The organism is Streptomyces sp. NPDC006529, assembly GCF_040611795.1.
In the GTDB taxonomy this organism is placed as follows: Bacteria; Actinomycetota; Actinomycetes; order Streptomycetales; family Streptomycetaceae; genus Streptomyces.
In genome coordinates, this window is record NZ_JBEXPB010000022.1 from 1 (window position 1) to 55,762 (window position 55,762).

52 protein-coding genes and 1 riboswitch (1 of these 53 cut by a window edge) are annotated in these 55,762 nt (G+C 73.4%); of the genes, 34 read left to right on the forward strand and 18 right to left on the reverse strand.

Annotated features, from left to right (window positions below; all coding sequences use genetic code 11):
* Nucleotides 1–455 precede the first annotated feature (455 nt).
* From ABZY31_RS17140 to ABZY31_RS17165, 6 genes are all read left to right on the forward strand, one after another.
* Nucleotides 456–779, forward strand: a complete 324-nt coding sequence (locus ABZY31_RS17140; protein WP_330329439.1) for an integration host factor — start codon at nucleotides 456–458, stop codon at nucleotides 777–779.
* 61 nt (nucleotides 780–840) lie between these two features.
* A complete protein-coding gene (gmk, locus tag ABZY31_RS17145; RefSeq protein ID WP_356410767.1) occupies nucleotides 841–1,404 on the forward strand; it encodes a guanylate kinase in 564 nt (187 codons plus the stop codon).
* 38 nt (nucleotides 1,405–1,442) lie between these two features.
* Complete coding sequence (gene rpoZ / locus ABZY31_RS17150; RefSeq protein WP_283451425.1) at nucleotides 1,443–1,715, forward strand: DNA-directed RNA polymerase subunit omega; 273 nt, start codon at nucleotides 1,443–1,445, stop codon at nucleotides 1,713–1,715.
* A gap of 96 nt (nucleotides 1,716–1,811) precedes the next feature.
* Nucleotides 1,812–3,050: a bifunctional phosphopantothenoylcysteine decarboxylase/phosphopantothenate--cysteine ligase CoaBC gene (coaBC, locus tag ABZY31_RS17155; RefSeq protein WP_356410769.1), complete on the forward strand. Its 1,239-nt coding sequence runs from the start codon at nucleotides 1,812–1,814 to the stop codon at nucleotides 3,048–3,050.
* A gap of 195 nt (nucleotides 3,051–3,245) precedes the next feature.
* Entirely contained in the window at nucleotides 3,246–4,454 is a 1,209-nt protein-coding gene (metK, locus tag ABZY31_RS17160) for a methionine adenosyltransferase (protein WP_356410772.1), read from the forward strand.
* A 104-nt stretch (nucleotides 4,455–4,558) separates the two neighbouring features.
* A complete protein-coding gene (locus tag ABZY31_RS17165) occupies nucleotides 4,559–6,688 on the forward strand; it encodes a primosomal protein N' (RefSeq protein WP_356410775.1) in 2,130 nt (709 codons plus the stop codon).
* 212 nt (nucleotides 6,689–6,900) lie between these two features.
* Here the strand turns inward: ABZY31_RS17165 and ABZY31_RS17170 are convergent, their stop codons facing one another.
* A complete protein-coding gene (locus ABZY31_RS17170) occupies nucleotides 6,901–7,437 on the reverse strand; it encodes a hypothetical protein (RefSeq protein WP_356410778.1) in 537 nt (178 codons plus the stop codon).
* A gap of 296 nt (nucleotides 7,438–7,733) precedes the next feature.
* On the opposite strand from ABZY31_RS17170, the gene fmt reads away from it, so the two are divergent.
* Together fmt and ABZY31_RS17180 are read left to right on the forward strand one after the other, a co-directional pair.
* On the forward strand, nucleotides 7,734–8,678 hold the full coding sequence (gene fmt / locus ABZY31_RS17175; protein ID WP_356410781.1) for a methionyl-tRNA formyltransferase: 945 nt from the start codon (nucleotides 7,734–7,736) through the stop codon (nucleotides 8,676–8,678).
* Between the two features lie 75 nt (nucleotides 8,679–8,753).
* On the forward strand, nucleotides 8,754–10,211 hold the full coding sequence (locus ABZY31_RS17180) for a transcription antitermination factor NusB (protein ID WP_356410784.1): 1,458 nt from the start codon (nucleotides 8,754–8,756) through the stop codon (nucleotides 10,209–10,211).
* Nucleotides 10,212–10,288: 77 nt separating this feature from the next.
* On the opposite strand, the gene ABZY31_RS17185 is transcribed toward ABZY31_RS17180, so the two are convergent.
* Nucleotides 10,289–10,900 (reverse strand): PadR family transcriptional regulator, encoded by a 612-nt coding sequence (locus ABZY31_RS17185; protein WP_356410787.1) that lies wholly within the window; start codon nucleotides 10,898–10,900, stop codon nucleotides 10,289–10,291.
* A 128-nt stretch (nucleotides 10,901–11,028) separates the two neighbouring features.
* Between ABZY31_RS17185 and ABZY31_RS17190 the strand changes: the two genes are divergently transcribed.
* From ABZY31_RS17190 to ABZY31_RS17215, 6 genes are all read left to right on the forward strand, one after another.
* Complete coding sequence (locus tag ABZY31_RS17190; RefSeq protein WP_356410790.1) at nucleotides 11,029–12,255, forward strand: NAD(P)/FAD-dependent oxidoreductase; 1,227 nt, start codon at nucleotides 11,029–11,031, stop codon at nucleotides 12,253–12,255.
* Nucleotides 12,256–12,609: 354 nt separating this feature from the next.
* Nucleotides 12,610–13,401, forward strand: a complete 792-nt coding sequence (locus ABZY31_RS17195; protein ID WP_356410793.1) for an alpha/beta hydrolase — start codon at nucleotides 12,610–12,612, stop codon at nucleotides 13,399–13,401.
* A gap of 401 nt (nucleotides 13,402–13,802) precedes the next feature.
* A complete protein-coding gene (gene rpe / locus ABZY31_RS17200) occupies nucleotides 13,803–14,489 on the forward strand; it encodes a ribulose-phosphate 3-epimerase (RefSeq protein WP_356410796.1) in 687 nt (228 codons plus the stop codon).
* 91 nt (nucleotides 14,490–14,580) lie between these two features.
* Complete coding sequence (locus tag ABZY31_RS17205) at nucleotides 14,581–15,636, forward strand: sugar-binding domain-containing protein (protein ID WP_356410799.1); 1,056 nt, start codon at nucleotides 14,581–14,583, stop codon at nucleotides 15,634–15,636.
* Nucleotides 15,637–15,745: 109 nt separating this feature from the next.
* On the forward strand, nucleotides 15,746–16,222 hold the full coding sequence (locus ABZY31_RS17210) for a ribonuclease domain-containing protein (protein WP_356410802.1): 477 nt from the start codon (nucleotides 15,746–15,748) through the stop codon (nucleotides 16,220–16,222).
* The gene (locus tag ABZY31_RS17215) at nucleotides 16,219–16,626 is read left to right on the forward strand and encodes a barstar family protein (protein ID WP_356410805.1); all 408 of its coding nucleotides are present in this window, start codon (nucleotides 16,219–16,221) and stop codon (nucleotides 16,624–16,626) included. Before ABZY31_RS17210 ends, ABZY31_RS17215 begins: the two co-directional genes overlap by 4 nt.
* Before the next feature lie 44 nt (nucleotides 16,627–16,670).
* Here the strand turns inward: ABZY31_RS17215 and ABZY31_RS17220 are convergent, their stop codons facing one another.
* A complete protein-coding gene (locus ABZY31_RS17220; protein ID WP_356410807.1) occupies nucleotides 16,671–17,204 on the reverse strand; it encodes a hypothetical protein in 534 nt (177 codons plus the stop codon).
* A 242-nt stretch (nucleotides 17,205–17,446) separates the two neighbouring features.
* On the opposite strand from ABZY31_RS17220, the gene ABZY31_RS17225 reads away from it, so the two are divergent.
* A complete protein-coding gene (locus ABZY31_RS17225; protein WP_356410996.1) occupies nucleotides 17,447–18,910 on the forward strand; it encodes a GuaB1 family IMP dehydrogenase-related protein in 1,464 nt (487 codons plus the stop codon).
* A gap of 168 nt (nucleotides 18,911–19,078) precedes the next feature.
* Here the strand turns inward: ABZY31_RS17225 and ABZY31_RS17230 are convergent, their stop codons facing one another.
* The 5 genes from ABZY31_RS17230 to ABZY31_RS17250 all read right to left on the reverse strand — a co-directional run bounded on the left by ABZY31_RS17230 (nucleotide 19,079) and on the right by ABZY31_RS17250 (nucleotide 24,768).
* The gene (locus tag ABZY31_RS17230) at nucleotides 19,079–20,302 is read right to left on the reverse strand and encodes a histidine kinase (protein ID WP_356410810.1); all 1,224 of its coding nucleotides are present in this window, start codon (nucleotides 20,300–20,302) and stop codon (nucleotides 19,079–19,081) included.
* Nucleotides 20,299–22,086, reverse strand: coding sequence for a cation acetate symporter (locus ABZY31_RS17235; protein ID WP_356410813.1), 1,788 nt, complete (start codon nucleotides 22,084–22,086; stop codon nucleotides 20,299–20,301). The genes ABZY31_RS17230 and ABZY31_RS17235 overlap by 4 nt, the downstream gene beginning before the upstream one ends.
* A gap of 174 nt (nucleotides 22,087–22,260) precedes the next feature.
* Nucleotides 22,261–22,560 (reverse strand): hypothetical protein, encoded by a 300-nt coding sequence (locus ABZY31_RS17240; protein ID WP_356410815.1) that lies wholly within the window; start codon nucleotides 22,558–22,560, stop codon nucleotides 22,261–22,263.
* A 233-nt stretch (nucleotides 22,561–22,793) separates the two neighbouring features.
* A complete protein-coding gene (locus ABZY31_RS17245; protein ID WP_356410818.1) occupies nucleotides 22,794–23,585 on the reverse strand; it encodes a LytTR family DNA-binding domain-containing protein in 792 nt (263 codons plus the stop codon).
* A 46-nt stretch (nucleotides 23,586–23,631) separates the two neighbouring features.
* Nucleotides 23,632–24,768: a GDSL-type esterase/lipase family protein gene (locus ABZY31_RS17250; RefSeq protein ID WP_356410821.1), complete on the reverse strand. Its 1,137-nt coding sequence runs from the start codon at nucleotides 24,766–24,768 to the stop codon at nucleotides 23,632–23,634.
* Between the two features lie 691 nt (nucleotides 24,769–25,459).
* Between ABZY31_RS17250 and ABZY31_RS17255 the strand changes: the two genes are divergently transcribed.
* The 5 genes from ABZY31_RS17255 (at nucleotide 25,460) to ABZY31_RS17275 (ending at nucleotide 30,585) form a co-directional block, all read left to right on the forward strand.
* Nucleotides 25,460–25,585 (forward strand): hypothetical protein, encoded by a 126-nt coding sequence (locus ABZY31_RS17255; protein ID WP_356410824.1) that lies wholly within the window; start codon nucleotides 25,460–25,462, stop codon nucleotides 25,583–25,585.
* Between the two features lie 325 nt (nucleotides 25,586–25,910).
* Entirely contained in the window at nucleotides 25,911–27,365 is a 1,455-nt protein-coding gene (locus tag ABZY31_RS17260) for an amino acid transporter (protein ID WP_356410827.1), read from the forward strand.
* A gap of 10 nt (nucleotides 27,366–27,375) precedes the next feature.
* A complete protein-coding gene (locus tag ABZY31_RS17265) occupies nucleotides 27,376–27,831 on the forward strand; it encodes an Lrp/AsnC family transcriptional regulator (RefSeq protein ID WP_030027017.1) in 456 nt (151 codons plus the stop codon).
* Between the two features lie 218 nt (nucleotides 27,832–28,049).
* Nucleotides 28,050–28,850 (forward strand): carbon-nitrogen hydrolase family protein, encoded by an 801-nt coding sequence (locus ABZY31_RS17270; protein ID WP_356410830.1) that lies wholly within the window; start codon nucleotides 28,050–28,052, stop codon nucleotides 28,848–28,850.
* Between the two features lie 37 nt (nucleotides 28,851–28,887).
* On the forward strand, nucleotides 28,888–30,585 hold the full coding sequence (locus tag ABZY31_RS17275; RefSeq protein ID WP_356410833.1) for an NAD(P)/FAD-dependent oxidoreductase: 1,698 nt from the start codon (nucleotides 28,888–28,890) through the stop codon (nucleotides 30,583–30,585).
* A gap of 139 nt (nucleotides 30,586–30,724) precedes the next feature.
* Here ABZY31_RS17275 and ABZY31_RS17280 read toward each other — a convergent pair whose 3' ends face one another.
* The 4 genes from ABZY31_RS17280 to ABZY31_RS17295 all read right to left on the reverse strand — a co-directional run bounded on the left by ABZY31_RS17280 (nucleotide 30,725) and on the right by ABZY31_RS17295 (nucleotide 35,127).
* A complete protein-coding gene (locus ABZY31_RS17280; protein WP_356410836.1) occupies nucleotides 30,725–31,300 on the reverse strand; it encodes a hypothetical protein in 576 nt (191 codons plus the stop codon).
* Between the two features lie 163 nt (nucleotides 31,301–31,463).
* Nucleotides 31,464–32,150 (reverse strand): DUF5995 family protein, encoded by a 687-nt coding sequence (locus ABZY31_RS17285; protein ID WP_356410839.1) that lies wholly within the window; start codon nucleotides 32,148–32,150, stop codon nucleotides 31,464–31,466.
* A gap of 88 nt (nucleotides 32,151–32,238) precedes the next feature.
* Nucleotides 32,239–33,690, reverse strand: coding sequence for a solute carrier family 23 protein (locus ABZY31_RS17290; RefSeq protein WP_356410842.1), 1,452 nt, complete (start codon nucleotides 33,688–33,690; stop codon nucleotides 32,239–32,241).
* A 192-nt stretch (nucleotides 33,691–33,882) separates the two neighbouring features.
* Nucleotides 33,883–35,127 carry an MFS transporter gene (locus ABZY31_RS17295; protein WP_356410845.1) on the reverse strand — a complete coding sequence of 415 codons (1,245 nt, stop codon included), beginning with the start codon at nucleotides 35,125–35,127 and terminating at the stop codon, nucleotides 33,883–33,885.
* A 123-nt stretch (nucleotides 35,128–35,250) separates the two neighbouring features.
* Between ABZY31_RS17295 and ABZY31_RS17300 the strand changes: the two genes are divergently transcribed.
* On the forward strand, nucleotides 35,251–36,339 hold the full coding sequence (locus tag ABZY31_RS17300) for an ROK family transcriptional regulator (protein WP_356410999.1): 1,089 nt from the start codon (nucleotides 35,251–35,253) through the stop codon (nucleotides 36,337–36,339).
* A gap of 6 nt (nucleotides 36,340–36,345) precedes the next feature.
* On the opposite strand, the gene ABZY31_RS17305 is transcribed toward ABZY31_RS17300, so the two are convergent.
* The 3 genes from ABZY31_RS17305 to ABZY31_RS17315 form a co-directional block, all read right to left on the reverse strand.
* The gene (locus tag ABZY31_RS17305) at nucleotides 36,346–37,086 is read right to left on the reverse strand and encodes an SDR family oxidoreductase (protein WP_356410848.1); all 741 of its coding nucleotides are present in this window, start codon (nucleotides 37,084–37,086) and stop codon (nucleotides 36,346–36,348) included.
* A 48-nt stretch (nucleotides 37,087–37,134) separates the two neighbouring features.
* Entirely contained in the window at nucleotides 37,135–38,040 is a 906-nt protein-coding gene (locus tag ABZY31_RS17310) for an RNA polymerase sigma-70 factor (RefSeq protein ID WP_356410851.1), read from the reverse strand.
* A gap of 92 nt (nucleotides 38,041–38,132) precedes the next feature.
* Nucleotides 38,133–40,505, reverse strand: a complete 2,373-nt coding sequence (locus ABZY31_RS17315) for a chitinase C-terminal domain-containing protein (protein WP_356410854.1) — start codon at nucleotides 40,503–40,505, stop codon at nucleotides 38,133–38,135.
* Between the two features lie 268 nt (nucleotides 40,506–40,773).
* A riboswitch (FMN riboswitch) is annotated at nucleotides 40,774–40,904 on the forward strand.
* Between the two features lie 152 nt (nucleotides 40,905–41,056).
* Between ABZY31_RS17315 and ribD the strand changes: the two genes are divergently transcribed.
* From ribD to ABZY31_RS17365, 10 genes are all read left to right on the forward strand, one after another.
* Nucleotides 41,057–42,199, forward strand: a complete 1,143-nt coding sequence (ribD, locus tag ABZY31_RS17320) for a bifunctional diaminohydroxyphosphoribosylaminopyrimidine deaminase/5-amino-6-(5-phosphoribosylamino)uracil reductase RibD (protein WP_356410856.1) — start codon at nucleotides 41,057–41,059, stop codon at nucleotides 42,197–42,199.
* Complete coding sequence (locus ABZY31_RS17325; RefSeq protein WP_356410859.1) at nucleotides 42,200–42,838, forward strand: riboflavin synthase; 639 nt, start codon at nucleotides 42,200–42,202, stop codon at nucleotides 42,836–42,838.
* Nucleotides 42,835–43,488, forward strand: coding sequence for a nicotinamide mononucleotide transporter family protein (locus ABZY31_RS17330; protein ID WP_356410862.1), 654 nt, complete (start codon nucleotides 42,835–42,837; stop codon nucleotides 43,486–43,488). The genes ABZY31_RS17325 and ABZY31_RS17330 overlap by 4 nt, the downstream gene beginning before the upstream one ends.
* Nucleotides 43,485–44,780 carry a bifunctional 3,4-dihydroxy-2-butanone-4-phosphate synthase/GTP cyclohydrolase II gene (locus ABZY31_RS17335; RefSeq protein WP_356410865.1) on the forward strand — a complete coding sequence of 432 codons (1,296 nt, stop codon included), beginning with the start codon at nucleotides 43,485–43,487 and terminating at the stop codon, nucleotides 44,778–44,780. Before ABZY31_RS17330 ends, ABZY31_RS17335 begins: the two co-directional genes overlap by 4 nt.
* A 91-nt stretch (nucleotides 44,781–44,871) precedes the next feature.
* Nucleotides 44,872–45,357: a 6,7-dimethyl-8-ribityllumazine synthase gene (ribH, locus tag ABZY31_RS17340; RefSeq protein ID WP_356410868.1), complete on the forward strand. Its 486-nt coding sequence runs from the start codon at nucleotides 44,872–44,874 to the stop codon at nucleotides 45,355–45,357.
* A gap of 35 nt (nucleotides 45,358–45,392) precedes the next feature.
* Nucleotides 45,393–45,674, forward strand: coding sequence for a phosphoribosyl-ATP diphosphatase (locus ABZY31_RS17345; RefSeq protein ID WP_356410871.1), 282 nt, complete (start codon nucleotides 45,393–45,395; stop codon nucleotides 45,672–45,674).
* A 75-nt stretch (nucleotides 45,675–45,749) separates the two neighbouring features.
* The gene (hisG, locus tag ABZY31_RS17350) at nucleotides 45,750–46,598 is read left to right on the forward strand and encodes an ATP phosphoribosyltransferase (protein ID WP_356410873.1); all 849 of its coding nucleotides are present in this window, start codon (nucleotides 45,750–45,752) and stop codon (nucleotides 46,596–46,598) included.
* Nucleotides 46,599–46,661: 63 nt separating this feature from the next.
* Entirely contained in the window at nucleotides 46,662–47,126 is a 465-nt protein-coding gene (locus tag ABZY31_RS17355) for a PH domain-containing protein (RefSeq protein ID WP_356410876.1), read from the forward strand.
* A gap of 178 nt (nucleotides 47,127–47,304) precedes the next feature.
* The gene (locus ABZY31_RS17360; RefSeq protein WP_356410878.1) at nucleotides 47,305–48,756 is read left to right on the forward strand and encodes a hemolysin family protein; all 1,452 of its coding nucleotides are present in this window, start codon (nucleotides 47,305–47,307) and stop codon (nucleotides 48,754–48,756) included.
* Nucleotides 48,753–49,823, forward strand: a complete 1,071-nt coding sequence (locus tag ABZY31_RS17365; protein WP_356410881.1) for a hemolysin family protein — start codon at nucleotides 48,753–48,755, stop codon at nucleotides 49,821–49,823. Before ABZY31_RS17360 ends, ABZY31_RS17365 begins: the two co-directional genes overlap by 4 nt.
* Nucleotides 49,824–49,853: 30 nt before the next feature.
* Here ABZY31_RS17365 and ABZY31_RS17370 read toward each other — a convergent pair whose 3' ends face one another.
* Both ABZY31_RS17370 and ABZY31_RS17375 read right to left on the reverse strand, forming a co-directional pair.
* Nucleotides 49,854–51,815 (reverse strand): AAA family ATPase, encoded by a 1,962-nt coding sequence (locus ABZY31_RS17370; RefSeq protein WP_356410884.1) that lies wholly within the window; start codon nucleotides 51,813–51,815, stop codon nucleotides 49,854–49,856.
* Nucleotides 51,816–52,204: 389 nt separating this feature from the next.
* Nucleotides 52,205–52,780, reverse strand: coding sequence for a hypothetical protein (locus tag ABZY31_RS17375; RefSeq protein ID WP_356411002.1), 576 nt, complete (start codon nucleotides 52,778–52,780; stop codon nucleotides 52,205–52,207).
* A 296-nt stretch (nucleotides 52,781–53,076) separates the two neighbouring features.
* Here ABZY31_RS17375 and ABZY31_RS17380 point away from each other — a divergent pair, with 296 nt between their 5' ends.
* The 3 genes from ABZY31_RS17380 to ABZY31_RS17390 all read left to right on the forward strand — a co-directional run bounded on the left by ABZY31_RS17380 (nucleotide 53,077) and on the right by ABZY31_RS17390 (nucleotide 55,273).
* Nucleotides 53,077–54,444 (forward strand): peptidase C39 family protein, encoded by a 1,368-nt coding sequence (locus ABZY31_RS17380; RefSeq protein WP_356410887.1) that lies wholly within the window; start codon nucleotides 53,077–53,079, stop codon nucleotides 54,442–54,444.
* 91 nt (nucleotides 54,445–54,535) lie between these two features.
* The gene (locus ABZY31_RS17385; protein WP_356410890.1) at nucleotides 54,536–54,997 is read left to right on the forward strand and encodes an SPW repeat protein; all 462 of its coding nucleotides are present in this window, start codon (nucleotides 54,536–54,538) and stop codon (nucleotides 54,995–54,997) included.
* A 123-nt stretch (nucleotides 54,998–55,120) separates the two neighbouring features.
* Complete coding sequence (locus ABZY31_RS17390) at nucleotides 55,121–55,273, forward strand: SCO1431 family membrane protein (RefSeq protein WP_356410893.1); 153 nt, start codon at nucleotides 55,121–55,123, stop codon at nucleotides 55,271–55,273.
* 39 nt (nucleotides 55,274–55,312) lie between these two features.
* Here ABZY31_RS17390 and ABZY31_RS17395 read toward each other — a convergent pair whose 3' ends face one another.
* Nucleotides 55,313–55,762: the end of a DUF6114 domain-containing protein gene (locus ABZY31_RS17395; RefSeq protein ID WP_356410896.1), read on the reverse strand. 513 nt of this gene lie beyond the right edge of the window; only the last 450 of its 963 coding nucleotides appear in the window; its start codon lies beyond the right edge, outside the window; its stop codon occupies nucleotides 55,313–55,315.

The following is a 55,762-nucleotide window of genomic DNA, read 5'->3' on the forward strand; positions in this document are numbered from 1 at the left end:
GCCGGGTGGAGGGCCCGTAGCGGTCGTCCAGCTTCTGCCCGGCCGGAGCGCGGAAGACCACCCTCAAACGCCGGCGGGGCTGGAATGGCCGCGGTCGGAACGTCGGCGAGGCTGAAGTGGTGGCCGCGCCTCGAACGCCGGCGGGGCGGGAATGGCCGCGCTTCGAACGCCGACCGGGCCTGGCGCGGAGGGCGGTCGCCGGCGGACGTGGCTAATTCGTACGGCCTTCGCCGGACAAAAGCGGGGTGTTTTGTCTGTGATGTACGGTTCGGTGGAGGCTGACCAGGACTTTTCGTCCGTTCTCGCTGACTGGAGCGGCCTTGGCCGCTAGTCTCCGACCAGAGTGAGCGAACGGCGGACCTGCGGGACCGTCGTTCGTGGGGCTCGCCTGGTGAGGTGCCTTGTGTTCCCCACCGGTCCGTATCCGACAGTTCGACATCCGAGGTGACGTAGGCGTGGCTCTTCCGCCCCTTACCCCTGAACAGCGCGCAGCCGCGCTCGAAAAGGCCGCCGCGGCTCGCCGGGAGCGGGCCGAGGTGAAGAATCGACTCAAGCACTCCGGTGCCTCCCTGCACGAGGTCATCAAGCAGGGACAGGAGAACGATGTCATCGGCAAGATGAAGGTGTCCGCTCTCCTGGAGTCCCTGCCGGGCGTGGGCAAGGTCCGCGCCAAGCAGCTCATGGAGCGCCTCGGCATTTCCGAGTCCCGGCGTGTCCGAGGTCTCGGTTCCAACCAGATCGCTTCCCTGGAGCGCGAGTTCGGCGGCAGCGGCGCCTGACGCGTCACCCGAAGTTCTCCCGGTGTTCTCAGGCAGTCCTGGGAGACTGGATAATCGCTCTATGGCAGCAGAGGTACGTCCGCGGCTGACCGTGCTCTCCGGCCCCTCAGGGGTCGGCAAGAGCACGGTCGTCGCGCATATGCGCAAGGTTCACCCCGAGGTATGGCTCTCGGTGTCGGCCACCACCCGCAAGCCGCGGCCCGGTGAGCGTCACGGAGTCCACTACTTCTTCGTCACCGACGACGAGTTCGACAAGCTGATCGCCAATGGCGAGCTGCTGGAGTGGGCCGAGTTCGCGGGCAACCGCTACGGCACACCGCGCGGCGCGGTGCTGGAACGCCTGGACAAGGGCGAGCCGGTCCTGCTGGAGATCGACCTGCAGGGCGCCCGGCTCGTCCGCGAGTCGATGGCCGAGGCCCGGCTCGTCTTCCTGGCCCCGCCCAGCTGGGAGGAGCTGGTCCGCCGGCTCACCGGCCGGGGGACCGAGTCGGCCGAGGTCATCGAGCGCCGGCTGGCCGCCGCGAAGATCGAACTCGCGGCCGAAGCGGAGTTCGACGTCACCCTTGTCAATACCTCCGTCGAGGACGTGGCCCGCGAGCTGCTAGCCTTGGTGGCAGTTGTTTGATCGTTGTTCGATCATTACCCATCTTCGGAAGGTAGAGCGTGTCCTCTTCCATGTCTGCGCCCGAGGGCATCATCAACCCGCCGATCGACGAGCTGCTCGAGGCCACCGACTCGAAGTACAGCCTCGTGATCTACGCGGCCAAGCGTGCCCGTCAGATCAACGCGTACTACTCGCAGCTCGGTGAGGGCCTGCTGGAGTACGTCGGCCCCCTCGTGGACACCCACGTCCACGAGAAGCCCCTTTCGATCGCGCTGCGCGAGATCAACGCGGGTCTGCTGACCTCCGAGGCCATCGAGGCCCCGGCCACTTAAGCAGTACGCGTCACCCGATTTTGTCACTCCAGGCCCGGTAGACCGACTGCCGGGCCTGTGGTGTGTCATGTGTCGTGTTCGGACAAGGGAGCAGTAGTGGACAAGCCGAAGGTCGTACTGGGGGTCAGCGGCGGGATCGCCGCCTACAAGGCCTGTGAGCTGCTGCGCAGGCTGACCGAGTCCGGGCACGACGTCCGCGTGGTGCCCACCGAGGCCTCGCTGAACTTCGTCGGCGAGGCCACGTGGGCCGCCCTCTCCGGGAACCCGGCGTCCACCCGGGTCTGGGAGAGCGTCCACGAGGTGCCGCACGTCCGCATCGGCCAGGGCGCCGACCTCGTCGTGGTCGCCCCCGCCACGGCCGACATGCTGGCCAAGGCGGCCCACGGGCTCGCCGACGACCTGCTCACGAACACGCTGCTCACCGCCCGGTGCCCGGTGGTCTTCGCGCCCGCCATGCACACCGAGATGTGGGAGCACCCCGCCACCCAGGAGAACGTGGCCACCCTGCGCCGCCGGGGCGCCGTCGTCATCGAGCCCGCCGTCGGCCGGCTCACCGGCAAGGACACCGGCAAGGGCCGGCTGCCCGACCCGGAGGAGATCTTCGAGGTGTGCCGCCACGTGCTGCGCCGCGGCCTCGGGGACGGCGGCGACGGGCCCGACCTCGCCGGTCGGCACGTGGTGATCAGCGCGGGCGGTACGCGCGAACCGCTGGACCCGGTCCGCTTCCTCGGCAACCGCTCCTCCGGCAAGCAGGGCTACGCGCTGGCCCGTACGGCCGTGGCGCGCGGCGCCCGGGTCACCCTCGTCGCGGCGAACGCCGCGCTCGCCGACCCCGCCGGGGTGGACGTCGTACGTGTGGGGACGGCCCTCCAGCTGCGCGAAGCCGTCCTCAAGGCGGCCGCCGACGCCGACGCGGTGGTGATGGCCGCCGCGGTGGCCGACTTCCGGCCCGCCGCCTACGCCGAGGGAAAGATCAAGAAGCAGGACGGGCGGGAGCCCGCGCCGGTGGCCCTGGTCCGCAATCCTGACGTACTCGCGGAGGTTTCGGCCGAACGTGCCGTGCCCGGCCAGATCGTGGTCGGCTTCGCCGCGGAGACCGACGACGTCCTCGCCAACGGGCGCGCGAAGCTGCGGCGCAAGGGATGCGACCTCCTCGTCGTGAACGAGGTGGGCGAGGCCAAGACCTTCGGATCCGAGGAGAACGAGGCGGTGATCCTCGCCTCCAACGGAGAGGAGACCCCCGTGCCCCACGGTCCCAAGGAAGCCCTCGCCGATGTCATCTGGGACCAGGTGGTGCCCCGGCTCGCCCCGCAGGCCGCCCTCCGACGCGCCTGAGGGACGGACCTTTTCTCCTGGTGCCCGATGGGCCAAGATGTAGTGCCGCAGGTCACACGGCTCCCACAAGGCGAGACGGGTGGTCCGGCCAACGGTGGCGACCGATAAACTGCACCCGGAACACGGCCAGGCGCAGCTCCCGGTAGTGTTCCGCCAATTGATCAGCCAGCAGCCGCTGCAACCCCAGGGAGCGATGTGTCCCGCCGCCTCTTCACCTCGGAGTCCGTCACCGAGGGCCACCCCGACAAGATCGCTGACCAGATCAGCGACACCATCCTCGACGCCCTGCTCAGGGAGGACCCCACCTCGCGCGTCGCGGTGGAGACCCTGATCACCACCGGTCTCGTGCACATCGCGGGTGAGGTGACGACGAAGGCCTACGCGCCGATCGCCCAGCTCGTCCGCGACAAGATCCTCGAGATCGGCTACGACTCCTCGAAGAAGGGCTTCGACGGCGCCTCCTGCGGCGTCTCGGTGTCCATCGGCGCGCAGTCCCCGGACATCGCGCAGGGTGTCGACACGGCGTACGAGAGCCGGGTCGAGGGCGACGAGGACGAGCTGGACAAGCAGGGCGCCGGCGACCAGGGCCTGATGTTCGGTTACGCCTGCGACGAGACGCCCGAGCTGATGCCGCTGCCGATCCACATCGCGCACAAGCTCTCGCGCCGCCTGTCCGAGGTCCGCAAGAACGGGACGATCCCGTACCTGCGCCCCGACGGCAAGACCCAGGTCACCATCGAGTACGACGGCGACAAGGCCGTCCGCCTCGACACCGTCGTCGTGTCCTCGCAGCACGCCTCGGACATCGACCTCGACTCGCTGCTCGCTCCCGACATCCGCGAGTTCGTCGTCGAGCACGTCCTCAAGCAGCTCGTCGAAGACGGCATCAAGCTGGACACCGAGGGCTACCGGCTGCTGGTCAACCCGACCGGGCGCTTCGAGATCGGCGGCCCGATGGGCGACGCCGGCCTCACCGGCCGCAAGATCATCATCGACACCTACGGCGGCATGGCCCGCCACGGTGGCGGCGCCTTCTCCGGCAAGGACCCGTCCAAGGTCGACCGCAGCGCCGCCTACGCGATGCGCTGGGTCGCCAAGAACGTCGTCGCCGCCGGTCTGGCCTCGCGCTGCGAGGTCCAGGTCGCGTACGCGATCGGCAAGGCCGAGCCCGTCGGCCTCTTCGTCGAGACCTTCGGCACCGCCAAGGTCGAGGTGCAGAAGATCGAGGACGCGATCGCCCAGGTCTTCGACCTGCGTCCGGCCGCGATCATCCGCGACCTCGACCTGCTGCGCCCGATCTACGCCCAGACCGCCGCCTACGGCCACTTCGGCCGTGAGCTGCCGGACTTCACCTGGGAGCGCACCGACCGCGTCGACGCGCTGCGCGCCGCCGCCGGTCTGTAGGCACGACCGCCCCGAACGGCCCCGGACCCCACGGTCCGGGGCCGTTCGGCGTTCCGCCGCCACGGCGGACCCGCCGCCGGCGCCGTTCCCCGGCTGTCGGTGCCATGGGTGAGAATTCCGGTGTGAGCAGCCAGAACGAACCCGAGACCGGCGGCGCGCCGGAACAGCTCGCGCTGATGCGGGAGATGGTCGCCGAGGCGAAGGCCAAGGCGCCCAAGGCCAAGCCCCGCACCTGGCGCGGCGCCTCGCTGGCCCGGGAGCTGCCCGTCGCGCGGATCCTCGTCAACAAGGGCGTGCTCCACCTCGACCAGCTCTGGGACTACGCCGTCCCCGAGGAACTGTCGGAGGCCGCGCAGCCCGGGGTCCGGGTCCGGGTCCGCTTCGGCGCGGGTGCGCACCAGGTGCACGGGGGCCGCCGCGAGGGCGGCGGCCTCATCGACGGGTTCGTCGTCGAGCGGCGCGCCGACACCGACTACAACGGCCCGCTGGCGGCCCTCGCCCAGGTCGTCTCGCCCGAAGCCGTCCTCGGCCCGCGCATGCTCGCCCTCGCGCGGGCCGTCGCCGACCGGTACGCGGGCAGCCTGGCCGACGTCCTCCAGCTCGCCCTCCCGCCCCGCAACGCCCGCGCCGAGTCGAAGCCCTCGCCGGACCCCCTGCCCGCGCCCCCCGCGCCCGAGCCCGGCGGCTGGGAGCGCTACCCGGCCGGGCCGGGCTTCCTGCGGGCCCTGGCCGGCGGCGGCGACCCGCGCGCGGTGTGGACCGCGCTGCCCGGGCCCGGCTGGGCCGATGAACTGGCCCGGGCCGTGGCCGCGACCCTCGCCTCCGGCCGCGGCGCCCTGGTCGTCCTGCCCGACGGGCGCACCGCCTCCCGGGTCGACGCGGCCCTGACCGCGCTGCTGGGCGAGGGGCGGCACGCCCTGCTGACCGCCGAATCCGGTCCCGAGAAGCGCTACCGGCAGTGGCTCGCAGTCCACCGCGGCTCGGTCAAGGCAGTGATCGGCACCCGGGCCGCGATGTTCGCGCCGGTGCGGGACCTCGGCCTGGTGGCCGTCTGGGACGACGGCGACTCCAGCCACAGCGACGACCACGCCCCCTTCCCGCACGTGCGGGAGGTGCTGGAGCTGCGCGCGGTCACCGACGGCTGCGCCTTCCTCGTCGGCAGCACCAGCTGCACCGTGGAGGCCGCCCAGCTGGTGGAGTCCGGCTGGGCCCGGCCGCTGGCGGCCGACCGGGAGCGGGTACGGGAGTGCGCGCCCCGGATCCGGACCGTGGGCGATGAACTGCTGGCCCGGGACGAGGCCGCGCGGGCCGCACGGCTGCCGACCCTGGCCTGGGAGACCGTGCGCGAGGGCCTCAAGAGCGGTCCGGTGCTCGTCCAGGTGCCCCGGCGCGGGTACGTCCCGCGGCTCGCGTGCGAGCGGTGCCGGACCCCGGCCCGCTGCCGCCACTGCGCGGGGCCGCTGGAGGCGCCCGACGAGCGGGAGCTGCGGTGCGGCTGGTGCGGGCGCGGGGAGCCCGCCTGGCAGTGCGAGGAGTGCGGGTCGGTGCGGCTGCGGGCGCAGGTGGTCGGCGCGCGGCGGACCGCGGAGGAGCTGGGGCGGGCGTTCCCGGCGGTCCCGGTGCGGACCTCCGGGCGGGACCACGTGCTGGACTCGGTGCCCGACCGGCCCGCGCTGGTCGTGTGCACGCCGGGCGCGGAGCCCGTGGCCGAGGGCGCGGGGTACGCGGCGGGGCTGCTGCTCGACGGCTGGGCGATGCTGTCGCGGCCCGACCTGCGGGCGGGGGAGGAGGCGCTGCGGCGCTGGATCGCCGCCGCCTCGCTGGTGCGGGGGGACGGCCAGGTGGTCGTGGTCGCCGAACCGACGCTGCGGCCGGTGCAGGCCCTGGTGCGCTGGGACCCCGTCGGGCACGCCGTACGGGAACTGGCCGAGCGGGCGCAGCTGGGCTTCCCCCCGGTCTCCCGGATGGCCGCGGTGGCGGGGCGGCGGGAGGCGCTGGACGCGTTCCTGGCCGGGGCGGGGCTGCCCGCCGACGCGGAGATCCTGGGCCCGGTGCCGCTGCCCGGCCGCCGGGGCGAGCCGTCCCCGGGGGAACGGGCCCTGGTCCGGGTGCCCCCGGGCAGCGGGGCCGCGCTGGCGGCGGCCCTCAAGACAGCCCAGGCCGCCCGGATGGCCCGCGGGGTCGCGGTGGCGGACACGATCCGGGTGCGGATCGACCCGCCGGACATCGGCTGAGGCCGGTGTGAACGGGGGCCCGGCCGGTGGACGCGGACCGGGCCGGGGGCGGCCCCGGGTGCGGGCCGCCCGGAGGCCCGGGAGGGGGCGTCGCCGACGGGGGCGACCGTAACGGGGCGAGCGTGGCCCCGGGCAGCGGCCGCCGGGCGTCGAGCGGAGCCCGGTACGCGGCTGCCGTCGTGCGGCTTCCGCCGTGTTGCTGCCGTTGTGCGTCAGCCGTTGCGCGGGCCGGGGAAGGCCGGCGGGCGCAGGGACGCGGCTCCGGCGGTGGACTCCTCGCGCTGCGGCTGCGGCGGCACCGACCGCGCGGCCGGGATCGTCGGCATCGGCGACATCGGGGGAGCCCCGAGGGTCCGCGTGGTCGATCCCTCGGCCAGCGGCTCCGCCGCCTCGGCGGCCTGCGCGCGCCGGGCCCCGTACCGCCGGTGCACGGCCTGCTTGGTGACCCCGAGGGCGGAGCCGACCGCGTCCCACGAGAAGCCCAGGGAGCGGTCGAAGTCCACCGCGGCGGTGACCAGCGTCTCGACGCTGTCCCGCAGTTCCTGCGCCAGGCGGACGGTGGGGGCGGGCGCGCGCCCGTAGACGACGAACCCCGTGGAAGGGCCGGAGCGGCGCGGGCGGTACACGTTGCCCAGCTGGGCGGTGAGCGTACGCAGTGCGTCCACCTGCCGGCGGACCCGCTCGATGTCCCGCACCAGGAGGTGCAGGCTGGCCCTCGCTTGGGCGTCGTGGGTGGCGTGGTCGGCCATGAAGAAGCCTCTCGTACCGGTGCTGAGGAGCGGATCGGGCCGCACACACCGTTCACACGCGGCCCGCTTCGGGTCAATCTCTCTTGACCAACGCGTCACGTGGCGCGTTGGTCACGCTGTGGGGGCGTGTCGGCATATGCGAGAGGCGCACCGCCTGCGCGTACGCCCCCCCGTGTGGGTGGTGGGGGAGGCGCCCCGGCGGCGGGCGGCCGCGGGGGCGGCCACCGGTGGGGCGCCTGCTCCTCGCCCCATAGACTGGTGCGCTGCTGACAGCCGAGATAGCGAGGTAGACACCGGTGAAGCTCGTCTTCGCAGGCACCCCCGAGGTCGCCGTACCCGCCCTGGACGCCCTGCTCGCCTCCGGGCGCCATGAGGTCGCCGCCGTCGTCACCCGCCCCGACGCGCCCGCGGGCCGCGGCCGGCGGCTGGTCGCGAGCCCCGTGGCCGAGCGCGCCGAGGAAGCCGGGATCGAGGTCCTCAAGCCGGTCCGGCCGCGCGACGAGGAGTTCCAGGCCCGGCTGCGGGAGATCGGCCCGGACTGCTGTCCGGTCGTCGCCTACGGCGCGCTGCTCCCCAAGAGCGCCCTGGAGATTCCGCGCCTCGGCTGGGTCAACCTGCACTTCTCGCTGCTGCCCGCCTGGCGCGGAGCCGCGCCGGTGCAGCACTCGATCATGGCCGGGGACGAGGTCACCGGCGCGTCCACCTTCCTCATCGAGGAGGGGCTGGACTCCGGCCCGGTCTACGGCATCCTCACCGAGGAGATCCGCCCCACCGACACCAGCGGCGACCTGCTGACCCGCCTGGCCTTCGCGGGGGCGGGCCTGCTGTCCGCCACCATGGACGGCATCGAGGACGGCACCCTGCGCGCCGTCGAGCAGCGGCCCGAGGGCATCTCGCTGGCGCCCAAGATCTCGGTCGAGGACGCCCGGGTGGACTGGACGGCCCCGGCGCTGCGCGCCGACCGCGTCGTGCGCGGTTGCACGCCCGCGCCGGGCGCGTGGACCGTCTTCCGCGGCGAGCGGCTCAAGATCATCTCGATGGCCCTGGTGACCGACCGCACGGACCTGACGCCCGGCGAGCTGGCCCCCGCCAAGAACAACGTGTACGTCGGGACCGGCTCGCACGCCGTGGAGCTGCTCTGGGTGCAGCCGCAGGGCAAGAAGCCCATGAAGGCCGCGGACTGGGCGCGCGGGGTGCGGATCGCTCCCGGCGAGCGGCTGGGCGGGGCCGACGTAGGCTGAACCGGACACCGCTCGACCGCACCGCCCTCTCGACCTCACCTCCTTCTCGTCTCGTACTTCCGGAGCACCTTTCACGTGAGCGAACAGCCCCGCCGTCCCGCCGCCGCGGGCGGCAAGCAGGCCAACCCGTACCGCCGGCCCAAGAAGGACCCCGTCCGGATCCTCGCCTTCGAGGCGCTGCGGGCGGTCGACGAGCGGGCCGCGTACGCGAACCTGGTGCTGCCCCCGCTGCTGCGCAAGGCCCGCAAGGACGAGAGCTTCGACGCGCGGGACGCGGCGCTCGCGACCGAGCTGGTCTACGGGACCCTGCGCCGCCAGGGCACGTACGACGCCATCATCGGCGCGTGCATCGACCGGCCGCTGCGCGAGGTCGACCCGCCGGTGCTGGACGTCCTCGCGCTCGGCGCCCACCAGCTGCTCGGCACCCGGATCCCCTCCCACGCCGCCGTCTCGGCGAGCGTGGAGCTGGCCCGGGTGGTGCTGGGCGACGGCCGCGCCAAGTTCGTGAACGCCGTGCTGCGCAAGATCGCCGCGAAGGACCTGGACGCCTGGCTCGAACAGGTCGCCCCGCCCTACGACGTGGACGCCGAGGACCACCTCGCCGTCGTCCACTCGCACCCGCGCTGGGTCGTCTCCGCGCTGTGGGACTCGCTCGGCGGCGGCCGGGCGGGCATCGAGGACCTCCTCGAAGCCGACAACGAGCGGCCCGAGGTCACCCTCGTCGCCCGGCCCGGCCGGTCCACGCCGCAGGAGCTGCTGGAGGCGGTCGGCGAGGACTCGGCACTGCCGGGCCGCTGGTCGCCGTACGCCGTCCGGATGGCCGAGGGCGGCGAGCCGGGTGCGCTGGAAGCGGTCCGGGAGGGCCGTGCGGGCGTCCAGGACGAGGGCAGCCAGCTGGTGGCCATGGCGCTGGCGAACGTACCGGTCGAGGGCCGCGACGGCCGCTGGCTGGACGGCTGCGCCGGTCCGGGCGGCAAGGCGGCGCTGCTCGCCGCGCTCGCCGCGGAGCGCGGTGCCTTCCTGCTGGCCTCGGAGAAGCAGCCGCACCGTGCGCGCCTGGTGGAGAAGGCGCTGGCGGGCAACCCCGGCCCCTACCAGGTGATCACCGCGGACGGCACCCGGCCGCCGTGGCTGCCGGGGTCCTTCGACCGGGTCCTGATGGACGTGCCGTGCACCGGCCTCGGCGCCCTGCGCCGCCGCCCGGAGGCGCGCTGGCGGCGCCGCCCCGAAGACCTGGAGGGGTTCGCCCCGCTCCAGCGCGGGCTGCTGCGCGAGGCGCTGTCCGCGGTGCGGGTGGGCGGCGTGGTCGGGTACGCGACGTGCTCGCCGCACCTGGCGGAGACGCGGGTCGTGGTCGAGGACGTCCTCAAGGGCCGCGGCGCCGGGCACGAGCCGATCGCCGCCGAACTGATCGACGCCAGGCCCTACATGGAGGGCGTCCCGGCCCTCGGAGACGGCCCGGACGTCCAGCTGTGGCCGCACCTGCACGGTACGGACGCGATGTACCTGGCGCTGCTGAGGCGCACGGCGTGAGGTGACGCGTGGTCGGCCCATGGGTGACCACGTGAGGAGATGTGCAGCCCGCTCCCGGGATTCCGGGGGCGGGCTTCTCACTGCCCCGGCCCCGCCGCGAGGGCGTCGAGCTGTTCCGCCGACCAGGACAGGTCGCCGGTGCGCAGGTCTTCGACCACCGCGCGGACCCACTCCAGCTCGGCGGCCGTGACGGCGCGCAGGTATTCGGTCTCCAGACGGGTGATGCGCGGCAGCCCGCCGTCCGCTTCCGAGACCAGGGCCGACTCCAGCCCGCCGAGCGTCTCCGCGAGCGCGGCCGCGCGCCGGTCGAGGACGTCCGCCATCTCGTCCGGGGCGAGCAGGAGCAGGTTCGACAGGGCGGCCGGGAACTCCGGGAACTCCTGCTTGGGCACCGCGAGCATCTCCTCCAGCCAGGCTCGGGCGGTCTCGCGCCCCGCGTCGGTGACCTCGTAGACGGTCCGCTCGGGGTACTGCTGATCGCGCCCGGTCTCGCGCACCGCGATCAGTCCGTCGCCGTTGAGCCGCTCGATCGTGCGGTAGAGGCTCGCGCGCTGCTTGACGTTGACGACCTGCTCCTTGCCCCAGTCCTTGACCAGCCGCTGGATGCCGTACGGGTGCAGCGGCTTGTAGTGCAGCAGGGCCAGGACGGTCAGGGCGAGGGGGGAGCTGCGGGGAGCGGATGACGTCATGGGAGCGATTCTAGCCTCGGGCGAACTAGTTGACGTGAGACTAGTTGCGGTGAAACTATCGAGGGGTCGACGCGGGGTCCGCCGGATCAGCCGGATCCGCCGTCGGCCCGAGGAGAGGAACCACTGCCATGTCCCTCAACGAAGGCGACCCATCCGCCCGCACCGCCCCGGTCCGTACCGCGCTCGTCATCGGTGGCGGCCTCGCGGGGCCCGTCGCCGCGATGGCCCTGCGCCAGGCGGGCATCGAGGCCGCCGTGTACGAGGCCTACGACTCCACAGCCGACGGCGCCGGCGGCGGCATGACCATCGCCCCGAACGGCCAGAACGCCCTCGACGCGATCGGCGCGGGCGACCTCGTGCGCGCCATCGGCACACCGGTCACGGCCATGGGCCTGCGGAGCTGGACGGGCAAGCACCTCGCCCGGTTCGCCCCGCCGTCACGCTTCCCCTGCCAGCAGTTCGTCTGGCGCGCCGACCTCTACCGCGCGCTCTACGACGAGGCCGCGCGCCGTTCGGTCCCCGTCCACCACGGCAAGCGGCTCACCGGGGTGACGGACACCGCATCCGGCGTCACCGCGCACTTCGCGGACGGCACGCGGGCCGACGCCGACGTCCTGATCGGCGCCGACGGCATCCGCTCCACGGTCCGCTCCCTGATCGACCCGGCCGCGCCCCGGCCGAACCACGCCGGCCTGGTGTGCTTCGGTGCGCGGCTCGACGACTGCGCCCTGCCCTCCACCCAGGGCGTCATGTACCTGTGCTTCGGCAAGCGCGCCTTCTTCGGCTACCAGGTCTTCGACGACTCCTCGGCGGTGTGGTTCGCGAACCTGCCGCACCGCCTCCCGATGACGGTCGCCGAGGCCCGGGCGATCGGTGCGGGGGAGTGGACGCGCACGCTGCGGGCCGCCTTCGCCGACGACCGCATTCCGGCTCTGGAGATGATCGGTGCCACCGCCGCTGACCAGCTGCTGATCACCGGCCCGATGGAGAACATGCCGAGCGTCCCGACGTGGACCCGCGGCCGAATGACCCTGATCGGCGACGCGGCGCACGCCGCCTCCTCCAGCTCGGGACAGGGCGCGTCGATCGCCTTCGAGAGCGCCGTCGAACTGGCCCGCTGCCTGCGGGACCTGCCGTACGACGAGGCCTTCACGGCGTACGAGCGGCTCCGCCGCCCCCGCGTCGAGCGCATCATCCAACTCGGCGCCCGCACGAACAGCAACAAGAGCGCGGGCCCGGTGGGCCGCGTCCTGCGCGACCTGATGCTGCCGCTGGTGATGAAGATGGCGGATCCGTCGCAGAAGTCGGCCTGGCAGTACGAGTACGGGATCGAGTGGGGGGAGCGGGTGGGGTGAGGCCGCGGCTGCGCGGCGCGTGGGGGCGGGTTTCGAGCTTCGGGGTCGGGGTGGTTCCGGGGGCGGCATGGGGGAGGGTGCCCGTTGCCTGGGGCCCGGCGCCCGGCCGCAGGCCGAGTGAGCCTGATGCGGCGCCCTTTGGGCGGAAGACGCACGCCTTCAGATCGCTACGCAGTCGCGGTCGGCTCAGCGGCCTGCGGGCCGGCCGTGGCTGGTCACCGCAGGCGGCGAGGGGGGCAGATCCGGCCCATGGGGGAATGAATGGCGATCAGACCGTCGTGGGGCGATGAGTTTCACGACTTCCTCCGGTCTATAGAGGGAGACGTGACCGTGGGAATGGTGAAGGGTGCAGGAATGAGCTACGCAGAGGTCAACGGACAGTCGCTGTACTTCGAGGAGCACGGATCGGGCGCGGGGGAAGCGTTGGTCCTGTTGCACGGCGGGTTCGGGTCGGGGGACACCTTCGCCCCGCTGCTGCCCGCCCTGACGGACGGCCGCAAGGTCGTTCTCGTCGACCTTCAGGGGCACGGTCGTACGCCCGACGCGGACCGGGCGCTGCGGCCGGAACTGCTGGCGGACGACGTCGCCGCACTGATCAAGCATCTCGGTCTGGAGCGCGCGGACGTCCTGGGGTACTCGCTCGGAGCCAAGGTCGCCCTGCGGACCGCCATCCAGCACCCGGACGCCGTCCGGCGGCTGGTGCTGGTCTCGGTCCCGTTCAAGAGGGACGGCTGGTTCCCCGACGTGCTCGTGGGAATGGATCAGATGAGTGCGGCCGCCGCCGAGATGATGAAGGGCTCCCCGCCCTACAACCACTACGCCGAAGTCGCTCCGCGTCCCGAAGACTGGCCCGTCCTGGTCGGCAAGACGGCCGAAGCCCTGAAGACGGACTTCGACTGGCGCGATGAGGTGGCCGCCCTCACCATGCCGGTCCTCCTCGTGTACGGCGACGCCGACTCGATCCGTCCCGCACACGTCGCCGAGTTCTTCGCCCTCCTCGGCGGCGGCCTGAAGGACGCGGGCTGGGACAACTCCTACCGTCCCGCGTCCCGCCTGGCCATCCTGGCCGGCGCCTCCCACTACGACATCCTGAATTCCCCCACCCTCGTCCCGTCGATCCTCCCCTTCCTCACGTCCGAAGTGTGAGTGGTTGAGGTCTGGGAGCGTTCGACGGCAGTCTGACCCGACTGGACTCCCGTCTGGCCGAGCTGTGAGCTCCGCCGCGCCCCTCACCAGCCCCGAACAGGCCGCAGACGCCTCTCCCGGCGAAGCGCGTAGCGATTGAGTGCGCGCCTTTCGCCCGGAGGGCGGGGCATCGGCCTCACTCGGCCTGCGGCCGGGCGCCGGGCGCAGGCCGCATCGGCACCCTCCCCCATGCCGCCCCGGCACGGGAAGACAGTTGAACTGACGGGCAGCCCCCGGAGCATCCCCGACCCCGAAGCGCGAAACCTACCCGTGAGCGGCGAAGCCGCTCCCCGGCGCAGCCGGGATCCCCAGCACCCCAGGGCACGGTCAAGAACCCGCCCTGGGCATGGCACGCTTGGGGCATGGCCGCTCAGATCAATCCCAGCATCCTGTCCGCGGACTTTTCGCGTCTCGCCGAAGAGGCGCGCGCCGTCGAGGGCGCCGACTGGCTGCACGTCGACGTCATGGACAACCACTTCGTCCCGAACCTCACCCTCGGCGTCCCGGTCGTGGAGTCCCTCAGCCGTGCGACGGACATCCCGCTGGACCTCCACCTCATGATCGAGGACCCGGACCGCTGGGCCCCGCAGTACGTGGAGGCGGGTGCCGGATCGGTCACTTTCCACGCCGAGGCGGCGGCCGCGCCCGTACGTCTGGCCCGGGAGATCCGCGCCAAGGGCGCACGCGCGTCCATGGCGCTCAAGCCCGCGACGCCGATCGAGCAGTACGAGGACCTGCTGCCCGAACTCGACATGCTGCTGATCATGACGGTCGAGCCGGGCTTCGGCGGACAGCCGTTCCTGGACATCATGCTGCCCAAGATCCGCCGCACCCGGGAGATGATCGTCAAGCACGGCCTGGAGCTGTGGCTGCAGGTGGACGGCGGGGTGTCCGCGTCGACCATCGAACGCTGCGCGGAGGCGGGCGCCGACGTGTTCGTGGCGGGCAGCGCGGTCTACGGAGCGGTCGACCCGGCCGCCGCGGTCCGCACCCTGCGGGAGCAGGCCGACCTGGCGATCTCCGCCGCGCCCTGGGCGTGCGACCACTGAGCCAAGGCTTGGTGAACAGCTCGGTGAACGCTGGTCCTCCAGGCTGATCAACGGCCCTCGGATCTGACAGGATGAACGGCGAGTCGAGAATGTGAACAGCAGTGAGGAGAACGCGGTGTCTGCAATGTCGGCGGGACGGTCTGCCCTGCGGATGGGACCCGCGGAGCTGGTGCAGGCGGCGGCGATGGCCCGTCGTTTCTACTTGGAGGGCAAGTCCAAGATCCAGATCGCCGAGGAGTTCGGCGTGAGCCGCTTCAAGGTGGCCCGGGTCCTGGAAACCGCTCTGGAGCGCGACCTCGTGCGCATCGAGATCCGCGTGCCGGCCGAGCTGGACGCCGAGCGTTCCGACGCGCTGCGCGCCCGGTACGGCCTGCGGCACGCGGTGGTCGTGGAGTCCCCGGCGGACGCGACCGAGGACGCCCCCGACCCGGAGAACCTCGGCGCGGTCGCCGCCGACCTGCTCGGCGAGCTGGTCAACGAGGGCGACGTGCTGGGCCTCGCGTGGGGCCGCTCCACCATCCACATGGCCGCCTCCCTGCACCGGCTGCCCCCCTGCACCGTGGTCCAGCTGACCGGGGTGTACGACGCCGGGACGGCCGAGCGCGGCTCCGTGGAGGCCGTCCGCCGCGCGGCCCAGGTCTCCGGCGGGGACGCGCACCCCATCTACGCGCCGATGCTGCTGCCCGATCCGGCCACCGCGGCCGCGCTGCGCGGCCAGACCGGGATCGCGCGCGCCTTCGAGTACTTCGACAAGGTGACCGTCGCGGCGGTGTCCATCGGGTCGTGGGAACCGGGCATCTCGACCGTTCACGACATGCTGACGGACGAGGAGCGCGCCCACTACGCCTCGCTCGGCGTCGCCGCCGAGATGTCCGCGCACCTCTTCGACTCCGAGGGCCGCCGGGTCGGCCGGGACCTCGGCGAGCGCTGCATCACCGTCGAGGCGGACCGGTTGCGGCGGATCCCCGAGGTGGTGGCGATCGCGGGCGGCCTGCGCAAGGCGTCGGCGATCGGTGCGGTGCTGCGCTCCGGCCTGGTCACCAGCCTGGTGACGGACACGGCGGTCGCGGACTTCCTGCTGACCGAGTCCCAGCCGGGGCTGCGGCCGGCGCTGGAGCGGGCCGACCCGGACGACCTGGTTCCGTAGACCGGGACCCCAGTGGCCGGTGCGCGGGCGCGTGCCGGGGCCGGGTCGGGCTTCGGCCACCTGCCGTCCGCGCTGGCGGGCGAATCGGATATTTGGCACCATCGGGCGCATGATCTTCCGGAGCGTGCCCCGCCCGTTGCTGCGTCTGCTGGGGGCCCTGTTCCTCTGCGTGGCCCTGGTGGGTGCGGCGGGCTGCGGGGGCACGCAGGACCCGGTACCCCCGAGTGCCGCGCCCGGTACCCCGGCGGCCACCGCCCCGAACGGTTCCCCCTCCCCCAGCACGAGCGCCACTCCCGGCTGGGCGAAGGGGATGAAGACCCTCCGGGCCGCGGACCTGCCCCGGGAGGCCCGGGACACGCTGGTCCTCATCGACAAGGGCGGCCCCTACCCGTACCGGCAGGACGGCACCGTCTTCGGGAACTTCGAAAAGGTGCTGCCGCGGCAGCAGCGCGGTTACTACCACGAGTTCACCGTGAAGACCCCGGGCTCCCGGGACCGCGGCGCGCGGCGGATCATCACCGGTCAGGGCAGCGAGTTCTTCTACACGGACGACCACTACGAGACCTTCAAGGCGGTTCTCCGATGACCCTGGACCCCCGTGCCCTCGCCCCCGCCGTGGCCGCCGCCGAGGAGGCCGGCTGGACGGTCGTACGGCTCGACCTGGACGGCGTGCGCAGCAAGGCGGAGCTGATGCGGCGCTGCGGGGAGGCGCTGCGGCTGCCGGAGCACTTCGGCGGGAACTGGGACGCCCTGGCGGACTGCCTGATCGACTTGTCCTGGCTGCCCGGGGCGCCGGAACGGCTGCTGGCCGTCACGTCGTGGCGCGGTTACGCCGCGGCCCGGCCGGGGGACTGGGAGACCTTCCAGGACGTCCTGGAGCAGGCCGTGGACTTCTGGCGGCACTCCACCGGGGGCGCGCTGAACGTCCTGCTGGCGGATCCGGGCGACAGGCCCCGGCCGAAGCCGGGGCCGCCGCCGCACCGGAGCTGAGCGGGAGAGTCCCGCGCGCTCCCTTTTCACCCGGGCCGGGCCGGTCAGGAGCCGGCGGAGTCGCCCGATGCGCCGGAGTCTGCCGCGCCGGGCTTCTCGGCCGTCGGCTGGTCGGGGCCCTGGGCGCGGACCTGCTGGACCTTTTCCAGGGAGCCCCGCAGGTCGGCGAGCCAGGCGTCCGCGTTCTTGTCGACGAGCCGGACGCACCAGGCGAGGGCGTCCGCACGGCTGCGGGCCACACCCCCCGCGACCAGCGTGTCGAGCACGCCGCGCTCCGACTGGCGCAGCCGGGTCATCACGGGCACGGCGAGGTGGGTGAAGAGGGTCCGCTCGCCCTCCGCCTCCACCCCCCAGGCCACCTTGCGCTGGTACAGCTCCTCGGCCTCGCGCGCCACCTCGATGCGCTGCTCGCGGGTGCGCTCGCGGAAGCCCCGTACCGATTCGGTGGCGGGGATGCGGCCGACGACGGTGATCTCCTCGCGGTCGACCACCACCTCCACCAGCTCTTCGTAGACGTCGATGGGAAGGCGCTCCGCGAACCAGCCGCGGAGTTGCTCACGCTGTTCGGCTGTAATCATGTAATCAACGTTGCATCGGGAGAGGTCCCGAGCGCAAGGGTTCCGATTTCGCTCTCAGCCGTAACCGGCCCGGCTCGGCGCACCTTTCCGTCCCCCCGGGCCAGGACTAAAGTCCCGTAGGAACGAACCACTCGGCCCACCCCGTCCTGGACGATCGGCCCGGCCCGCTCCCGTGCCAGGACGTGGGAGAATGAAGTACGTGCGTTTCCTCGGCTGCCCCGCCAGGGCAGGCGGCCCCTCCGATCGACTGGGATGTTCAGCACGTGCGTTTCCTCAATGACCTGAAGCCGCCGTACGACCTCACGTACGACGATGTGTTCATGGTGCCCAGCCGTTCTTCGGTGGGCTCCCGCCAGGCCGTCGACCTCTCCTCGCCCGACGGGACCGGCACCACCATTCCCCTCGTCGTGGCCAACATGACCGCGATCGCCGGCCGCCGGATGGCCGAGACCGTCGCCCGCCGCGGCGGCCTCGTCGTCATCCCGCAGGACATCCCGATCGAGATCGTCACCGACGTCATCTCGTGGGTGAAGACGCGCCACCACGTGCTCGACACCCCGATCACGCTGGCCCCCACGCAGACCGTCGCCGACGCGCTGTCCCTGCTGCCCAAGCGGGCGCACGGCGCCGGTGTCGTCGTCGACGCCGACCACCGCCCGATCGGCGTGGTCACCGAGCACGACCTGTCCGGCGTGGACCGCTTCACCCAGCTCTCCGAGGTCATGTCGAAGGAGCTGCTGCTCATCGACGCCGACATCGACCCCCGCGAGGCCTTCAACCAGCTCGACGCGGGCCACCGCAAGCTGGCTCCCGCCGTGGACAAGGACGGCCGCCTCGCCGGCATCCTGACCCGCAAGGGCGCGCTCCGTGCGACGCTCTACACCCCCGCCACCGACGCCGAGGGGAAGCTGCGCATCGCGGCCGCCGTCGGCATCAACGGCGACTTCGCCGTCAAGGCCAAGCAGCTGCTGGACGCGGGCGTGGACACCATCGTCATCGACACGGCCCACGGCCACCAGGAGTCGATGATCCACGCGATCAAGACCGTGCGCGCGCTCGACCCGCAGGTCCCGATCGTCGCGGGCAACATCGTGGCCGCCGAGGGCGTCAAGGACCTCATCGAGGCCGGCGCGGACATCATCAAGGTCGGTGTGGGCCCCGGCGCCATGTGCACCACCCGCATGATGACCGGCGTGGGCCGCCCGCAGTTCTCCGCGGTGATGGAGTGCGCGGCCGAGGCCAAGAAGCACGGCAAGCACGTCTGGGCCGACGGCGGTGTCCGTCACCCGCGCGACGTCGCCATGGCGCTGGCCGCCGGTGCGTCCAACGTGATGATCGGCTCCTGGTTCGCCGGTACGTACGAGTCCCCGGGCGACCTCCAGCAGGCGGCCGACGGCCGTCTGTACAAGGAGTCCTTCGGGATGGCCTCCGCGCGCGCCGTGCGGAACCGGACCTCCGAGGAGTCGGCCTACGACCGCGCCCGCAAGGCGCTGTTCGAGGAGGGCATCTCCACCTCCCGGATGTTCCTCGACCCGGCCCGGCCGGGCGTCGAGGACCTCATCGACTCGATCATCGCGGGCGTTCGGTCGTCCTGCACCTATGCCGGTGCGGGGTCGCTGGCCGAGTTCGAGGAGAAGGCCGTCGTGGGGGTGCAGTCCGCTGCCGGTTATGCCGAGGGCAAGCCGCTGCACGCCAGCTGGAGCTAGTCCCTCCGGGGGGCGTGTCTCCCGTTTACCTTCCGTGGCCCCCTGGCCGTCCGCTTCCGGATGGCCGGGGGCGCGGTGGTTTCACGGGGTGTTTCTGGTCGGCTGTCCGCCGTGGGCCCTCCGGGGGCGCCTCAAACGCCGGCGGGGCTGGATTGGGTTGGAAGGGGTTCAGGGGAGGCGGGGGGTGGGGGGTGTGGTGTGGACGCCCGGGCGGTATTTGGGGATGCGGACGGTGATCTTCATGCCTTCGCCGACCGCCGTCTCGAAGACCATGCCGTAGTCGTCGCCGAAGACCTGCCGCATCCGCTGGTCCACGTTCGGCAGGCCGATGCCCGTCCCGCAGCCCGGCTGTTCGCCGGCCAGGATCCGGCGCAGCAGTGCCGGTTCCATGCCCACCCCGTTGTCCTCGATCGTCAGGACCGCCTCGGGGCCCGCGTCCCGGGCCGTGAGGGTGATCCGGCACTCCCGGGCCGTGTCCTCCAGGCCGTGCTTGACCGCGTTCTCCACCAGCGGTTGCAGGCACAGGAACGGCAGGGCCACGGGCAGGACTTCGGGGGCGATCCGCAGGGTCACCTTCAGCCGGTCCCCGAACCGGGCCCCGGCCAGCGCCAGGTACTGCTCGATGGAGCGCAACTCGTCCGCCAGGGTGGTGAAGTCCCCGCCCCGCCGGAAGGAGTAGCGGGTGAAGTCCGCGAATTCCAGCAGCAGTTCCCGCGCCCGCTCCGGGTCGGTCCGGACGAAGGAGGCGATCGCGGCCAGCGAGTTGAAGATGAAGTGCGGCGAGATCTGCGCCCGCAGCGCCTTGATCTCCGCCTCCATCAGCCGGGTCCGCGACCGGTCCAGTTCCGAGAGCTCCAGCTGTACGGAGACCCAGCGCGCCACCTCCGTCGCGGCCCGCGCCAGCACCGCCGACTCCTGCGCCCCGTAGGCCACCAGCGCCCCCAGCACCCCGTCCTCCCCGGTGAGCGGGGCGACGACCTCCCACCTCAGCGCGCAGCCCGGCTCCCGGCAGCCGGTGCGTCCGCTGCGGCTGCGCCCCGAGTCCAGCAGCTCGGCCGCCCGTTCCATCGCCCGCCGCTCGTGGTGCCCGGCTCCCGGCCCGTCCCAGGCCAGTACCTTCTCCCGGTCGGTCAGGCACAGCGCCTCGGTCCCGAGCAGGGAACGCAGCCGCCGGGCGGCCTTGCGGGCGGTGTCCTCGGTGAGCCCGGCGCGCAGCGGGGGCGCGGCCAGCGAGGCGGTGTGCAGGGTGTGGAAGGTGGCCCGTTCCACCGGGGTGCCGAGGCCGGGCGCGCTGCGTCCCGCCCGGTGGGCGTGCAGCCGCCCGAGCGCGTAGCCCAGTGCCAGGAGCACGGCGGCCGCGGCGGGGAGCGCGAGCAGCGCGGCCCCCGTCACCGGGCGTCCCCGTGGCCCACGGAGCGGCGGTGCACCAGCTGCTCGGGCAGGTGCAGCCGGGCCAGGGTGGCCGCCGTGCCCTTCGGCACCCGCCCCGGGGTGGCCAGCGACACCAGCACCATCGTCAGGAAGCCGAGCGGCACCGACCAGGCCGCGGGCCAGGCCAGCAGGGTGGTCGCCCAGCCCGCCGGAGCCAGCCCGGCCCGGGTCGCCAGCACCGCGCCCAGAGCGGCGCCGCCCCCCGTCACCAGCCCGGCCACCGCGCCGGGCGGGGTCAGCCGGGGCCACCAGATGCCGAGCACGAGCAGCGGACAGAAGGAGGAGGCCGACACGGCGAAGGCGAGCCCCACCGCGTCCGCCACCGGGACGTGCGAGGCCAGCACCCCGCCCGCCAGCGGCACCGCCATCGCCACCAGGACCGAGAGCCGGAAGGCGCCCACCCCGCGGGGAGCCCGGGCACCGGCCCCCCGGGCGACCGCCCTGGAGAGCCCCCGGGAGGGCAGGACGTCCTGGTGCAGGACCCCGGCCACGGCCATCGTCAGCCCGGAGGCGGTGGAGAGGAACGCGGCGAAGGCGCCCGCGGCGAGCAGCGCGCCGAGCAGTTCCCCCGCCACCCCGCCCACCAGCCGGGCGGGCAGCACCAGCACCGCCGCGTCGGTGTCCCCGGTGAGGGCGAGCTCGGGAGCGTAGATCCGGCCGAGCGCGCCGTAGACCGGCGGCAGCAGGTAGAACGCGCCGACCAGCCCGAGGACGACCAGGGTGGTGCGGCGTGCGGCCCGCCCGTCGGGGCTGGTGTAGAAGCGCACCGCGACGTGCGGGAGGCCCATGGTGCCGAGGAAGGTGGCGAGGATGAGCCCGTACGTCGCGTAGAGCCGGTACTCGTTGCGGTCCCCGGCGAGCGGCCGGGACCAGGACGGGGCGTCCGGGCCGGCGCCCGCGCGGGCCTCCGGCAGCCGGCTGCCCGCCGCCAGCTCCAGCCGGGTCCGGGCGCCCACGGTGTGCTCCCCGGCTTCCAGCGGCACCGTGTCACCGGCGTACGTCCGCCCGTCGACCCGGCCGGTGACGCGCGGGGCGAGCGGCGCGTCCAGGGACATCCGCACGTCCTGCGCGAGGGTCACCGAGGTGTGCTCCCGCAGCACCGCCGGGGCGTCGAAGGTGGCGCGCGGGGCGCCGTCCCCGGCCCAGGCGGCGACCAGGAAGAAGGCCGGGACGAGCAGCGCGGTGAGCTTGAGCCAGTACTGGAACGCCTGCACGAAGGTGATGCTGCGCATCCCGCCCGCGCCCACGGCCACCGTGACCACCAGGGCGACGACCAGCCCGCCGACCCAGTGCGGGGCGCCGGTGAGGATCTGCAGGGTCAGCCCCGCGCCCTGGAGCTGCGGCAGCAGGTACAGCCAGCCGACGCCGAGGACGAAGACCACCGCGATCCGGCGCACCGCCCTCGACTCCAGCCGCGCCTCGGCGAAGTCGGGCAGGGTGTACGCCCCCGAGCGGCGCAGCGGCGCGGCCACCAGGACCAGCAGCACCAGGTACCCGGCCGTGTAGCCGACCGGATACCACAGCATCTCCGGCCCCTGGAGCAGCACCAGTCCGGCGATCCCGAGGAAGGAGGCGGCGGAGAGGTACTCGCCGCTGATGGCCGCCGCGTTGAGCCGGGGGCCGACGGTGCGCGAGGCGACGTAGAAGTCGGAGGTGGTGCGCGATATCCGCAGGCCCAGCCCGCCGAGCAGCACCGTGGCCAGGACGACGACGGCCACCGCGCTCAGCGCATACGTCTGGTTCACCGGGCGGCCTCGGGCGGAAGAGGGAAGGGGGCGGAGAGTGGATTCTAGGCATGGCGCCGCGCCCGGCGACAGGCGTGATCCGGCGATGGAGGGGGTCCGGCGCGGGGGCGCGGCCCGGTGAAACGCGCGTGCACGGCGTCCGGTTGGGGCGCCGTCGGCACGGGGGCCGCCCGGTCAGCGGATGCGGTCGCTCGCGTGCGGGCGTGCGCGGCCCTGGTGCTCGGCGCAGTCGCGGCGGGCGATCTCCAGCTCCACGTACGACTCCTCGGCCCGCCGGAAGGCCAGGGTCAGCGCGGCCTCGGCGCGCGGCGGCAGGTGCGGGCGGCAGCCCTCGTCCGCCTCGTACAGCACGTCGGCCCAGCGCGCGGCCGCGCTGCGGAGCCTGGCCAGCAGGGCCTCGGCCTCGGCCGGGTCGGCGGGCCGGGTGCGGGGCAGGCCGCTCAGCGCGTCGAGCAGCGCCTCGATCTCGGACATCTTGCTCCTCCCGCCCGGAAGATCCACGATAGGGGCGGTCGGCCCGGCGGGGGCCCGCACCGGCGCCTCCTGCGGCCGACGGCCCCGGCGGATCGCCGTACGCGCCGTGCCGCGCGACGAACGGCGCCCGCGCGGCGCCGGGCGGTCGCCACCCCCGCGGCCGGCCGCCGACCGCGCGGGGTCAGCCGACTGGGCGGTCGCCACCCCCGCGGCCGGCCGCCGACCGCGCGGGGTCAGCCCGTGGCCCTGCGCGTCAGGAGGTCGCGCAGCTCACGGGCGTGACGGCGGCTCACCTGGAGTTCCGCGGCGCCGACCCGGACGCTGGTGGTGCCCGCGTCCAGGCGCAGTTCGTCGATCCGGTCCAGCGCCACCAGGTGGCGCCGGTGTATCCGGACGAACCCCCGCGCCGCCCAGCGCTCCTCCAGCGTGGACAGCGGGATCCGCACCAGGTGGCTGCCCTCGCCGGTGTGCAGGCGGGCGTAGTCCCCCTGCGCCTCGACGTACGCGATGTCCGCGACGGCCACGAAGCGGGTGACCCCGCCCAGTTCGACCGCGATCTGCTCGGCGGCGCGGTCCGTGACGCCCGCCGGGGCGTATGCCGGGGCGGGGGGAGCGGCGGCCGGGGCACGGTCGCGGCCGCGCAGCGCGCAGGCCCGGCGCACCGCCTCGGCCAGCCGCTCCGGCCGCACCGGCTTGAGGACGTAGTCCACGGCCTTGAGGTCGAACGCCTGGACGGCGAAGCCCTCGTGGGCGGTGACGAAGACGACCAGCGGCGGCGAGCTGAACCCGGCGAGGAGGCGGGCGATGTCCAGCCCGGTCAGCCCCGCCATGTGGATGTCGAGGAACACCACGTCGAGGCCGTCGGCCCCGTCCGGGCCCGATTCGACGGCCAGGGTGATGCGGCGCAGCGCCTCGGTGGCGTCCGAGGCCCCCGTCGCCGTGCTGACGCGGGGGTCGGAGCGCAGCAGGTAGAGCAGCTCCTCCAGGAGCGGCTTCTCGTCGTCGACGGCCAGTACACGGAGCATGGGGGGCAGTGTAGAGAGGGTGCTCCCGGCGCGGAACGGGTGCGCCTCAGACCGGCAGCCCGGCCGGGTCGGCGGGGTCGGCCGGGTCGGCCGCATCGCCGCGGGTGGCGATGGCTCCGGGTTCGGCGCGGGCTCCGGGTTCGGCGGACGTGCCCGCGCCTGCGGCGGCTCCCATGACGGCGTCGGCGAGTCCGCCCCGGCGCAGGGCCTCCGCCACCGCGAGTCCCAGCACCCGGTGCCCCTCGTCGTTGGGGTGCAGCCCGTCGGCGAGGTGCGCCGGAGCCAGCAGGTCGCGCCCCGGCAGCAGGACGAGCCGTCCGTCCCCCGCCGCGATCCGCTCGCGCACCGCGCGTTCCATGGCGTCGCGCAGGGCGCCCAGGGTGGCGCCGAGCCGGTTCGGGGTGCGCTCCGCGTCGGGCCGCAGGACGGGGGAGAGGAGCAGGAGGGGGGTCCGCGGGTGCCCCTGGCGCACGATGTCGAGGAACGCGCGGGTGGTTTCGTACAGCAGGGGCGCGGAAAAGGGTGCGCGCGACCAGCAGTTGGTGCCGAAGGCCAGGGTGAGGGCGTCGGCGGGGAGCGCGGACAGCTGCTCGGCGGTGGCGAGTTCGCCGCAGGCGCCTCCCGCATAGCCGAGGTTGACGGCGTCCCAGCCGAGCGCCCGGCCGGCCACCGCGGGCCAGCCGTGCGGGGGCCGGGTGGACCACCAGCCTTCGGTGATCGAGTCCCCGTGCACCACCCAGCGCGGCGCGGCGGGCGCCGGGGCGAGCGGGCCGCCGACCCCGCGCAGGCCGAGCACCTCCGGGGCCTGGGCCTCGGGCGGGTGCAGGGTGAAGGGGCCGCCGCCGGCCGGCAGCCCGATGCGTACGACGGCCTCGGCGGCCGGTTCGGTGACGACCTCGGCGAGGCGCCCGGACCGGTCCCACAGGGCGAAGTGGTGCGCGAGGTCGCGCAGCGCGTCGGCCCGCCCGGGGACGGCGGCCCGGTAACGGACCTCCACGGCGTGCGCCCCGGGCCCGGCGGTGAACTCCAGGCGCACCCCGATCGGCAGCGCGGCCCGCTCGCCGGTGTCCCAGGGCAGCCGCGCGGTGTCCGCGGGATCGGCGCGCACCGGCCGCCCGTGCTCCAGCCAGGCCACTCCGCGCAGGAAGGGGCCGGGGTCCAGCCAGTGCTCGTCGGGTGTCACCGGGCGTCTCCGATCGTCGGGTACGGGAACTTCACGCCTACCCCGCCGTCCACGCTCAACGTCTGCCCCGTGAGGTACGCCGCTCACGGCCAGGCCGGGAACGAGAGGGCGGCGGCGATGTCCCGGGGCCCGGCGACCCGGCAGAGCGGGGCGTTCTCGGCGCACCGGCGCGGCCCGTCCTCCCCGAGCGGGGCGGCTGCACGCGGTGTCCACACCACTGCGGGCGCGGCCGCCCGTCCCGCCCGTCCCGGGGGCCACGGCGGCTGCCCGTGCCACGTCCGGGTCGGCGCGGAGCACCCGGGCTCCGGCCGTGGCGAGGGCGTGGGCGCTCGGGCCGCCGGTGCCGTTGTCCGCGCCGAGCAGGACGAAGCGGCGGCCGTCCTGGCGGTTCGGGGCGGCGCAGCCGGGGACGGGGGAGCGGTCCAGCGGCGCGGGGGACGGCGGCCCCGGTGGCCCCGGGCTCGTGCGGCGCCCCCGGCGGGCGGCGCCGCGGTAGCGGGCCGGCTCCGGGACGACCACGGGGGCGGAGCACCCGGTGCCCCACCCGACCCGGCCGCGGGCAGGACGGCCACGGTGCGGCCTTCTCGGCGATGCGCTGCGGCGGCGCGAAGCCGAAGGGGGTGCGGTCACCCCGAAGCCGAGCCGGATCCGCCCTCGGGCCCCGCCCGGGGGGACCTCCAGGCCCGGCGAGGTGACCGAGGAACACCTCGGGGCCAGGCCCGATCTGCTCGACGGCCTCCCGGTGGGCGCGCTGCTCGGCAACGCGCCGACCGTGCCGGTGGGCTCCGGGCCACGGCTCGGCACGTCCGTCTCGTAGAGCGCGACCAGGTCCATGGCGGCACGCTGCGACGGATCTGACGGCATGTCAAGAAAGGGGGTCGAAAGACCCCCGCGCACTGATCGATCATCCGCGTGCAACAAAGGACCACTGCGGCCGGATCCGCGCAACGATCGTATGGCAATGTGCAAGGATGATGCATTACGGGCGGCTTATCCCAGCTCGTAGGCTCACTCGCTGTACGTGGAGTGGCGCGACTGCCTGCTCGGCGGTCCCCATGCCCAGGCTCCGCCTGTCCCTGCTCAGGACCGTCGCGGTCGACGCCGTTGTCTCTCCGGTCCCGCAGTGTCAAAGGAGTCCCCTCGTGCTCGACCACGGCCAGGCGCCGCCGCTCACCCCCGAGCCCTCGCGGCCCGTCCACCCCCTGCTCCGCCGCAAGCCCGTCGAGCGGCTCGTCGCCGAAGGCGGCCAGGGCGAGGGCGGCACGCTGCGCCGTTCGCTCACCATGTGGCAGCTGACCATGCTCAGCATCGGCGCCACCCTCGGCACCGGCATCTTCGTCGTCCTCGGCACCGCGACCCCCAAGGCCGGCCCGGCCGTGACGATCTCCTTCGTCCTCGCGGGCCTGACCGCGCTGTTCTCGGCGCTCTCCTACGCGGAGCTGGCCGGATCGGTCCCCGTCTCCGGGTCCTCGTACTCGTACTCCTACGCCACCATGGGTGAGCTCGTCGCCTGGATCTGCGGCTGGTGCCTGGTCCTGGAGTACGGCGTGTCCGTCGCGGCGGTCGCCGTGGGCTGGGGCCAGTACCTCAACGAACTGCTCGACGGCACGGTGGGGATCACCATCCCCGACGGGGTCTCCGCGCCCCTCGGGGAAGGCGGTTTCATCAACCTCCCGGCGCTGGTCGTCGTCCTGCTCGCCATGGTCTTCCTGATGCGCGGCGCCAAGGAGAGCGCCCGGGTCAACTCGATCATGGTCGGCGTGAAGATCGTCACCCTGCTGCTCTTCATCGGCATCGGCTTCATGGGCATCAAGGCCGGCAACTACGCGCCGCTCGCCCCGCTCGGCGTCACCGGCATCAGCGCCGCCGCCTCCACGCTCTTCTTCTCCTACATCGGCTTCGACGCCGCCTCCACCGCCGGTGAAGAGGCCCAGAACCCCAAGCGCGACCTGCCCCGCGCGATCATGCTCTCGCTGCTGATCGTCACCGTGCTCTACGTGCTCGTCGCCTTCGTCGCCGTCGGCGCCATGCCCTGGCAGGACTTCGAGGGCACCGAGGCCGCGCTCGCCAAGATCATGACCGACGTCTCGGGCCACGCCTTCTGGGGCGTCGTCCTGGCCGCCGGCGCCGTCGTCGCCATCGCCTCCGTCGTCTTCGCCGTGCTCTACGGCCAGACCCGCATCCTCTTCGCCATGTCCCGCGACGGCCTGGTCCCGAAGGTCTTCGCCAAGGTCAACCCGAAGACCGGCGCCCCCCGCGCCAACGTGGTGATCGTCTCCCTCTTCTGCGGAGCCCTCGCGGCCTTCATCCCGCTCGGCAAGCTGGCCGACGCCACCAGCATCGGCACCCTCTTCGCCTTCGGCCTGGTCAACGTCGCCGTGATCATCCTGCGCAGGACGCGTCCGGACATGCCGCGCACCTTCAAGGTGGCGCTCTTCCCGGTCACCCCGATCCTCGGCGTCCTCGCCTGCGGCTACATGATGTTCAGCCTCGACACCGCCACCTGGATCGTTTTCGGTGGCTGGATGGCCGTGGGCCTCGTGTTCTACTTCCTGTACGGCATCCGCCGCTCCCGACTGGCCACGGCAGAGAAGTGATCCACCCGCAGTGCGACTGAACGATCTCGACGAACGCATCGTGCACGCCCTCGCCGAAGACGCCCGCCGCTCCTACGCGGACATCGGATCGGAGGTCGGCCTCTCCGCCCCCGCGGTCAAGCGCCGGGTGGACCGGCTGCGGGCCGAGGGAGCCATCACCGGCTTCACGGTCCGCGTCGACCCGGCCGCGATGGGCTGGGAGACCGAGGGCTTCATCGAGATCTACTGCCGCCACAACACCTCGCCGGACGACATCCGGCGCGGCCTGGAGCGGTATCCCGAGGTGGTGTCCGCGTCGACCGTGACGGGCGACGCGGACGCGCTGGTCCAGATCTTCGCCTCGGACATGCGGCACTTCGAGCGGGTGCTGGAGCGCATCGCGGGGGAGCCGTTCGTGGAACGGACGAAGTCCGTCCTGGTCCTCTCCCCGCTGCTGCGGCGCTTCACCTCGGGCGCGCCCGCGTAGGACCGCCGGACGCCCTCCCGGCCGGGCTGCCGGAGACGGGCGTCCGTGCGCGTCAGTCGAAGCTGCGCAAACGCGAGGGATGACGCAACGAATCGCCGCGCCAGCCCGAAAATGCGCAACGGATCGCTCGTCCGGACGCAACGGACGGGCCTTGTCGACGGTCGGCACCCACCCGTACCGTCTATAGGACCCCGCCCCTCCTGCCCCAGAGGTCGTCCATGCCCCCGCTGCGTACCGCTCTCCTCCAGAGTTCCGGACGGCTCGGCGATGTCGCCGGGAACCTGAAGGCGCTCGACGAGGCCGCCGCGCGCGCCGCGCAGAGCGGGGCCGGGCTCCTCGTGACCTCGGAGATGTTCCTGACCGGGTACGCCCTCGACGTCCAGGACATCGCCGCTCTCGCCGAAGCCGCCGACGGCCCGTCCGCCGGCGCCGTCGGTGAGATCGCCCGCCGCCACGGCGTGGCCGTGCTCTACGCCTACCCCGAGCGGGACGGCGCGGCCGTGTACAACTCCGCCCAGCTCGTCGGCCCCGACGGCGCCCGGCTCGCGAACTACCGCAAGACGCACCTCTTCGGCTGCTTCGAGCAGGACGCCTTCACCCCCGGCGACACCCCCGTCGTCCAGGCGGAACTGAACGGCCTCCGCATCGGCCTCATGATCTGCTACGACGTCGAGTTCCCCGAGAACGTCCGCGCCCACGCGCTGGCCGGCACCGACCTCCTGCTCGTGCCGACCGCGCAGATGCACCCGTTCCAGTTCGTCGCCGAGCAGCTGGTGCCGGTCCGGGCCTTCGAGAACCAGATGTACATCGCGTACGTCAACCGCACGGGCCCCGAGGGCGAGTTCGAGTTCGTCGGTCTCAGCTCCCTGGCCTCCCCCGACGGCGCCACCCGCACCCGCGCCGGGCGCGGCGAGGAGCTGGTGTTCGGCGAGGTCGACCCCGACCTGCTCCAGGCCTCGCGCGCCGGCAACCCGTACCTGCGCGACCGCCGCCCCGGGCTCTACGCCTCCCTGATCTGACCCCTTCCCCCCGCTCTGCCGCAAGGAGACGTACCCCATGACGTCCACGGTGCCCACCACCGCCGTCCCGCACAGCGACGGACAGCCGCCGATCACCATGTTCGGCCCGGACTTCCCGTACGCCTACGACGACTTCCTCGCCCACCCGGCGGGCCTGGGCCAGATACCGGCGACCGAGCACGGCACCGAGGTCGCCGTCATCGGCGGCGGGCTCTCCGGCATCATCGCCGCCTACGAGCTGATGAAGATGGGCCTCAAGCCCGTCGTCTACGAGGCCGACCAGATCGGCGGCCGGCTGCGCACCGTCGGCTTCGAGGGCACCGGCACGGAGGGGCTGACCGCGGAGATGGGCGCCATGCGCTTCCCGCCGTCCTCCACCGCGCTCCAGCACTACATCGACCTGGTGGGCCTGGTCACCGAGCCGTTCCCGAACCCGCTGTCCCCGGCCACCCCCTCCACGGTCGTGGACCTCAAGGGCGAGTCGCACTACGCCGAGACCATCGCCGACCTCCCGCAGATCTACCGCGACGTCGCCGCCGCGTGGAACGACTGCCTGGAGGAGGGCGCCGACTTCTCCGACATGAACACCGCGATGCGCGAGCGGGACGTCCCGCGCATCCGCGAGATCTGGGCGAAGCTCGTCGAGAAGCTCGACGACGAGACCTTCTACGGCTACCTCTGCAAGTCAGAGGCCTTCCAGTCCTTCCGCAAGCGCGAGATCTTCGGCCAGGTCGGCTTCGGCACGGGCGGCTGGGACACCGACTTCCCCAACTCCATCCTGGAGATCCTGCGCGTCGTCTACACCGAGGCGGACGACCACCACCGCGGCATCGTCGGCGGCTCGCAGCAGCTGCCGCTGCGGATGTGGGACCGCGCTCCCGAGAAGATCGTCCACTGGGCCCAGGGCACCTCGCTGTCCACCCTGCACGACGGCACCCCGCGCCCGGCCGTGACCCGGCTGCACCGTACGGCGGGCAACCGGATCACCGTCACCGACGCCTCCGGGGACATCCGTACGTACCGCGCCGCGATCTTCACGGCCCAGTCGTGGATGCTGCTGTCCAAGATCGAGTGCGATGACACGCTCTTCCCGATCGACCACTGGACGGCGATGGAGCGGACCCACTACATGGAGTCCTCCAAGCTGTTCATCCCCGTCGACCGGCCGTTCTGGCTGGACAAGGACGAGGAGACCGGCCGCGACGCCATGTCGATGACGCTGACCGACCGGATGACCCGCGGCACCTACCTGCTGGACAACGGCCCGGATAAGCCGGCCACCATCTGCCTCTCGTACACGTGGTGCGACGACAGCCTCAAGTGGCTGCCGCTGTCCGCGAACGAGCGGATGGAGGTCATGCTGAAGTCCCTCGGCGAGATCTACCCCAAGGTCGACATCCGGCGCCACATCATCGGCAACCCCGTCACCGTCTCGTGGGAGAACGAGCCCTACTTCATGGGCGCGTTCAAGGCGAACCTGCCCGGGCACTACCGCTACCAGCGGCGCCTGTTCACCCACTTCATGCAGGACCGCCTCCCCGAGGACAAGCGCGGCATCTTCCTCGCGGGCGACGACATCTCCTGGACGGCGGGCTGGGCCGAGGGCGCCGTGCAGACCGCGCTGAACGCGGTGTGGGGCGTCATGCACCACCTCGGCGGCGAGACCGACGCCACCAACCCGGGCCCCGGCGACCTCTACGACGACCTCGCCCCGGTCGAGCTGCCCGAGGACTGACCCTCCCGGTCGCGCCGCCGGACCGACCGTCCCCGGCCGCGCCCCCCGACAACGGGCCGCCCCCGCGCCACGAGCGCGGCGGCGGCCCGTTTCCATGGCGCCCGCCCTCTCCCGGGCGCCGCTGCGGTCGGCGCCCGGCTCACAGGGCCCGCCGCCACACCGCCTTCCACTGCTCCTCGCGCGCCCGGACCACGGCCGGCCGCGGCGCGGCCTCCCGCTGCTCCAGGCTCACCCCGCACCCGGCGCACAGCCGGTGCACGCTCCACCCGTCGTGCCACGGCACGGTCCCCGGACCCTCCCCGCAGACCGGGCACCCCGCACCGGCGGGCGCGCGCAGCACCCGGGCCATCACCTCGGGCAGCGGCGCGTGCGGATGGAACGTGACGTCGGGGCACCACAGCCGGCGCGGCGGCTCCGCCGGACCGGGGACCCGCACCCCGGCCCGCTTCTGCGCCAGCCGCCGCTCCCGCCGGCGCGCGAACTCCGCCGACCAGAGCTCGCGCGCCGCGTGCAGCTCCTCCACGGCCCGCACCACCGCCTCGGGATCCCGCTCAAGGTCCGCCGGTACGCGGGCGCTGCGGCACAGGTGGTGGTAGGTGGCCCGCAGCCCGTACGGGGCGAACTCGGTGAGGCAGGTGCGCAGCGCGCTCAGCCGGCGGTACGGGGGCAGGTCGCGGTCGTGCACCCGCAGCCGGTGCGTGGCGAAGCTGGTCATGCCGGGAGGCTAGTACCCCGTGCGGCCGCCGTGCCCGGCCCTCATTCCGTAGCGAAGCCCGTGCCCCCGGGAGACCTTCTCCCATGCGGTGAGCTCGGCCCGTACGGAGTCCAGGTGCGCGGTCAGGAAGTCGACCGCGTCGCCGCCCGCGGGGGCGGCCGCCCTAGAAGCCGGCCGGCCAGCCGGCGGCGGACTTCTGGCGGACCGGGGTCAGGAGGCAGCGGCCCACCAGGCCGACGCCCGCGTCCAGGGATTCCTCGAACTCCTCGGCCAGGTCGGGGGAGCGGCGCAGGGTCCACAGGAGGCGGGCCGAGGCCCAGGCGCCGTCCCGGGCGCGCTGCAGGCTCCAGGAACCGACCAGATGGGTCAGCGGGTCGGCGATCTGGAGCAGGTCCGGGCCGGGCATCAGGTCCTCCCGGATGCGTTCCTCCAGGGAGACCAGGGTGTCGCCGACGCGGTCGAAGTCGGCTTCCAGTGCGGCCGGTTCGCAGTCCAGGGTGCGGCAGGTGGTGACCACGGCGAGGGCCAGGTCGTGCCCGATGTGCGCGTTGATCCCGGCGAGGGCGTGCTGGAGCGGCCGTACGCCGGGGTGGCGCCGGTACTGGAAGAGGGGCCGCCAGCACGCGGGCGTACGGTCCCCCTCGGCAGCCGCCTCGACGGCCATGAGGTACCGCTCGGCGAACCGGACGCTCAGCACCGCCGCCCGGCGGGGCCCGGGGAAGCCCCCGTGCTCGATGCGGCGGTGCAGGGTCTCGGTCACCGTCAGGTACACCCGGTTGAAGACGGCGACGCCGTCGTGTTCGGGCAGTCGCTCGTCCAGGGCGCGCATCCGCGCGAGCACCGCTTCCATGGGAGGCAGGTTCGCAGGTGGCGGCGGTTCCCGGGAGGGTTGGCCCGGTACTTCGCCGGTTCGGGCGAACCTGCCCGCGCCGGGAGGGTCAGGACGGCCGGCCGGAGGTGCCCGGCGCGGCCGGGGAGCCGGGCGTGTCGGGGGCGTCCGCGGTTCCCGCCGGGCCGCGGGTGTCGTCGTAGGCCGAGGTGCCCGCGTCGAGCAGCGGCTCCTGCTCCTTCATGTGCGCCGGGGCGAAGGCGCGCAGTACGTGGTAGCCGGTGATGACCACGATGGTGCCGAGCGCGATGCCGCCCAGCTCGAAGGTGTCGGTGATCTTCAGGCTGACCCCGCCGACGCCGATGATGATGCCCGCGGCGGCCGGCACGAGGTTCAGCGGATTGCGCAGGTCCACCCCGCCGTTGATCCAGATCTGGGCGCCCAGCAGGCCGATCATGCCGTACAGGATCACGGTGATCCCGCCGAGCACCCCGCCCGGGATCGCCGCGACGACCGCGCCGAACTTGGGGCACAGGCCGAACAGCAGCGCGAAGGCGGCGGCCGCCCAGTACGCGGCGGTGGAGTAGACGCGGGTGGCGGCCATGACGCCGATGTTCTCGGAGTAGGTGGTGTTCGGCGGACCGCCGAGCGCGGTGGAGAGCATCGAGGCGGCGCCGTCGGCGGCGATCGCGGTGCCGAGCCGGTCGTCGAGCGGCTCGCCGGTCATCTCGCCGACGGCCTTGATGTGTCCGGCGTTCTCGGCGATCAGCGCGATGACCACGGGCAGGGCGATCAGGATCGCCGACCACTCGAACTGCGGGGCGTGGAAGGACGGCAGCCCGATCCAGTCGGCCCGGGCCACCCCGGAGAGGTCCAGGCGCCAGTGGTCCACGGCCTCGGCGCCGCCCGCAGGCGAGTGGATCCTGCCGAAGAGGAGGTCGAAGAGGGCGGAGACGCCGTACCCGAAGAGCAGCCCGAGGAAGATCGCGATCCGCGACCAGAACCCGCGCAGGCACACCACCGCGAGCCCGGTGAACGCCATCACCAGCAGCGCCGTCCACTGGTCCTGGGGCCAGTACGTCGAGGCCGTGACCGGGGCCAGGTTGAAGCCGATGAGCATCACGACGGCGCCCGTGACCACCGGGGGCATCGCGGCGTGGATGATCCGCGCGCCGAAGTACCGCACGGCGAGGCCGCAGAGGGCGAGGGCCGCGCCGACGACGAAGACCGCGCCGGTGACGGTCGCGCTGGTCCCGCCGCCCGCCCGGATGGCGGCGGCGACGCCGACGAAGGAGAGGGAGCAGCCGAGGTAGGACGGGATCCGGCCGCGGGTGGCAAGCAGGAAGATCACCGTCGCGACGCCGGACATCATGATCGCGAGGTTCGGATCCAGGCCCATGAGGACCGGCGCGACGAAGCTCGCGCCGAACATGGCGACGACGTGCTGGGCGCCGAGCCCCGCGGTGCGCGGCCACGACAGCCGCTCGTCCGGACGGACGACCGCGCCGGGGGCCGGGGTCCGCCCGTCGCCGTGCAGGGTCCAGCGCACGCCGAGGCCCATGGTGAAACTCCGTTCGCGAGGCGGCGGCCGAAGGCGCCGACCGGTGGGTGCCGGCCGGGGGGCCGAGCGTGCCGAGTATGCCGACCGCGCCGACCGCGGCGAGCGGGCGGGGCCGGGGACCGGGACGTGGACCGGGCCGGAGGCGCCGGACCGCGGACCGCGGCCGTCCTGCGCAGGGCGGCCACGGTCATGTTACGGCCGGATAGCAGCCGTTTCGTCCTTATTGCCGGTCGTACGGTCCGTCGCGAGACCGGGCCGCTCCGGGCCGGGGCCGCCGTCCGGCTTGGCGCGCAGGACGGTCGCCCCCGCCACCAGCGCCAGGGCCAGCAGCGTGACCAGGCCGAACGAGACGACCAGGGAGGTCGCGTCGGCGACCGCGCCGATCGCGGAGGGCGCGACCAGCCCCGAGGTGTAGGTGATCGTCGCCACCCCCGCGATGGCCTGGGCCGGCGCGGGACCGCTGCGCGCGGCGGCCGCGAAGGCGAGCGGGACCACCACCGCTATGCCGAGGCCGATCAGGCCGAAGCCCGCGAGCGCGCCCGCGGGCTGCCGGACGAAGACCACCAGGAGGCCGCCCGCCGTGGCCAGCAGCCCGCTCGCCCGGACGGTGCGCACGGGGCCGAAGCGGTCCACCACCTTGTCGCCCGCGAGCCGGGCCGCCGCCATGGTCAGGGCGAACATCGTGGTGGAGGCCGCGGCGAGCCCGGCGTCGGTGTCCAGCACGTCCCGGAAGTAGACCGCCGACCAGTCCATGCTCGCGCCCTCGGCGAAGACCGCGCAGAAGCCGACCGCGCCGATGACGAGCGCCGACCTCGGCGGCAGCGCGAAGTGCGCGGGGGGCTCCTCGTCCCGGCCGCCGCGCAGGTCGAGCACCCCGCGTACGGCGGCCAGCGCGACGACGGTCAGGGCGAGCGCGGCGATCAGGTGGTGCACCCGGGCGTCGGCTCCGGCGTGCGCGGCGACCGTACCGGCGGCGGAGCCGATCAGGGCGCCCACGCTCCACATGCCGTGCAGCGAGGACATGATCGAGCGGCCGAGCCGGTTCTCGGTCTCGACGCCGAGGGCGTTCATCGCCACGTCCGACATGCCCGCGCTCGCGCCGTAGACCAGGAGCAGGAGGCAGAGGGTGAGGAGGTTCGGGGCGAGGCTCGGCAGGATGAGGGAGAGGGTCCACATCACGATCAGGCCGCGCAGCGCGTTGCGGGCGCCGAAGCGGTGGTTGATCCGTCCGGCCAGCGGCATCGCGAGGGCCGCGCCGACCGCGGGGAAGGCGAGCGCCACGCCGAGGGCGCCGGCGCTCAGCTGGGCGTGGTCCTGGATCCAGGGGATCCGGGTCGCGAAGCTGCCCGTGACCGCGCCGTGGGCGCAGAACACGGCGGCGATGGCGATGCGTGCGCGGCGCAGTCGGCGCGGCGTGAGGTCCGTTTCCCCGGTCATGGCATCAAACTATCAGGGACCCTGCCTGATAAATAAGTCCCCCATCCCTCCTAGGATGACCGCGTGACTTCCGCACCCGCATCCGCCGCTCCCTCGCCCGCCTCGCCGAGCACGGCCAGGGCGATGAACGACCGGCTGGCGCTCCGGCTCCTCCAGGAGGAAGGGCCGCTCACCGCCACCCAGCTCAAGAAGCTCACCGGGCTCTCCCGCCCCTCGGTCGCCGACCTCGTCGAACGCCTCACCGGCGCCGGACTGATCGAGGTCGTCGGCGAATCCGGCGAACAGCGGCGGGGGCCCAACGCCCGGCTCTACGGGATCGTCGCCCACCTCGCCCACCTCGCCGCGCTGGACGTCCGTACGGACGGGGCGACCGCGGTGGTCACCGACCTGCTCGGCCGCCCGCTAGCCGAAGCGCCGCTGCCCGCCGACGCGGTCGAGGAGGCGGTGACCCGGCTGGAGGAACTCGCCCGGGAGGCGGGCGGAGCGGCGCTGCACACCGTCGTGGTCGGCGCGCCCGGCCTGGTCGCCCCGGTCAGCGGCGAACTCCGCGACCTGCGCGGACTGCCCTCCTGGCACCGGGACCTGGTGGCCGCGCTCCAGCGCCGGCTGGCCGCCGTGGTCCTCGTCGAGAACGAGACCAACCTCGCCGCGCTGGCCGAGCAGCGCCTGGGCGCCGCCCGCGACGTGGACTCCTTCGTCCTGCTGTGGCTGGGCGCGGGGGTCGGCGCGGCCGTGGTGCTGGACGGGCGGCTGCGCCGCGGCGCCTCCGGGGGCGCGGGCGAGATCGGCTTCCTGCCGGTGCCCGGCACGGTGGGGCTGCCCTCCGCCGTGGACTGCGGCGGCGGCTTCCACGGGCTGGTCGGGCGCGCGGCGGTGGCCGCGCTGGCCGCCGACCACGGATTCACCGGTCCGGTCGAGGAGGCGGCTGCGGGGGCCGCCGGGGAGGCGTTCCTCGACGCCTTCGCCGAGCGGCTCGCCCTGGGGGTGGCCGCGGTGACGGCGGTGCTGGACCCCGGCTGCGTGGTCCTCGGGGGCGAGCTGGGCCGGGCGGGCGGGCCCGCCCTGGCCGCCCGGGTCGCGGCCCGGCTGGCCCTCCTGTCCCCGGTGGCGACCGAGGTCCGCGCCACCACCCTCGGCGATCCGGCGGTGCTGAAGGGTGCCCGCCTGGCCGCCCGCGAGTCCGCCCAGGACGCCCTGTTCGGGACGCCGTAGCCGGCGCTACTTCTCCGCGGCCCTCGCCAGGAACTCGGCGAAGGTGCCGCGGCCCACGGCCTGCCCCGGTGCCAGGTTGCCGCCGCGCCGGAAGGCGGCGTACGCCCGGCCCGCCAGCGGGAAGGTGACGATCCGGCGGCGGCTGCCGTGCGCGGCCAGGTACGCCCGGGCCAGGTCCGGCAGGGTGTGCACCTCGGGGCCGCCCATGTCCGCGACCCGGCCCGCGGGAGGCGCCGCGGCCAGCTCCGCGAGCCGGTCCGCGACCTCCTCCACCGCGATCGGCTGCACCCGGATCCCCTTCGGCAGCGGCACCACCGGCAGCTTCGCCGCCGCGCCGACCGCCTGGGCCACCAGGTCGTGGAACTGGGTCGTGCGCAGGATCGTCACCCCGAGCCCCGACTCCTCCAGCATCCGCTCGACCTTGCGCTTCACGGTGTAGTAGCCGAAGGGGACCACGTCCACCCCGACGATCGAGATGTAGACGAGGTGGCCGGTCCCGGCCCGCCGGGCCGCCCCGATCAGGTGCCCGGCGGCCACGTCGTCGCCCCCGCGCGGGCTGCTCGCGCAGTGCACGATCACCTCCGCGCCCGCGGCCGCCGCGTCCAGTCCGGCGCCGTCCCGCAGGTCGACGGGGAACTCGGGGGAGCGCCGGCTCAGGACGCGCACCTCGTGGCCCGCGGCCCGCAGTCGCGCGCCGACCAGTGAGCCGAGGTTCCCGGTGCCTCCGGTGACGAGGATGGTGCTCATGCCGTCCGCCTTTCGCCGCTACTGGAAGGGCGCGCTGCGCGCCCCTCGTCAGCTGGGACCGGACAGCCCCGCGGAATGTGACAACTGCCGCCGCAAGAAGGTGAGCTTCTCCGGGTTGAGCACCGTCCGCAGGCCGCTGACCAGGCCGTCCTCGAACTCGATCACGAGGACCGCGATCTCACCGAACAGCAGCGCGGGCGCCCCGTTGACCTCCGCGACGGACACCGGAACGTCCGCCACGTACTTCTCCAGCGCCCCCACCAGGAAGCGGGCCACCTTGGCCCGGCCCAGGACCGGCCGCCGCGCCGCGTTCACCACGCCGCCGCCGTCGGCGACGTACACGGCCTCCTCGGCCAGCAGTCCCTCCAGCCGGGCCAGGTCCCCGTCCCGCGCCGCCGCCATGAAGGTCTCCACGAGGCCGCGCCACTGCTGCGGGTCGGGCTGGAAGCGCGCTCGCGGGGCCTGCACCCGCTGCGCCGCCCGCCGGTACAGCTGACGGCAGTTGGCCTCCGTGATGCCGAGCAGTCCGGCGATCTCCCGGTGGCCGTGGCCGAAGGCCTCGCGCAGGACGTACACCGCCCGCTCCGGCGGGGTGAGCCGCTCCAGCAGCACCAGCAGGGCCATCGAGACGCCGTCCCGCTGCTCCGCGGAACCGAGCGGGCCGAGGGTCCCGTCCCCGGTCAGGACCGGTTCGGGGAGCCAGGGGCCGACGTACTCCTCGCGCCGCACGCGCGCCGAGGCGAGCTGGTTGAGGCACAGCCGCGTGACCACCGTGGCGAGCCAGGCCCCCGGGTGCTCGACGTCGCTCCGGTCGGCGGCGCTCCACCGCAGGTAGGCCTCCTGGACGATGTCCTCGGCCTCGTCGGCGGAGCCCAGCATGCGGTAGGCGACGGCGAACATCCGCGGCCGGTGCTCCTCGAATTCCGCCACGGGGGCGGCGCTGCGCGTGCTCACGGCGCCAGCGTACGAGGGCGTGCGCGGGCAGACGTACGAGGACCCGGTGGCCGCCGGGCCACCGGGTCCTCGGGTCCTTCACCTACGGCGGGTCAGCAGGCGCCCTGGTCCTTCCAGACGCCCCAGTCGCCGGTGGTGCCGGGCTCCTCGTTCTTCGTCCACCACTGAGCCTTCCAGTTGTGGCCCTTGTGCGAGACGACCGTGCCGCCGGTGTAGGTGTCGCCCGCCACGTACGCCGGGTTGGTGCAGGTGCCGCCCGGCGGCGTGGTCGGAGGCGTGGTGGGCGGGGTCGTCGGGGGAGTCGTGGGCGGGGTGGTCGGCGGGGTCGTCGGCGGGGTCGTCGCGCCGCCGGGCTCGACCACCGTCGTGCCGCGCGCCAGGTCACCGGCGATGCCGTACGTCCGGCCGCCGAAGGTCACCGTCCAGTTCGACGGGGTGGAGGTCGGCAGGTAGTAGACGAAGTCCAGCTCCACCGAGGCCCCCGGGGCCAGCGTCTGCCAGGCCGGCAGCTTCAGCGAGACCCGGTTGTAGTCGCCCTTGAGACCGCCGACGTTGCTGCCCGTGTGGTCGCTGCGGATGACCGTGGTGCCCCAGCCGGACTGGTCCTTGGCGTTGCCCGGCGCCGAGGAGGAGTAGTCGAACTGGAACTCCGTGCCGCCGGGCAGGGTGGCGGTGGTGTTGTTGGTGATCTTCAGCTTCGGGCTGATCGGGTAGTTGGAGTCGCCCAGCGGGAACTGGCCGAACTCGGCGTCCACCTTGATCGCCTCGGCCGGCACGGCGGTCGTGGCGCGCTTGGCGCCGTACGGGGCGGCCGCCTTGAAGGCGTCGTACATCGCCGTGGTGAGCGTGCTGCCCATCTCGTACTGGCCCTTGGCGGCGTTGTAGCCGTAGTCGCCCGCCAGCTCCCAGACCATCGTGCCGCCGATGCCCTTGCTGACCACGTAGTCGGCCTTGGCCTTCACCGACTGCTCGTCCTCCGTGGAGAGGAAGACCTTCTTCTGGTCGTTCCACAGCCAGGGCGCGACCAGCGTCGCGTCGTACTTGCGGACGTAGGTGCCGGTCAGGGTGGTGGTCGCCGGGAAGCCGTACTTGGTGACGTAGTCGCCGACGACCCCCTTCTCCAGGTTCTTGGCGTGCCACATCGGGTTGGAACCGGCCGGGGCCTCGGCGCCGTTGGCGTCCAGGTCGTGCCAGAGGTTGTCGATGCCGACCGCGCCGTCACCGCACTTGGTCAGGCCCGCGCCCGCCGGGCAGTTGGTGGCCGGGGCCTTGCCCCACAGGCCGTCCGTGCCGCCCTGTACGTTCTTGAACCCGCGGGTGTAGTACGGCAGGCCCATGTTGATCCGGCCGGCCGGCATCGAGCCGCGGAAGTAGTGGTAGGCCCAGTCGGAGTTCAGGTACCCGATGCCGCCGTACTGGGAGGTCGAGTACACGCCCGCGGAGGCCAGTTCGGCGTCCTTGCCGTCGTCGAAGAGCGAGGCGTTGGGGCCGACGTACTCGTTCCAGGCGCCGTGCAGGTCGTAGGACATGATGTTGACGTAGTCCAGGTACTTCTGCATCTGGAACGTCTCCATGCCCCGCAGCAGGTAGCCGGAGGAGGGGGCGGCGACGGAGAGCAGGTAGTGCCTGCCGTCGGCGGCGCCCGCGCGGTCGAGCTTCTCGCGCAGCGACTTCATCAGCGCGGCGTAGCCCTTGACCAGGCCCGCGCGACGGGCGTTGGAGAGCTGCCAGTCCAGCGGATTGCCCGCGTCCTTCATGGTGGTCGGGTACTCGTAGTCGATGTCGACGCCGTTGAACCCGTACTTGCGGATGAAGTCGACGGAGGAGTTCGCGAAGGTGTCGATGCCCGCCTGGTTGACCGAGCCGTCCGCGTTGGTGGCCATGGAGTAGAAGCCGCCGGAGTTCACCCGGTTGCCGTCGTCGCCGAAGTAGCCGCCGGTCTCGGCCCAGCCGCCGACCGAGATCAGCGTCTTGACGTTCGGGTACTGCTTCTTGAACTTGGTGAGCTGGTTGAAGTGGCCCTTGTAGGGGAGCGAGGGGTCCATCTCCGCGCCCGCGACGCCCGGCCAGGTCATCCCGGTGGCCGCGTTGTTCGCCCCGTCGGCGCCGACCGAGAGCTTGTTGTCGGAACCGACGTGGCCGAAGGCGTAGTTGAGGTGGGTGACCTTGTCCCACGGGATGTTGTTGGCCAGGTAGGCGGGGGCGCCGTCCTTGCCGGTGCGCCAGCCCGTGAAGTAGCCGATGACCCGTCGCTGGTGGTCGGGGCCCATCTTCTCGCGGCCCGCCGCGTCGTAGACCGAGCAGTAGGGGACGTCGACGCCCGCGGTCCTGTACAGCCCGTCGGGCCGACAGCTCTCGTTGTCGGCGGCGTGGGAGACGCCCGCGGAGAGGCCGCCGACGAGGAGTCCTGCGAGGGCGGCACCGGACGCGAGCAGTGTGGTCCTGGTGCGCGTGGGGGACAGCATTGTGCCTCCTGGGGAGGGGAGGTGAACGGACACGACGTGCGGGAAAGTGGCGCTGGTCGGCCCGTGACGTGCGCACATCGGCGGGCTGTCTCCCGGGGAAGATGAAGGGAACGTTAAGAGGACTAGACCACCCCGTCAATAGGTCTGGACCAAAGCCGAACCCTCGGAATCGCGCGCCCCCAACGCGGCCGAACGTGTGAGCCAGGCCACAAGCGCGTGCGCGCATGGCTTCGGATCACCCGTGGCACACTGGCCCTAGTACCAGTAGCAGCGCACTCCGGGGTCGGTGCAATTCCGAACCGGCGGTTACAGTCCGCGACCCGTCCGCATCCAGCGGCCGGTTGACCAGGTGAAATTCCTGGACCGACGGTTAAAGTCCGGATGGGAGGCAGTGCGCGGCGGGCCAGTCACCGGTACGCCGCCGTCGGCGGTTCGTCGGCGTAACCCCCAGGGGATACGTCTCGGACGGACCGGAATCCCGGCTCCGGCGTCCCCGCGTGTGCTACCCGCTTCATCTGTCGTATCCCGACAGGCCCCGGAGTCCGTGCCCGATGAGGCAGGAGGACCCGGTGGCGCACCACGCCGACGCGAACGACACGCACGCCATGCGGCGGGCCATCGAGCTGGCCGCGCGCGGTCTCGGTTTCACCAGCCCCAACCCGGCCGTCGGCTGCGTCATCGCCGACGCCGCGGGCCGGATCGTCGGCGAGGGCTGGCACGAGCGGGCCGGCGGCCCGCACGCCGAGGTCCGCGCCCTGCGCGCCGCCGGCGACGCCGCCCGCGGCGCCACCGCCTACGTCACCCTCGAACCCTGCAACCACACCGGCCGTACGGGCCCCTGTGCCCGGGCCCTCATCGACGCCGGGATCACCCGCGTCCGCTACGCCGTCCCCGACCCGAACCCGCAGGCCAGCGGCGGCGCCGCCACCCTGCGCGGCGCCGGGGTCGAGGTCACGGGCGGGCTGCTGCGGGCCGAGGCGGAGGCGGGCAACGAAGCCTGGCTGACCTCCGTCCGCCTGGGCCGCCCCTTCGTCCTGTGGAAGTACGCCGCCACCCTGGACGGCCGGGTCGCCGCCGCCGACGGCACCAGCCGCTGGATCAGCGGCTCCGCGTCCCGCGCCGACGTCCACCGGCTGCGCGCCGAGGCCGACGCGGTCGTCGTCGGCTCGGGCACCCTGCGCGCCGACGACCCGCACCTCGCGGTCCGCGGTGTCGAGGGCGCCCGCCAGCCCCTGCGCGTGGTCCTCGACACCCGCGCCGGCATCCGGCCCGCCGCCCGCGTCCTCGATGACGCGGCCCCCACCCTGGTGGCCGTCGCCGAGGACGCCGACACCGGTCACCTGGCGGGCGTCGACGTGGTCCGGCTGCCCCGCGAGGGCTCCGGGCTCTCCGTGGACGCGCTGCTCGCCGAACTGTCCGCCCGCGGGGTGCGCTCCGTCCTCGTCGAGGGCGGCCCCACCCTGGCCGGCGCCTTCGTGGCCGCGGGAGCCGTCGACAAGATCGTCGGCTACCTGGCCCCCGTCCTCCTCGGCGCGGGCCCCAACGCCCTCGCCGACGCCGGGATCACGACCCTCACCCGGGCCCTGCGCCTGGAGATCACCGAGGTGCTCCGCCTCGGTCCCGATCTGCGCGTCACCGCCGTCCCCGCGGCCGCCGCCGTCCCCTCCGCCCCCACCGCCCCCAAGGAGCACTGAGTGTTCACCGGAATCGTCGAAGAACTGGGCGAGGTCACCGCCGTCGAGCAGCTGGCGGAAGCCTCCCGCTTCCGGCTGCGCGGCCCCGTCGTCACCGAAGGTGCCAAGCACGGCGACTCGATCGCCGTCAACGGCGTCTGTCTGACGGTCGTGGAGACCGGGGACGGCGAGTTCACCGCCGACGTCATGCAGGAGACCCTGAACCGCTCCAGCCTGGGCGCCCTCGCCCAGGGCTCCCGGGTCAACCTCGAACGCCCGATGGCCCTCGGCGGCCGCCTCGGCGGACACCTGGTCCAGGGCCACGTCGACGGCACCGGCCGGATCGTGTCCCGGACCCCCTCCGAGCACTGGGAGCTCGTCAAGGTCTCGCTGCCGCCCCGACTGGCCCGCTACGTCGTCGAGAAGGGCTCCATCACGGTCGACGGCGTCAGCCTCACCGTGGTCGACGCCGCCGCCGACCACTTCACCATCAGCCTCATCCCCACCACGCTGAACCTGACCACGCTCGGCATCAAGCAGCCCGGCGACCCGGTCAACCTGGAGGTCGACGTCCTCGCGAAGTACGTCGAGCGCCTCCTGGCCGCCGGAGTCGACCCGCTGACCCCCGCCGGGCAGACCACGAAGGAGACGGACCGGTGAGCGCGCTCTCCTGGCTCAACACCGAGGCCTTCGCGGTCTTCGGGCAGAAGGTCATCTGGTCCGACATGATCGGCAACCTGATGGGCCTGGCCGCCCTCGCCCTCGGCTGGCGCCGCTCCATATGGACCTGGCCCGCCCAGCTCCTCTCCGGCCTGATCCTGGTCGGCGCCTACGCCACCGCCCACCTCGCGGGCGGCGTCGGCAAGCAGCTCCTGGTCATCGCGGTGGCCGGCTGGGGCTGGTACGCCTGGCAGCGCGGCAAGCGGCAGGCCCAGGACGGCTCCATCGCCGTGCGCACCGCCACCTGGACCGAGCGCGGCCTGCTCCTGGCCGGAGCGGCGCTGGGCACCCTCGCCGTCGGCGGCCTCTTCACCCTGGTGCCCTCGCTGTCCTGGAGCCCGTGGGCGGACGCCTACATCTTCGTCGGCACGATCGTCGCGATGGTCGCCCAGGCGCGCGGTCTGGTCGAGTTCTGGTTCGCCTGGCTGCTCGTCGACCTCGTCGGCGTTCCGCTCGCGTTCCAGAGCGGTCTGGTCTTCTCGGGCCTGGTCTACGTCGTGTACTTCGCCCTCGTCCTGTGGGGCGCCCACGACTGGTACCAGCGCTCCCGCACCACCGACGCCCCGGCCATGGAAGGAGCAACGGCATGATCCTCAAGCCCGTGCCCGACGAGAGCGGCACCGACCCCGGGCCCTTCCTGCTCGACCCCGTCGAGCAGGCCGTCCGCGACATCGCGGCGGGCCGGCCGGTCGTCGTCGTGGACGACGAGAACCGGGAAAACGAGGGCGACCTCGTCATCGCGGCCGAAATGGCCACCCCCGAGATCATCGCGTTCATGATGAGCGAGTGCCGCGGCCTGATCTGCGCCCCCATGGAGGGTCCGGAACTGGACCGCCTGGAACTGCCGCAGATGGTCACGCACAACACCGAGTCGATGCAGACCGCCTTCACCGTCTCCGTCGACGCGAGCGGCGCCCACGGCGTCACCACCGGCATCTCCGCCGCCGACCGCGCCACCACCCTGCGGCTGCTGGCCGACGGCGCGAGCACCGCGGGGGACTTCGTCCGCCCCGGGCACGTCTTCCCGCTGCGCGCCAAGCCCGGCGGCGTCCTGGTCCGCAACGGCCACACCGAGGCCGCCGTCGACCTCGCCCGCCTCGCGGGCCTGCGCCCGGCGGGCGCCATCGTCGAGATCGCCGGTGAGGACGGGGTCATGCTCCGGCTGCCGGAGCTGATCCCCTTCGCCCGCAAGCACGGCCTGACGATCATCTCCATCGAGGACCTGATCGCCTACCGCCGCTCCGCCGAGCCGACCGTGCGCCGCGAGGCCGAGGTCAGCCTGCCGACCTCCTTCGGGCACTTCACGGCGTACGGCTACCGCTCCACGGTCGACGGGGTCGAGCACATCGCCCTGGTCCACGGCGACATCGGGGACGGCCGCGACGTCCTGGCCCGGATGCACTCCGAATGCCTGACCGGCGACATCTTCGCCTCCCAGCGCTGCGACTGCGGCCCCCAGCTGCACGCCTCCATGGAGCGCATCAAGGCCGAGGGCCGCGGGATCGTCGTCTACCTGCGCGGTCACGAGGGCCGTGGCATCGGCCTGCTGGCCAAGCTGCGCGCCTACGAACTCCAGGAGCGCGGCCGCGACACCCTGGACGCCAACCTGGAGCTGGGCCTGCCCGCGGACGCCCGCGACTACGGCGCGGGCGCCCAGATCCTCGCCGACCTCGGGGTCCGCAGCACCCGCCTGATGACGAACAACCCCCACAAGGCCGAGGCCCTGGTCCGCCACGGCATCGAGGTCGTCAGCCGGGAGGCCATGCCGACCGAGACGGGCGAGCACAACCTGCGGTACCTGCGCACCAAGCGGGACCGGATGGGGCACGACCTGCCCTGGCTCGAAGGCGCCGTGTCCGTCTCGGCCTGCGGCAACCAGTAGCCGGCGCCACCCGGCGCCGGCGACACCCGTACCACCTGACCCACCCACCGACCCACCCACCGACCGAAGAACCGAGAAACCGAGGAGAGCCGTGAGCGGCAAGGGCGCACCCGAACTGAGTGTCAAGAACTGCGGAGACCTCCGGGTGGCCGTGATCGCGGCCCAGTGGCACGAGAAGGTCATGGACGGCCTCGTCGACGGCGCCCTGCGCGCCCTGCACGAGCTGGGCATCGACGAGCCCACCCTGCTGCGCGTCCCGGGCAGCTTCGAACTGCCGGTGGTGGCGAAGGTCCTCGCCGGGCGCGGCTACGATGCCATCGTCGCCCTGGGAGTGGTCATCCGCGGCGGCACCCCCCACTTCGAGTACGTGTGCCAGGGCGTCACCCAGGGCCTGGTGCAGGTATCGCTCGACACCGGAGTCCCCGTCGGCTTCGGCGTACTGACCTGCGACACGGACGAGCAGGCGCTGGACCGCGCCGGGCTCGAAGGGTCGAACGAGGACAAGGGGCACGAAGCGGTCACCGCCGCCGTCTCCACCGCCATGACCCTGCGCACCGTCAGCGAACCCTGGCGCTAACCGGCAGGGGCGGACCCTTTATTCTGAGGACCATCATGGCGAACAAACCCCCCAAGACCTTCGAAGAGCTCTTCACCGAGCTCCAGCTCAAGGCCGCCAACGGCGACCCGAGCACCTCCCGCACGGCCGAGCTGGTCGGCAAGGGAGTCCATGCCATCGGCAAGAAGGTCGTCGAGGAGGCCGCCGAAGTCTGGATGGCAGCCGAGTACGAGGGCAAGGAAGCCGCCGCCGAGGAGATCTCCCAGCTGCTCTACCACGTCCAGGTGATGATGGTGGCGCGCGGGATCTCCCTCGACGACGTCTACGCCCACCTCTGAGCCGACGAGCCGCCGGGCGGGCCCGGGGCGCCGCACGCACCCAACCTTTCGCACCTACGCACCCAAGGAAGACCCATGCTGCGCATCGCCGTCCCCAACAAGGGTTCCCTCTCCGGACCGGCGTCGGCGATGCTCCATGAGGCCGGCTACCGGATGCGCAAGGAGTCCAAGGAGCTCGTGGTCGTCGACCCCGAGAACGAGGTGGAGTTCTTCTACCTCCGCCCCAAGGACATCGCGATCTACGTGTCCTCCGGCAGGCTCGACATCGGCATCACCGGCCGCGACCTGCTGCTCGACTCCGGCGCCAGCGCCGAGGAGATCCTGCCGCTGAACTTCGGCCGGTCCACCTTCCGCTACGCCACCATCCCCGGCACGGCGAAGGGCCCCGAGGACTTCACCGGGATGACGATCGCGACCTCGTATGAGGGAATCGTCGCCAAGCACCTCGCCGACCACGGCATCGACGCCTCCGTCGTGCACCTCGACGGCGCGGTCGAGACCGCCATCCAGCTCGGCGTCGCCCAGATCATCGCGGACGTCGTCGAGACCGGCACCAGCCTGCGCAACGCGGGCCTGGAGGTCATCGGCGAGCCGATCCTGACCTCCGAGGCCGTGGTCGTCCGCGGCAGCGCCAGCGACCCCGACGACCCGCGCGCCCAGCAGTTCCTGCGCCGGCTCCAGGGCGTCCTGGTGGCCCGCAGCTACGTGATGATGGACTACGACTGCCGCGCCGAGCACCTGGAGCGCGCGGTGGCCCTCACGCCGGGCCTGGAGTCGCCGACGGTCTCCCCGCTGCACAACGAGGGCTGGGTCGCCGTCCGGGCCATGGTCCCGGCCAAGGAGGCCCAGCGGATCATGGACGACCTGTACGAGCTGGGCGCGCGCGCGATCCTCACCACCTCGATCCACGCGTGCCGGCTCTGATCCGCCCGGTCGTCCGCCGGCCCCTCCCTGCGCCCCACGTCCTTTCGTAGAACCGAGCACCCCATGAGCGAGTCCGCCGCCAAGCCCGCACCGCCCGCCCTGCCGGTCACCTTCCGGCCGACCCGCACCCGGGTGATCCTGCTGGGCGTCGGACTCGTCATGTTCGCCACCATTTCGGCGATCGGACTGCTCCTGGAGAACCTCGGCGGCGGCGAGCGGCTCAGCTTCGTCATCACCGCGGCCCTCTTCGCCTCCGTCCTCGTCCTGCTCAGCCGCCCCAAGGTGGTCGCGGACGAGACCGGCGTCACCGTCGTGAACCTCACCACCACCCGGCGGCTGGAATGGGCGCAGATCCTGCGCGTCAACCTCCGTCCGGGCGACCCCTGGGTGTTCCTCGACCTCAACGACGGCACCAGCCTGCCCGCCCTCGGGATCCAGCCCGGAGTGGCCAAGGAGCAGGCGATCAGCGACGCCCGCGCGCTGCGCGCGCTGGCCGAGAACCACGGCAGCGGACCACTCGGACGCTGAGTCCCATTGCGGCCTGGATCTCTTTGACTACCCTGGTGGCGGGGCGCACGCACGCGCCCTCCCACCGGCCCCGGGACAACGCGGCCCGTGGGTACCTGCGACTTGAGGAGTGACTCCCTCCAGCAATGGACGGATCGTCCGGTAGTACCCGCGCCGCCCTCCCCCCGGAGGCGGCGGCATGACCACCCCGCTACTCCTGCTCGTGGCGGCCTTCGCCCTGATCCTCGCCAACGGTTTCTTCGTGGCTGCCGAATTCGGCCTCGTCACGGTGGAGAGACCCGAGGCCGAACGCGCCGCCGCCGACGGCGACAAACGCGCCCGTACGGTCGTCAAGGCCCTGCGGGAGCTGTCGTTCCAGCTTTCCGGAACCCAGCTCGGCATCACCCTCACCTCCCTCGTGGTCGGCATGCTCGCCGAGCCCGCCCTCGCCGGGCTGCTCACCGGGCCGCTCAGCGCGACCGGACTGCCCCGCGGGGCGGTCACCGGGATCGCCGTCCTCGCCGGCATGCTGATCGCCTCCGCGGTCCAGATGGTCGTCGGAGAGCTGGTCCCGAAGAACTGGGCGGTCTCCCGGCCGCTCCAGGTGGCCCGGATCGTGGCCGGTCCCCAGGACGTCTTCTCCCGCGCCTTCCGGCCGGTCATCGCCGGCCTCAACGCCGTCGCCAACCGGCTCGTGCGGGCGCTGGGCGTGGAACCGGCCGACGAGATGGCCTCCGCCCGCACCCCGGGCGAACTGGTCTCCCTGGTCCGCCATTCGGCCCAGGCCGGCGCCCTGGAACAGGACACCGCCGACCTCTTCGTCCGGACCCTCTCCCTCGGTGAACTGACCGCCCAGCACGTCATGACCCCCCGGGTGAAGGTCAGCGCCCTCCAGCACACCGCCACGGCGGCCGACGTGCTCAACCTGACCCGGGCCACCGGCCTGTCCCGCTTCCCGGTCTACCGCGAGCGGATCGACGAGGTCACCGGCGTGGTCCACCTCAAGGACGCCCTCGCCGTGCCCGAGTCCGAGCGCGCCCGCACCACCGTGGGCCGGATCTGCGTCGCCCCGCTGCTGGTGCCCGGCTCCCTGCCGGTGCAGCCGCTGCTGGAACGGCTGCGCAGCGAGCAGCCGATGGCCGTCGTGGTCGACGAGTACGGCGGCACCGCCGGAGTCGTGACCCTGGAGGACATCGTGGAGGAACTCGTCGGCGAGGTCCGCGACGAGCACGACCTCGCCGAGGACGACGGCCCCGAGCTGGCCGCCGTGCCCGCCGAGGACGGCCGCCCCTCGTGGGAGGCCGACGGCAGCTGCCGGGTGCACGCCCTGCGCCGGATAGGCCTCGACGTGCCCGAGGGGCCCTACGAGACCGTCGCCGGCCTGGTCGCCGATCTGCTCGGCCGGATCCCCGCCCCCGGGGACCTGGCCGAACTGCCCGGCTGGAAGCTCTCCGTCCGCCAGGTCGGCCGCTACCGCGCCGAACGGGTCCGCCTGGTCCGTACGGCCGACAGCGCCCCCGGGTCGGACGCCGAGCCCGGGTCCGAGGTCTCCGGCGCCCGTACGGCCGCCGGTGGCTCCGGCGAAGAAGGCAACGACGGCAGCGACGGCGGCGGCGCCGACGGGCGGCGTGAAATGGCGGTCATGCGATGAACGCGCTCCAACTGCTCTTCGCCCTGCTCCTCGTCCTGGCCAACGGCTTCTTCGTCGGCGCCGAGTTCGCGCTCGTCTCCGTCCGCCGCAGCCAGATCGAGCCCCTCGCGGCCTCCTCCAAGCGGGCCCGCCAGGTGCTGCACGGCCTGGAGAACCTGCCCCGCATGATGGCCGCGGCCCAGTTCGGCATCACCGTCTGCTCCCTCACCCTGGGAGCGGTCGCCGAACCCACCGTGGCCCGGCTCCTGGAGCCGCTCTTCGAGGCCGCGCGGGTCCCGCACGGCCTGGTCCACCCCCTCGGGTACGCCTTCGCGCTGGCCGCGGTGGTCTTCCTGCACCTGGTCATCGGCGAGATGGTCCCCAAGAACCTCGCCATGGCCGCCCCCGAGAAGACCGCCCTGTGGTTCAGCCCCGGCCTGGTGGCCTTCGCCCGCGTCTGCGGGCCGGTCACCACGGCGCTCGGCGCCTGCGCGACCCTGGTGCTGCGCCTGTTCAAGGTGGAGCCCAAGGACGAGGTCGAGGCCGTCTACACCCGCGCCCAGCTCGGCCGGCTCGTCGAGGACTCCCGGCAGGCCGGACTCCTCGCCCCGGGCGAGCAGGAGCGTCTGGAGGACGCCCTGGAACTGGGCAGCCGCCCGGTCACCGATGTCCTCCTCGCCCGCGACCGGCTGGTGACGGTCACCCCCTCGGTGACCCCGCGCCAGATCGAGCAGCTGACCGTGCGCACCGGCTACTCGCGCTTCCCGGTCCGCTCCGACAGCGGCACCTTCATGGGCTACGTCCACGTGAAGGACGTCCTGGACCTGGAACCCAGGGAAGGGGCCGTGCCCCAGCGGGTCTGGCGGCGGATGACCACGCTGTCCTCCACGCTCCCGCTGGACGACGCGCTGAGCGTCATGCGGCGCGACGCCACCCATCTGGCGCAGGTCGCGGACCCCGCCGGGCGCGTGCTCGGTCTGGTCGCGCTGGAGGACGTACTGGAGAAACTGGTCGGCGAGGTGCGCGACCCCGCGCACCGCACGACCACCCCGCCGGCCCGGCGCCCCGAACGGGCGCTGACCCCCTGACGGGTGAAGGCCCCCGGCCCGCCGCTCCTCCTACAGGGAGGGCGGCGGGTCCGGGCGGCCCCGGTCCTGCGGGCCGCGGCCCGAGAGCACCTCGCCGTACGCCTGCATCAGGTCCGCCAGCCGCAGCGTGGAGAGGTCCTCGCGGGAGGGCGTCAGCGCGTAGCCGGCGAGGCGCAGGTCCCGGTAGGCGCAGCTCTTCTCGTAGAGGGTGCGCAGGAACCGGCCGTTGCCCAGCTCGTCGATCCAGCCCTGCTCCACCACGTGCCCGCTGATGCTGCGCAGCTCCTCCAGGGCCTCCTCGTCCCAATGGTCCCCGTTCGCGTCCGCCAGGACCCCGCCGATCGCGGTCAGTTCCGGCGGCCGGTAGCTCGGGAAGTCCACCCGGGTGGTGAACCGCGAGGACAGTCCCGGGTTCGTCGCGAGCAGCCGGTCCATGCCGGCCGGATAGCCGGCCAGGATCACCACCAGGTGGTCCCGGTTGTCCTCGGCCCGCTTGAGGAGCACCTGGAGCGCCTCGTCCCCGTACGCGTCGCCCTTGCTGTAGCCCGAGTTGGACAGGCTGTACGCCTCGTCCACGAAGAGGACCCCGCCGATCGCCGAGTCGATCAGCTCGTTGGCCTTCACGGCCGTCTGGCCGAGGAACTCGCCCACCAGGTCCGCCCGCTGGGCTTCCACCAGGTGGTCGCCGCCGAGCAGCCCGAGGGCGTAGAACACCCGGCCCAGGATCCGGGCCACGGTCGTCTTGCCCGTCCCGGAGGGACCCGAGAAGACGAAGTGCCGTTTCGGCGGCTGGACCGGAAGCCCCTGGCCGGCCCGTAACCGTGCCATGTGCAACTGCGCCGAGAGCGCCTTGACCTGCCGCTTGACCGGCTCCAGGCCCACCATCCGCTCCAGCTCGGCGAGCGCCTCGGCGAGCAGCGCCGGATCGGCCGGTCCGGCGGGCAAGCCCGGCGGCCCGGCCTGCGGCGGTAGGCCGGTCCGGTGCCGTACGCCGTCGGGGCGCCCGGCGGCGTCGGGTCCCGGGCCCACCGGCGCGTTCCCCGCGCCCGCACCCGCGCCGGGGGCGAAGCGGGTCTCCGGCGGCTCGCCGCAGAGCAGCGGGTCGGCCTCGGCCTGCCCGTCCGCCGCGATGTCCGTCCCGAGCCCGCCGCCCAGCGCCACGGCGGCGAAGTCCCCGTCGGCCGCGGCGATCCCGTACTCCTCGCCGCCGCCCAGCCCGTCCAGGCCGTCGTTCTCGGAGATCGCGGTCAGCCGGGCCGCGGTGTCCATGAACGCCGGGTCGACCCGGTGCACCGCCCGGTAGAGCGGCAGCGCGGCCGCGCTGCGCCCGGTGCCCTCGTGCGCCCGCGCCAGCCAGTACCGCAGCTCCTTGCGCTGCGGCTGCTCGCTGCGGCAGCGCATCAGCGCCGCCGACAGCATCGGCTCCGCCTGCCCGTACATTTCGAGGCGGACCCGTGCCATCCCGCCGAACAGGCCCGCCTCGATGCCGAGCAGCGGATCGTCCACGAGCGGCTCGGTGTGCCGCACCAACTGCTCCCAGTCCTTGACCAGATAGGCGCGGCAGGCGTGCAGGAAGCGCACCTGCGGGTCGGTGTCGACCGGCGGCAGCGCCGCCAGCGCCCGGTCCAGCTCGGGCACGTGCCGGCCGTCCAGCCAGTGCGAGGCGTGCGCCAGCAGCAGATCGCGTTTGCTCTCCAGTACCGGCTGGACCCACCAGCCCAGCCAGTACCAGGAGTTGAGCGTGCGCCGGTGCCGCGCGCGCTGTTCCCCGAAGCGGTCCCGGTGGGCGTGCATGCGCAGCAGCGCGTTGGTGGTGTCCACCCGCAGTGCGTGCAGCCCGAGCCAGGCGTCGGCCATCGAGGGGTCGAGCAGTACGGCCGCCCGGAACTCCTCCTCGGCCTGCGGATAGGCGCCCATGGTGCAGGCGTCCACTCCGCGCAGCCAGGCGAGTTCGGCCGGCTCGTAGGCGCTGCCCGGCATGCCGAAGTCCATCACATCCCCCACAAGCCTGCCCCCGTGGTGCGCGGCAACACCCGTGTTGTACACGCGAGTTGTCCCCTGCGCCGATGAAATCAGGGTGGCATCGTACCTGCGGTCCCCCGCCATACGTAGGGTGCGGCGGACACCCGTCGGAGGTACACCCGGGGCGCACGCGTTCACGGAGAGTGAAGAGGCGTGCGGGGGCAGGTGTCCTGGAGGGCCGCCGGGGAGGTTCCGGGGGCAGAGCGGAGCCCCCGGTCACGGGGGAACAACCGGGGGCTCCGCGTCAGGGGCGGCCCTGAAAAACCGCACATTCAGAACGTAAGGCCGCCGCGGGCCGCGGTCAAGCGGCCCCCGGACGGCGCCCGGGCAGGGGTGGCGGCCGCCGGACGGGGCTCGGGTCAGGACCGAGGAAATTCGTCACTCGGGGTGACGGAGCGGGCTCGCGGGGCGGTCGCATCCGCCCCGGAAGACCACTCGTATCCCGTACCGCTCTGCCGCACCAGCGTGTCCGCGAAGGGGCGCGAAGGGTCGTCCGCGAAGTGCGCGCGCTCCGCGCGCTCCCATCCGTCCCAGAAGAGTGACAGTTCGCGCCCGTCCCGGTTCCGCCCGCGCCCCCAGGACTGCTCCCGGGGCATTTCCATCCACACCAGGCGCGCCAGGCACGGGCGCAGCGCCCGGCGGCCCGCGCCGACGCCCTCGACGAGCAGCACGGGAGCCGGTTCCAGCACCCGGTCGGGCCCGAAGCGGCGCGCCACCCAGTCGTACGGCGCCCAGCGCGCCGCCCGCCCGGCCGCCAGGGGGTCGAGCACCTGGGTGCGCAGCCGCTCCGTCCAGTCGAACAGCTCCTCGTGTGTGGCGATGTCGTCGAGGTGCAGGACGGGGGCGCCGCCCAGGGCCCCGGCCAGCCGCGCGGCGAAGGTGCTCTTGCCGGAGCCCGCGTGGCCGTCAATGCCGATCACCCGTACGGGGCCCAGCGACGGCGCCGCGCTGACGAGTTCCCGGGCGAGCGCGTCGAGCGGCGCGGCCCCGGCGGGGGACGCGTGCGAGGCGGGCGGGCCGGACGGGACGGATGGTTCCACCCGGCCAGCCTACGGCGGCGCACGACACGGCCCGCCGCATGGCCCCGGCCGCCCGCGAGCTGGGAGGGTGGCGGGGACGCACCGCGGCCCGCACGCTCCGCGCGCCCGGGCCGCGGTGCACCGCCCGTCCTGTCCGCCCCGCTCCGCCCGCCCCGTACGTCGCCCGACCGCACCACTGGGGGTTCCCGCCCATGACCACGCCCACCCCGCGCCGGGCCGTCCTCGCGGCGGCCCTCGCCGCCGCCACGGCCGCCGCCGTCCCCGCCACCCCGTCCGCGGCCGCGCCCGCCCCCAAGGGGGCCGGGGGAGCCCCGGCCCCGGGCAGGGCGGTGGACAACCGGTTCTGGTACGCGTACGGCCACTGGCAGGCGGGGACCCACGAAGGGACCACCGCGGTGACCGGCGCGCGCCCCGGGCTGCGGATGGCCACCCCGGCCGGGCGCACCGAGTACGCCGACCCGCACACCGGGAAGAAGATCACCTGGGAGTACGCGACCTGGACCTCGCCCGCGCACCGCCCGGCCGTGCCCGCCACCGAGGTCATCGCGTCGTGGAACGCCCGTACGCCCGCCGGGACCTGGCTCCAGGCCGAGCTGCGCGCCACCTATACCAACGGGGTCACCGGCCCCTGGTACGTGATGGGCCGCTGGGCCTCCGGCGACGGCGACATCCGGCGCACCTCGGTGGACGGGCAGAGCGACGGCACCTCCACCGTCTGGACCGACACCCTGGCCCTCGACGGCTCCGCGAGCGCGGGCGGCCTGCGGATCCGGGAGTGGCGGCTGCGGCTGACCCTCCACCGCCGCCCCGGCGCCCCGCTCGGCCCGGAAGTCTGGCTGGCCGGCGCGATGGCCTCGGACGTCCCCGACCGGTTCACCGTGCCCGCCTCCGTGCCCGGGACGGCCCGCGAGCTCGCCGTCCCGCGCTACTCGCAGGAGATCCACGTCGGCCAGTACCCCGAGTACGACAACGGCGGCGAGGCGTGGTGCAGCCCCACCTCCTCGCAGATGGTCGTCGAGTACTGGGGGCGCGGGCCCGGCGCCGCCGACCTGGCCTGGGTCAGGAAGGAGTACGCCGACCCGCAGGTCTGCCACGCGGCCCGCGGCACCTACGACGCGGCCTACAAGGGCTGCGGCAACTGGCCATTCAACGCCGCCTACGCCGCCACCTACCGCGACCTGGCGGCCGTGGTGACCCGGCTGGGCTCGCTCACCGACGTCGAGACCCTGATCGCGGCGGGCATCCCCGTGATCACCTCCCAGTCCTTCCGCGAAGGGGAACTGACCGGTGCGGGCTACGGCACGGCGGGCCACCTCATGACGGTGACCGGCTTCACGCCCGCCGGGGACGTCGTCGCCAACGACCCCAACTCACCGGACGACCCGTCCGTGCGCCGCGTCTACCGGCGCCGCGAATGGGAGAACGTATGGCTGCGCACCAAGCGCTACCACGCCTCCGGCAAGGTCGTCTCCGCGAGCGGCGGTGTCTGCTACCTCTACGCGCCGTGCCGCCCGAGCGTCACGCAGGCGCGCGCCCTGCGCGCGGTCGGCGTGCTCTGAGGAAAGGCCGCCGGGGCGGTTTCCGCTCCGTACCAGCGGGAAGAAACCGGGCTAAAGGGTACATAAAGGCTCCCGTAGGAGGCGGCCCGCCATGACCACCCACCCCAACATCGAAATGCACCCCGACCTCGCCGAGATGCGCACCCGCTTCGAGCGGGTCACCGCCACCCCCCGCGCGCAGGCCGTCGAAGCCCTCGCCCTCATCACCGGTCTGTACATCGCGGCCTCGCCCTGGATCGTGGGCTTCAACGTCCTGTCGTCCTTGGCGATCACGAACCTGATCGCGGGCCTGGCCTACTGCCTGTGCATGGGCGGCCTCGGTTCCGCCTACGAGCGCACGCACGCGATGGCCTGGACGGCCGTCGGCATCGCGGCCTGGACGATCGTCGCCCCCTGGGTGGTCGTCGGCGAGGTCGACACCACCCGCACCGTGGTCAGCAACTGCATCGCGGGCGCCGTCGCCCTGCTGCTGGCGCTCGCCATGGCCGGCATGGCCGGACGGGAACGCGCCGCCGGACGGGAGCGCGCCGGACGCGCCCTGCGCACCGGCTGACCCGGTCCGCCGCCCGCAGACCCGGGTCCCGGCCGCACGGGCGGCCGGGGCCCGTGCGTGACGTCCGCCACCCGTGACGCTCGTCTCTACCGCGAAGACGGTAAACGCTGTCACATTGGACGCATGACCGCACATACCGCCGCACTGACCGTCCGGGTCCGCGACCTCGTCCGCACCGGGGGCCCGAAGGGCGACTCGGCCTGGCTGGAGCACGTGCTCGGCTGGACCCTGGTCGTCGCCATCGCGATGCTCGTCACCCAGATCGGCTGGCTCTGACCGCTGCTCCGGCACCCTCCCGGGCCCGCCGCGGCACTTTTACAACACGCCCCGGTCACCGGCCTCCAGCCGGAGCCCGTCGGTGACGATCAGGTCCGCGGTGACCAGGGCCTGTTCGGCGCTGACGTCGGTCATGAAGACGAAGGGCGGGATGACCGGCGGCGCGGGCAGCCCCTCGGGCGTGAAGGTGACGCACAGCAGCCCCTCGATGCAGCCGCTGAACCTGGTGAGGTACAAGGTCACGTCGCCGCTCAGGTCCAGCGTCCTGGCTGCGAGCCCGTACTCCTCCCCGCCGTCCCGGGTCCGCAGCCGGTAGTCGAAGAGCTTGGCGGCCCGCATCCGCAGCACCAGCACCTTCAGGGGCCCGCCGGCCGTGGGCACCCGGGTGACCCCGGCGAGGGTGAACCCCTGGGGGGCGAAGAGCGAGGTGGTGACCGTCGGGGGAGTGCGCGGCGCCGTCGGCACCGCGCCGCTCGCCGCGGCCCGGGC

Excerpts from the sequence above, each read along its gene's own strand:
- ABZY31_RS17170 (WP_356410778.1), bottom strand. The coding sequence starts at position 7,437 with ATGGCCGACCACGCCACCCACGACGCCCAAGCGAGGGCCAGCCTGCAC.
- ABZY31_RS17215 (WP_356410805.1), top strand. The coding sequence starts at position 16,219 with ATGACCCTGGACCCCCGTGCCCTCGCCCCCGCCGTGGCCGCCGCCGAG.
- ABZY31_RS17380 (WP_356410887.1), top strand. The coding sequence starts at position 53,077 with ATGACCACGCCCACCCCGCGCCGGGCCGTCCTCGCGGCGGCCCTCGCC.
- ABZY31_RS17280 (WP_356410836.1), bottom strand. The coding sequence starts at position 31,300 with ATGACCAGCTTCGCCACGCACCGGCTGCGGGTGCACGACCGCGACCTG.
- ABZY31_RS17295 (WP_356410845.1), bottom strand. The coding sequence starts at position 35,127 with ATGACCGGGGAAACGGACCTCACGCCGCGCCGACTGCGCCGCGCACGC.
- ABZY31_RS17345 (WP_356410871.1), top strand. The coding sequence starts at position 45,393 with ATGGCGAACAAACCCCCCAAGACCTTCGAAGAGCTCTTCACCGAGCTC.
- hisG (WP_356410873.1), top strand. The coding sequence starts at position 45,750 with ATGCTGCGCATCGCCGTCCCCAACAAGGGTTCCCTCTCCGGACCGGCG.
- ABZY31_RS17195 (WP_356410793.1), top strand. The coding sequence starts at position 12,610 with ATGAGCTACGCAGAGGTCAACGGACAGTCGCTGTACTTCGAGGAGCAC.
- ABZY31_RS17305 (WP_356410848.1), bottom strand. The coding sequence starts at position 37,086 with ATGAGCACCATCCTCGTCACCGGAGGCACCGGGAACCTCGGCTCACTG.
- ABZY31_RS17370 (WP_356410884.1), bottom strand. The coding sequence starts at position 51,815 with ATGGACTTCGGCATGCCGGGCAGCGCCTACGAGCCGGCCGAACTCGCC.
- ABZY31_RS17275 (WP_356410833.1), top strand. The coding sequence starts at position 28,888 with ATGACGTCCACGGTGCCCACCACCGCCGTCCCGCACAGCGACGGACAG.
- ABZY31_RS17285 (WP_356410839.1), bottom strand. The coding sequence starts at position 32,150 with ATGGAAGCGGTGCTCGCGCGGATGCGCGCCCTGGACGAGCGACTGCCC.
- ABZY31_RS17360 (WP_356410878.1), top strand. The coding sequence starts at position 47,305 with ATGACCACCCCGCTACTCCTGCTCGTGGCGGCCTTCGCCCTGATCCTC.
- ABZY31_RS17245 (WP_356410818.1), bottom strand. The coding sequence starts at position 23,585 with ATGCTCCGTGTACTGGCCGTCGACGACGAGAAGCCGCTCCTGGAGGAG.
- ABZY31_RS17210 (WP_356410802.1), top strand. The coding sequence starts at position 15,746 with ATGATCTTCCGGAGCGTGCCCCGCCCGTTGCTGCGTCTGCTGGGGGCC.
- ABZY31_RS17335 (WP_356410865.1), top strand. The coding sequence starts at position 43,485 with ATGATCCTCAAGCCCGTGCCCGACGAGAGCGGCACCGACCCCGGGCCC.
- ABZY31_RS17355 (WP_356410876.1), top strand. The coding sequence starts at position 46,662 with ATGAGCGAGTCCGCCGCCAAGCCCGCACCGCCCGCCCTGCCGGTCACC.
- ABZY31_RS17385 (WP_356410890.1), top strand. The coding sequence starts at position 54,536 with ATGACCACCCACCCCAACATCGAAATGCACCCCGACCTCGCCGAGATG.
- rpe (WP_356410796.1), top strand. The coding sequence starts at position 13,803 with ATGGCCGCTCAGATCAATCCCAGCATCCTGTCCGCGGACTTTTCGCGT.
- ABZY31_RS17315 (WP_356410854.1), bottom strand. The coding sequence starts at position 40,505 with ATGCTGTCCCCCACGCGCACCAGGACCACACTGCTCGCGTCCGGTGCC.
- ABZY31_RS17185 (WP_356410787.1), bottom strand. The coding sequence starts at position 10,900 with ATGACGTCATCCGCTCCCCGCAGCTCCCCCCTCGCCCTGACCGTCCTG.
- ABZY31_RS17300 (WP_356410999.1), top strand. The coding sequence starts at position 35,251 with ATGAACGACCGGCTGGCGCTCCGGCTCCTCCAGGAGGAAGGGCCGCTC.
- ABZY31_RS17220 (WP_356410807.1), bottom strand. The coding sequence starts at position 17,204 with ATGATTACAGCCGAACAGCGTGAGCAACTCCGCGGCTGGTTCGCGGAG.
- ABZY31_RS17390 (WP_356410893.1), top strand. The coding sequence starts at position 55,121 with ATGACCGCACATACCGCCGCACTGACCGTCCGGGTCCGCGACCTCGTC.
- ABZY31_RS17365 (WP_356410881.1), top strand. The coding sequence starts at position 48,753 with ATGAACGCGCTCCAACTGCTCTTCGCCCTGCTCCTCGTCCTGGCCAAC.
- ABZY31_RS17270 (WP_356410830.1), top strand. The coding sequence starts at position 28,050 with ATGCCCCCGCTGCGTACCGCTCTCCTCCAGAGTTCCGGACGGCTCGGC.
- ABZY31_RS17190 (WP_356410790.1), top strand. The coding sequence starts at position 11,029 with ATGTCCCTCAACGAAGGCGACCCATCCGCCCGCACCGCCCCGGTCCGT.
- ABZY31_RS17240 (WP_356410815.1), bottom strand. The coding sequence starts at position 22,560 with ATGTCCGAGATCGAGGCGCTGCTCGACGCGCTGAGCGGCCTGCCCCGC.
- ABZY31_RS17165 (WP_356410775.1), top strand. The coding sequence starts at position 4,559 with ATGGGTGAGAATTCCGGTGTGAGCAGCCAGAACGAACCCGAGACCGGC.
- gmk (WP_356410767.1), top strand. The coding sequence starts at position 841 with ATGGCAGCAGAGGTACGTCCGCGGCTGACCGTGCTCTCCGGCCCCTCA.
- ribD (WP_356410856.1), top strand. The coding sequence starts at position 41,057 with ATGAGGCAGGAGGACCCGGTGGCGCACCACGCCGACGCGAACGACACG.
- ABZY31_RS17290 (WP_356410842.1), bottom strand. The coding sequence starts at position 33,690 with ATGGGCCTCGGCGTGCGCTGGACCCTGCACGGCGACGGGCGGACCCCG.